The organism is Microbacterium sp. zg-Y1090 (assembly GCF_030246945.1).
GTDB classification, from domain to species: domain Bacteria; phylum Actinomycetota; class Actinomycetes; order Actinomycetales; family Microbacteriaceae; genus Microbacterium; species Microbacterium wangruii.
In genome coordinates, this window is sequence record NZ_CP126742.1 from 2,775,618 (window position 1) to 2,833,288 (window position 57,671).

At 71.9% G+C, this 57,671-nt stretch carries 48 protein-coding genes (2 of these 48 cut by a window edge); 18 read left to right on the forward strand and 30 right to left on the reverse strand.

Annotation, left to right across the window (positions count from 1 at the left end; translation table 11 throughout):
• From QNO26_RS13025 to QNO26_RS13065, 9 genes are all read right to left on the reverse strand, one after another.
• Positions 1 to 747, reverse strand: partial view of an MFS transporter gene (locus QNO26_RS13025; protein WP_257533629.1) — the 5' portion only. The gene continues 636 nt to the left of window position 1, outside the view; only the first 747 of its 1,383 coding nucleotides appear in the window; its start codon is at positions 745 to 747; its stop codon lies beyond the left edge, outside the window.
• Between the two features lie 154 nt (positions 748 to 901).
• A complete protein-coding gene (locus QNO26_RS13030) occupies positions 902 to 1,672 on the reverse strand; it encodes an SDR family NAD(P)-dependent oxidoreductase (RefSeq protein ID WP_257533630.1) in 771 nt (256 codons plus the stop codon).
• Between the two features lie 10 nt (positions 1,673 to 1,682).
• The gene (locus QNO26_RS13035; protein WP_257533631.1) at positions 1,683 to 2,663 is read right to left on the reverse strand and encodes a 3-hydroxyacyl-CoA dehydrogenase family protein; all 981 of its coding nucleotides are present in this window, start codon (positions 2,661 to 2,663) and stop codon (positions 1,683 to 1,685) included.
• 25 nt (positions 2,664 to 2,688) lie between these two features.
• The gene (locus tag QNO26_RS13040) at positions 2,689 to 3,582 is read right to left on the reverse strand and encodes a sugar phosphate isomerase/epimerase family protein (protein ID WP_257638681.1); all 894 of its coding nucleotides are present in this window, start codon (positions 3,580 to 3,582) and stop codon (positions 2,689 to 2,691) included.
• 431 nt (positions 3,583 to 4,013) lie between these two features.
• The gene (locus QNO26_RS13045; protein WP_257533633.1) at positions 4,014 to 4,739 is read right to left on the reverse strand and encodes a GntR family transcriptional regulator; all 726 of its coding nucleotides are present in this window, start codon (positions 4,737 to 4,739) and stop codon (positions 4,014 to 4,016) included.
• On the reverse strand, positions 4,736 to 5,509 hold the full coding sequence (locus QNO26_RS13050; RefSeq protein ID WP_257533634.1) for a triose-phosphate isomerase family protein: 774 nt from the start codon (positions 5,507 to 5,509) through the stop codon (positions 4,736 to 4,738). The genes QNO26_RS13045 and QNO26_RS13050 overlap by 4 nt, the downstream gene beginning before the upstream one ends.
• Before the next feature lie 25 nt (positions 5,510 to 5,534).
• A complete protein-coding gene (locus QNO26_RS13055; protein ID WP_257533635.1) occupies positions 5,535 to 5,990 on the reverse strand; it encodes a ribose-5-phosphate isomerase in 456 nt (151 codons plus the stop codon).
• 1 nt (position 5,991) lies between these two features.
• The gene (locus QNO26_RS13060) at positions 5,992 to 7,719 is read right to left on the reverse strand and encodes a dihydroxyacetone kinase family protein (protein ID WP_257638680.1); all 1,728 of its coding nucleotides are present in this window, start codon (positions 7,717 to 7,719) and stop codon (positions 5,992 to 5,994) included.
• Between the two features lie 83 nt (positions 7,720 to 7,802).
• A complete protein-coding gene (locus tag QNO26_RS13065; protein ID WP_257533637.1) occupies positions 7,803 to 8,471 on the reverse strand; it encodes an NUDIX hydrolase family protein in 669 nt (222 codons plus the stop codon).
• Positions 8,472 to 8,521: 50 nt separating this feature from the next.
• On the opposite strand from QNO26_RS13065, the gene QNO26_RS13070 reads away from it, so the two are divergent.
• Complete coding sequence (locus QNO26_RS13070) at positions 8,522 to 9,187, forward strand: alpha/beta hydrolase (RefSeq protein WP_257533638.1); 666 nt, start codon at positions 8,522 to 8,524, stop codon at positions 9,185 to 9,187.
• On the opposite strand, the gene QNO26_RS13075 is transcribed toward QNO26_RS13070, so the two are convergent.
• Positions 9,172 to 9,549, reverse strand: a complete 378-nt coding sequence (locus QNO26_RS13075; RefSeq protein WP_257533639.1) for a hypothetical protein — start codon at positions 9,547 to 9,549, stop codon at positions 9,172 to 9,174. The genes QNO26_RS13070 and QNO26_RS13075 overlap by 16 nt on opposite strands.
• Before the next feature lie 252 nt (positions 9,550 to 9,801).
• On the opposite strand from QNO26_RS13075, the gene QNO26_RS13080 reads away from it, so the two are divergent.
• The gene (locus tag QNO26_RS13080) at positions 9,802 to 11,496 is read left to right on the forward strand and encodes an ABC-F family ATP-binding cassette domain-containing protein (RefSeq protein ID WP_257638679.1); all 1,695 of its coding nucleotides are present in this window, start codon (positions 9,802 to 9,804) and stop codon (positions 11,494 to 11,496) included.
• Positions 11,497 to 11,498: 2 nt separating this feature from the next.
• Here QNO26_RS13080 and QNO26_RS13085 read toward each other — a convergent pair whose 3' ends face one another.
• Complete coding sequence (locus QNO26_RS13085) at positions 11,499 to 11,912, reverse strand: GreA/GreB family elongation factor (protein ID WP_257533641.1); 414 nt, start codon at positions 11,910 to 11,912, stop codon at positions 11,499 to 11,501.
• Positions 11,913 to 12,150: 238 nt separating this feature from the next.
• Here QNO26_RS13085 and QNO26_RS13090 point away from each other — a divergent pair, with 238 nt between their 5' ends.
• Complete coding sequence (locus tag QNO26_RS13090) at positions 12,151 to 16,992, forward strand: ATP-dependent helicase (protein WP_257638678.1); 4,842 nt, start codon at positions 12,151 to 12,153, stop codon at positions 16,990 to 16,992.
• The gene (locus QNO26_RS13095; protein ID WP_257533643.1) at positions 16,985 to 17,758 is read left to right on the forward strand and encodes a DNA-formamidopyrimidine glycosylase family protein; all 774 of its coding nucleotides are present in this window, start codon (positions 16,985 to 16,987) and stop codon (positions 17,756 to 17,758) included. The genes QNO26_RS13090 and QNO26_RS13095 overlap by 8 nt, the downstream gene beginning before the upstream one ends.
• Before the next feature lie 21 nt (positions 17,759 to 17,779).
• On the opposite strand, the gene QNO26_RS13100 is transcribed toward QNO26_RS13095, so the two are convergent.
• Positions 17,780 to 18,412, reverse strand: a complete 633-nt coding sequence (locus QNO26_RS13100; RefSeq protein WP_257638677.1) for a YitT family protein — start codon at positions 18,410 to 18,412, stop codon at positions 17,780 to 17,782.
• A gap of 96 nt (positions 18,413 to 18,508) precedes the next feature.
• Here QNO26_RS13100 and QNO26_RS13105 point away from each other — a divergent pair, with 96 nt between their 5' ends.
• Both QNO26_RS13105 and QNO26_RS13110 read left to right on the forward strand, forming a co-directional pair.
• Positions 18,509 to 18,916: a transferase gene (locus QNO26_RS13105; protein WP_257638676.1), complete on the forward strand. Its 408-nt coding sequence runs from the start codon at positions 18,509 to 18,511 to the stop codon at positions 18,914 to 18,916.
• A 77-nt stretch (positions 18,917 to 18,993) separates the two neighbouring features.
• Positions 18,994 to 19,602, forward strand: coding sequence for a thermonuclease family protein (locus QNO26_RS13110; protein ID WP_257638675.1), 609 nt, complete (start codon positions 18,994 to 18,996; stop codon positions 19,600 to 19,602).
• A 6-nt stretch (positions 19,603 to 19,608) separates the two neighbouring features.
• On the opposite strand, the gene QNO26_RS13115 is transcribed toward QNO26_RS13110, so the two are convergent.
• On the reverse strand, positions 19,609 to 20,013 hold the full coding sequence (locus tag QNO26_RS13115; RefSeq protein WP_257638674.1) for a DUF1304 domain-containing protein: 405 nt from the start codon (positions 20,011 to 20,013) through the stop codon (positions 19,609 to 19,611).
• Between the two features lie 34 nt (positions 20,014 to 20,047).
• Here QNO26_RS13115 and QNO26_RS13120 point away from each other — a divergent pair, with 34 nt between their 5' ends.
• Positions 20,048 to 20,812, forward strand: coding sequence for a LysR family substrate-binding domain-containing protein (locus tag QNO26_RS13120; protein WP_257638673.1), 765 nt, complete (start codon positions 20,048 to 20,050; stop codon positions 20,810 to 20,812).
• A gap of 9 nt (positions 20,813 to 20,821) precedes the next feature.
• The gene (locus QNO26_RS13125) at positions 20,822 to 21,547 is read left to right on the forward strand and encodes a glutamine amidotransferase-related protein (protein WP_257638672.1); all 726 of its coding nucleotides are present in this window, start codon (positions 20,822 to 20,824) and stop codon (positions 21,545 to 21,547) included.
• 9 nt (positions 21,548 to 21,556) lie between these two features.
• Here QNO26_RS13125 and QNO26_RS13130 read toward each other — a convergent pair whose 3' ends face one another.
• From QNO26_RS13130 to xylA, 9 genes are all read right to left on the reverse strand, one after another.
• On the reverse strand, positions 21,557 to 22,390 hold the full coding sequence (locus QNO26_RS13130) for a TspO-related membrane protein (RefSeq protein WP_257533650.1): 834 nt from the start codon (positions 22,388 to 22,390) through the stop codon (positions 21,557 to 21,559).
• Between the two features lie 56 nt (positions 22,391 to 22,446).
• A complete protein-coding gene (treZ, locus tag QNO26_RS13135; protein ID WP_257638671.1) occupies positions 22,447 to 24,198 on the reverse strand; it encodes a malto-oligosyltrehalose trehalohydrolase in 1,752 nt (583 codons plus the stop codon).
• Positions 24,195 to 26,603 carry a malto-oligosyltrehalose synthase gene (gene treY / locus QNO26_RS13140; protein WP_257638670.1) on the reverse strand — a complete coding sequence of 803 codons (2,409 nt, stop codon included), beginning with the start codon at positions 26,601 to 26,603 and terminating at the stop codon, positions 24,195 to 24,197. Before treY ends, treZ begins: the two co-directional genes overlap by 4 nt.
• On the reverse strand, positions 26,600 to 28,810 hold the full coding sequence (glgX, locus tag QNO26_RS13145) for a glycogen debranching protein GlgX (protein WP_257638669.1): 2,211 nt from the start codon (positions 28,808 to 28,810) through the stop codon (positions 26,600 to 26,602). Before glgX ends, treY begins: the two co-directional genes overlap by 4 nt.
• Positions 28,811 to 28,878: 68 nt before the next feature.
• The gene (locus QNO26_RS13150; protein ID WP_257533654.1) at positions 28,879 to 29,379 is read right to left on the reverse strand and encodes a glutaminase; all 501 of its coding nucleotides are present in this window, start codon (positions 29,377 to 29,379) and stop codon (positions 28,879 to 28,881) included.
• Positions 29,376 to 30,254, reverse strand: a complete 879-nt coding sequence (locus QNO26_RS13155; RefSeq protein ID WP_257533655.1) for a transposase — start codon at positions 30,252 to 30,254, stop codon at positions 29,376 to 29,378. Before QNO26_RS13155 ends, QNO26_RS13150 begins: the two co-directional genes overlap by 4 nt.
• A 34-nt stretch (positions 30,255 to 30,288) precedes the next feature.
• The gene (locus QNO26_RS13160; RefSeq protein ID WP_257533656.1) at positions 30,289 to 30,975 is read right to left on the reverse strand and encodes a GTP pyrophosphokinase; all 687 of its coding nucleotides are present in this window, start codon (positions 30,973 to 30,975) and stop codon (positions 30,289 to 30,291) included.
• A 68-nt stretch (positions 30,976 to 31,043) separates the two neighbouring features.
• Positions 31,044 to 32,366 carry a xylulokinase gene (xylB, locus tag QNO26_RS13165; protein ID WP_257533657.1) on the reverse strand — a complete coding sequence of 441 codons (1,323 nt, stop codon included), beginning with the start codon at positions 32,364 to 32,366 and terminating at the stop codon, positions 31,044 to 31,046.
• A gap of 82 nt (positions 32,367 to 32,448) precedes the next feature.
• The gene (gene xylA / locus QNO26_RS13170) at positions 32,449 to 33,636 is read right to left on the reverse strand and encodes a xylose isomerase (RefSeq protein WP_257533658.1); all 1,188 of its coding nucleotides are present in this window, start codon (positions 33,634 to 33,636) and stop codon (positions 32,449 to 32,451) included.
• Between the two features lie 185 nt (positions 33,637 to 33,821).
• Between xylA and QNO26_RS13175 the strand changes: the two genes are divergently transcribed.
• Positions 33,822 to 35,747 carry a glycoside hydrolase family 30 protein gene (locus QNO26_RS13175; protein WP_257638668.1) on the forward strand — a complete coding sequence of 642 codons (1,926 nt, stop codon included), beginning with the start codon at positions 33,822 to 33,824 and terminating at the stop codon, positions 35,745 to 35,747.
• 45 nt (positions 35,748 to 35,792) lie between these two features.
• Here the strand turns inward: QNO26_RS13175 and QNO26_RS13180 are convergent, their stop codons facing one another.
• A complete protein-coding gene (locus tag QNO26_RS13180; protein ID WP_257533660.1) occupies positions 35,793 to 36,788 on the reverse strand; it encodes a LacI family DNA-binding transcriptional regulator in 996 nt (331 codons plus the stop codon).
• Positions 36,789 to 36,906: 118 nt separating this feature from the next.
• On the opposite strand from QNO26_RS13180, the gene uxaC reads away from it, so the two are divergent.
• Genes uxaC through QNO26_RS13195 form a run of 3 tightly spaced genes read left to right on the forward strand, consistent with a single transcriptional unit; the run spans position 36,907 to position 41,608 of the window.
• Positions 36,907 to 38,388 carry a glucuronate isomerase gene (uxaC, locus tag QNO26_RS13185; protein ID WP_257533661.1) on the forward strand — a complete coding sequence of 494 codons (1,482 nt, stop codon included), beginning with the start codon at positions 36,907 to 36,909 and terminating at the stop codon, positions 38,386 to 38,388.
• A gap of 8 nt (positions 38,389 to 38,396) precedes the next feature.
• Positions 38,397 to 39,620: a D-mannonate dehydratase ManD gene (gene manD / locus QNO26_RS13190; RefSeq protein WP_374679394.1), complete on the forward strand. Its 1,224-nt coding sequence runs from the start codon at positions 38,397 to 38,399 to the stop codon at positions 39,618 to 39,620.
• 20 nt (positions 39,621 to 39,640) lie between these two features.
• Positions 39,641 to 41,608, forward strand: coding sequence for an alpha-glucuronidase (locus QNO26_RS13195; protein ID WP_257533663.1), 1,968 nt, complete (start codon positions 39,641 to 39,643; stop codon positions 41,606 to 41,608).
• A gap of 61 nt (positions 41,609 to 41,669) precedes the next feature.
• Here QNO26_RS13195 and QNO26_RS13200 read toward each other — a convergent pair whose 3' ends face one another.
• The 6 genes from QNO26_RS13200 to QNO26_RS13225 all read right to left on the reverse strand — a co-directional run bounded on the left by QNO26_RS13200 (position 41,670) and on the right by QNO26_RS13225 (position 50,475).
• Positions 41,670 to 43,817, reverse strand: a complete 2,148-nt coding sequence (locus QNO26_RS13200) for an endo-1,4-beta-xylanase (protein ID WP_257533664.1) — start codon at positions 43,815 to 43,817, stop codon at positions 41,670 to 41,672.
• Positions 43,818 to 43,992: 175 nt separating this feature from the next.
• On the reverse strand, positions 43,993 to 44,679 hold the full coding sequence (locus tag QNO26_RS13205) for a DUF624 domain-containing protein (protein ID WP_257533665.1): 687 nt from the start codon (positions 44,677 to 44,679) through the stop codon (positions 43,993 to 43,995).
• 29 nt (positions 44,680 to 44,708) lie between these two features.
• Positions 44,709 to 46,736, reverse strand: a complete 2,028-nt coding sequence (locus tag QNO26_RS13210) for a beta-galactosidase (protein ID WP_257638667.1) — start codon at positions 46,734 to 46,736, stop codon at positions 44,709 to 44,711.
• Positions 46,737 to 46,808: 72 nt separating this feature from the next.
• The gene (locus QNO26_RS13215; RefSeq protein ID WP_257638666.1) at positions 46,809 to 48,497 is read right to left on the reverse strand and encodes an ABC transporter substrate-binding protein; all 1,689 of its coding nucleotides are present in this window, start codon (positions 48,495 to 48,497) and stop codon (positions 46,809 to 46,811) included.
• A 26-nt stretch (positions 48,498 to 48,523) separates the two neighbouring features.
• Complete coding sequence (locus QNO26_RS13220; protein ID WP_257533776.1) at positions 48,524 to 49,447, reverse strand: carbohydrate ABC transporter permease; 924 nt, start codon at positions 49,445 to 49,447, stop codon at positions 48,524 to 48,526.
• A gap of 17 nt (positions 49,448 to 49,464) precedes the next feature.
• A complete protein-coding gene (locus QNO26_RS13225; protein WP_257533668.1) occupies positions 49,465 to 50,475 on the reverse strand; it encodes an ABC transporter permease in 1,011 nt (336 codons plus the stop codon).
• Positions 50,476 to 50,650: 175 nt separating this feature from the next.
• Between QNO26_RS13225 and QNO26_RS13230 the strand changes: the two genes are divergently transcribed.
• From QNO26_RS13230 to QNO26_RS13250, 5 genes are read left to right on the forward strand one after another with little or no spacing between them, the layout of a single operon-like run.
• Complete coding sequence (locus QNO26_RS13230) at positions 50,651 to 51,634, forward strand: acetylxylan esterase (protein WP_257533669.1); 984 nt, start codon at positions 50,651 to 50,653, stop codon at positions 51,632 to 51,634.
• Positions 51,631 to 52,983 carry a mannitol dehydrogenase family protein gene (locus tag QNO26_RS13235; protein ID WP_257533670.1) on the forward strand — a complete coding sequence of 451 codons (1,353 nt, stop codon included), beginning with the start codon at positions 51,631 to 51,633 and terminating at the stop codon, positions 52,981 to 52,983. Before QNO26_RS13230 ends, QNO26_RS13235 begins: the two co-directional genes overlap by 4 nt.
• On the forward strand, positions 52,980 to 54,218 hold the full coding sequence (gene manD, locus QNO26_RS13240) for a D-mannonate dehydratase ManD (RefSeq protein ID WP_257533671.1): 1,239 nt from the start codon (positions 52,980 to 52,982) through the stop codon (positions 54,216 to 54,218). Before QNO26_RS13235 ends, manD (QNO26_RS13240) begins: the two co-directional genes overlap by 4 nt.
• Complete coding sequence (locus QNO26_RS13245; protein ID WP_257638665.1) at positions 54,215 to 55,165, forward strand: sugar kinase; 951 nt, start codon at positions 54,215 to 54,217, stop codon at positions 55,163 to 55,165. Before manD (QNO26_RS13240) ends, QNO26_RS13245 begins: the two co-directional genes overlap by 4 nt.
• Positions 55,137 to 56,309 (forward strand): ROK family protein, encoded by a 1,173-nt coding sequence (locus tag QNO26_RS13250; RefSeq protein ID WP_257533673.1) that lies wholly within the window; start codon positions 55,137 to 55,139, stop codon positions 56,307 to 56,309. Before QNO26_RS13245 ends, QNO26_RS13250 begins: the two co-directional genes overlap by 29 nt.
• Here QNO26_RS13250 and QNO26_RS13255 read toward each other — a convergent pair.
• Complete coding sequence (locus QNO26_RS13255; protein ID WP_257533674.1) at positions 56,299 to 57,024, reverse strand: NRDE family protein; 726 nt, start codon at positions 57,022 to 57,024, stop codon at positions 56,299 to 56,301. The genes QNO26_RS13250 and QNO26_RS13255 overlap by 11 nt on opposite strands.
• A gap of 53 nt (positions 57,025 to 57,077) precedes the next feature.
• Here QNO26_RS13255 and coaBC point away from each other — a divergent pair, with 53 nt between their 5' ends.
• Positions 57,078 to 57,671 carry the beginning of a bifunctional phosphopantothenoylcysteine decarboxylase/phosphopantothenate--cysteine ligase CoaBC gene (gene coaBC / locus QNO26_RS13260; RefSeq protein WP_257533675.1) on the forward strand. 633 nt of this gene lie beyond the right edge of the window, so 594 of the gene's 1,227 nt are visible here — the first part of the coding sequence; the start codon lies at positions 57,078 to 57,080; its stop codon lies off the right edge, out of view.

The following is a 57,671-nucleotide window of genomic DNA, read 5'->3' on the forward strand; positions in this document are numbered from 1 at the left end:
GCCGATACCTCGGGGGCCGTCGTCGTTCTTGATGGCATCCTCATGGTCCATCACCGCCTTCATCGCGGACTTCTCGTCGTCGCTGAGGAACTTCGCCTTCTGCGGTGAGTCGACGAGGAAGAAGATCGCGGCGATTCCGGCCACGACGGCGAGCATGCCCTCGGTGAAGAACATCACCTGCCAGCCGGCCCAGGGGGTGAACTGCTCGCCGAAGCTGATGAGGCCACCCGACAGCGGGGCGCCGATCATCTGCGAGAACGGCTGCGCGAGGTAGAACAGCGCGAACATCTGCACGCGGCGCTTGTTGGGGAACCACTGCGCCAGGAACATGATGACGCCGGGGAAGAGCCCCGCCTCGGTGACGCCGAGGAGGAACCGCAGCCACACGAACATCGTGTCGTTGGTGACGAAGGCGAACAGCGCAGCGACGATGCCCCAGGTGATCGCGATGCGGGCCAGCCAGAATCGGGCGCCGAACTTGTTCAGCAGCAGGTTCGACGGGATCTCGAAGATCGCGTAGCCGATGAAGAAGATGCCGGCTCCCAGGGCATAGGCCCCGGCGGTGATGCCGCGGTCGACCGAGAGGGCCTCCTCGGCGAACCCGACGTTCGTGCGATCCAGGAACGCGACGAAGTACAGGATGATGAGCATCGGCATGAGGCGATAGGTCGCCTTCTTGATGCCGCTGTTCAGGTGCGGGCTGTCCAGCAATGCGCGCGCGGCGGCGCTGTCCGAGGTGGTTGACACGGTCCGACTCTCCTTCGAGCAGTGTGTGGAACGGGGCGCCCCGGCTAGCCGCCGAGACCGGGCAGAATGAGTGCGACGCCGACGGCGAGGCAGATCACTCCGATGACGAGGTAGGCGATACGACCTTTCGACCAGGAACGGGACATGGGTTTCCTCAGTGCATGTAGAGACCGCCGTCGACGTTCAGGGTCTGACCCGTCACGAATCCGGCGTCTTCGCTGATGAGATACGCCACCGCTGCCGCGATGTCGAGGGGGTTGCCGATGCGCGGCAGCACGCCGTCGGCGGCCATGGCCTGCTTGCGCTCGTCCGAGAGCGTGCCGCCCATGATGTCGGTGTCGATGGGCCCGGGCGAGATGACGTTGGCGGTGATCCCGAGCGGCCCGAGCTCCCGCGCGATCGAGCGCATGAGGCCGATGACGCCGGCCTTCGACGCCGAGTAGGGGGTTTTGGAGAAGGTTCCGCCTCCCCGCTGGGCCGATACCGACGAGATGCCGATGATGCGCCCGACCCCCGACGCGACGAGGGATGCCGCCACGCGCTGGGTCACCCAGTGCACGCCTTCGAGGTTGACGCCGAGCACCCGGTGCCACTCCTCGGGGGTGACCTCGAGGTAGGGCACCGGCGAGGACACGCCGGCGAAGTTCACGAGGGCCACCAGTTGCGGCAGCTCAGCCTCGAGCGTGTCGACGGCGGCGACGGCCTGCTCGCGGTCGGCGAGGTTCGCGCCCACGCCCGCGGCCTTCACACCGTGGGTGGCGGCGACGTCCCGTGCGGTGGCCGCAGCCGCCTCACCGTCGACGTCGATGATGCCGACGTTCCAGCCGAGTCCGGCCAGGTGGTAGGCGGTCGCCCTGCCGATGCCGCGGGGGCTCGCGGCGCCGGTGAGGATGACGGTGCGGTCAGCGGGGAAGGGAGTCACCATCGCCGGTCCTTCAGCTCTCACCGGCGGCGGCCGGCTGGATGGGGGCGGGACCGAGCTCATCGAGGAGCTTCTGCATCGCCACGTACGCCTTGTTGCGGTAGGCGATGAGTTCGGGGGTGCGCTCAGCGGGCACATCGAGGAAGCCCGCTCCGGACTTCGTGCCGAGCTTGCCTGCTGTGACGAGGTCCTCGAGGATCTTCGGGGTGGCGAACCGCTCGGGGAACTCCGTCTGCAGCGACGCGTAGCAGAACGCGTACACGTCGAGCCCGGCCATGTCGGCGACCGCGAACGGCCCGAAGAAGGGCAGCCGGAATCCGAAGGTCGTGCGCACGATCGTGTCGATATCCTCCGGGGTGGCGACACCCTCCTCGACCAGCTGCGTCGCCTCGTGGAACAGCGCGTACTGCAGTCGGTTGAGGACGAACCCGGTGGCATCCTTCACGCGAGCCGTCTGCTTGCCGGTCGCGGCGACGATCTGCTCGACGACCGGGATGATCGCGGGATCCGTGGCGGCATGTGGGATGAGCTCCACGCCGGGGATGAACGGTGCCGGGTTGGAGAAGTGAACGCCGAGGAAGCGCTCGGGGTTGACCACCGCCTCGGCGAGCTTGCCGATGAGGATCGTCGACGTGTTGCTGCCGATGATCGCGTCGGGGGCGGCGGCTTCGCTGATGCGGCGGAGCGTGGCGTGCTTGATCTCGATCTTCTCCGGCACCGCCTCTTCGATGAAGGTCGCCCCGGACACGGCTTGCTCGATCGTGGTCGCCGTCACGCGTGCGGCGATGATCGCCGGCGCGTCGGCGGGGAACAGCCCATCGGCGGCGAACTGCTCGGCCTCGGCGATGAGGCGCTCGCGGTTGCCCTCGGCGATGGCGAGGTCGACGTCGGCGATGCGCACGTCGGCGCCCGACAGCGCCAGCACCTGGGCGATGCCGCCGCCCATGTAGCCACTGCCGATCACGGCGTAGACGGGACGGGTGGTTTCGGTCATGGCGTCTCCTTCGACGTCGTGCGGCTCATTCGCTCGCGGGGTCGGGCAGCAGCGACTGCAGGTACGTGCGGTTGGTGGCGCAGACCCCGAGGCTGTCGCCTCCGTACTGCTCCATGAGGAAGGGGCCGCGGAAGCCGACCTCGATGGCGAGGGAGACCATGGCCCGGTAGTTGATGAGGCCCTGCTCCATCGTCGTGGGCACCGAGGTGAACCAGCTGCCGTCGACGGCCTCGTCGCGGGTGTAGTTCTTGACATGCCAGTAGTTGGCGTAGGGCAGCGTCTTCTCGTGCATCTCGCGCCAGTCCTCGATGGGCCGGTGCAGGCGGATGAGGTTGGCGATGTCAGGGTTGAGCCCGACGTTGTCGAGCCCGATCTCCTCGATGAGGCGCACCGCGCTGTCTGCGGTGCCGAGGTAGGTGTCCTCGTACATCTCCAGTGACATCGGCAGCCCGACGGATGCCGCGTGCTCGCCGAGCTCGCGCAGGCGCTTCACCGCGAGGGCGCGGGTGTCGGCATCGTCGGGGTCGACGGGCCCGGGCGCGGTCCAGAACCACAGTGCCCGGCGCTGGGCCTCGGTGAACGGCTGGTGCAGGCCCGTGGAGAACACCTGCAGGCCGAGTTCGGCCGACGCGTCGATCGTGCGATGGGCGTAAGCGAGGTTCTCCTCGCCGCGACCGGGCTGGATGACGCTCTGACGCTGCACGTGCACCGAGATCGGGGTCACGCCGTGGGCGCCGGCGATGGCCAGCAGCTCATCGCGGCGCGACGGCTCCAGGTCGGCGGGGCGGATGTGGCTGTCGGCCAGCTCGATGGCGGTGAAGCCCAGCCGAGCGACCTGGGCGAAGATGTCGTCCCAGACTTCCGGCGCCGCATCGTGCAGCGCCGTCCCATCGCGTCGGACGGGCGGGAATCCGTGCATGCACACTGCGATCGGCCACGTCCGGCTGTCCAGGGCGGGGGGTGGCGAATCTGTCATGACGTCTCCATTGGCGTGTCTGCCGAGGCGCTCTCGGGCTCGGTTCGTCGATCCTACAGGAAATAGGCCCAGAGGGAAGGGGCAGATCACCCCGGTCGTTGAGCGAGCGCAGCGAGACGAAACGCCCCACGCCCTCCCGGTCGTTGAGCGAGCGCAGCGAGACGAAACGCCCGCCCGCCACGTTTCGTCTCGGTCGCTGCGTTCCCTCGCTCAACGACCCCCGCGCCTTCCGGTCGTTGAGCGAGCGCAGCGAGACGAAACGCCCACACCCTTCCGGTCGTTGAGCGAGCGCAGCGAGACGAAACGCCCGCCCGCCACGTTTCGTCTCGGTCGCTGCGCTCCCTCGCTCAACGACCCGGGACCCGCCGGTGCAGTCAGCCGCGCTCGACGTCGAGGGACCGGGAGCGCACCAGCTCGATGTGCCGGCGCATCGCCCGCTCCGGCGCGCGGGAATCGTCGCCGGCGAACGCCTCCACGATCGCGGCGTGCTCGGCGATCGCCTCGCGCACATCGGTGACACCGTGCAGCGCCGCCTGGCGCATGCGGTGCAGCTGCGCCGCGAGGGCGTCGGACATCTCGGTGAGGTAGTGGTTGCGGCAGTGATCGAACACGACCCGGTGGAAGGCGGCATCCGCGGCGAAGTAGGCCGTCGTCAGCGCCACATCGGTGTCACCGGAGGCCATCGTGGCGATGACCTGCTCGCCGACGCTGCGGTGGTGCTCCTGCGCGTCGCGCAGCTCGGCCACCATCGCCGCCGAGGCGGGCGTGGCCAGCCGCGCGGCGGTCGCCTCGAGCATGAGCCGCGCGTCGAACAGCTCGGCCAGCTGGGACGGCTTCAGCAGCGGAGCCACACGGTACCCCTTGAGTGCCTCCCGGCTGACCAGCCCGGTGCGCTCGAGCTGCACCATCGCCTCGCGCACGGGGGTGGGGGAGACCTCCAGCTGACGGGCGATCGTGTCGATCGACAGCCGAGCCCCGGGGGCGACGTCGCCGCTGAGCAGCAGCTGCAGGATGCGCTCGTACACGTGGTCGCGCAGTCCCCGCCGTTCGATGGTGCCGGTGAGGGCACTGAGCCCGCGGGGGTCCTGCTGCAAGGTCATCGGGTGTCCTCCTGGGATGCCGGCGTCAGATGAGACGCCTCATCGAGTATCTCGCCGAATGCGGCCGGCTCGTGCGCGAAGCGGCCGAGGAAGATCCCGTCGACCGCGTCGGCGATGTCGGAGAGGAGGCCGGGACCGGCGCTTCCGCCGTAGATGACCGACGCCTGCTCGGGCGCCGCAGCGAGGTGGGTGCGCAGTGCCGCGCAGACGGCACGGATGTGGTCGGCGCGCGCCGGCTCCGCCGCCCCGATCGCCCAGATCGGCTCGTAGGCGACCACGATCTCGCCGTGAAGACCCGCCGCCCGCGCCGCGGCCAGGCCGGAGTCGATCTGCCGCGCGACCTCCGTCGCCGCAGCCGCGGCGCTGCCGCGCTCCGCCTCCCCCACACACAGGATCGGCACCAGGGCGTTGCGCTGGGCGGCCGCCACCTTGGCCGCGACCACCTCGTCGGTGTCGCCGAAGAGACGCCGACGTTCGGCGTGGCCGACCTCGACGTAGCGGCATCCGAGCTCTGCCAGCACCGCGCCGCTGACCTCACCGGTGTACGGCCCCTCGTCGTGTGCGGCGATGTCCTGCGCCCCGACGGACAGCCCCACCGGGGCGCCGATCTCGACGCACGCCGGAATGGACGGGTACTGCGGGATCACGAACGCCGAGACCCGGCCTGCGGCGACGGCGGGGTGCGCCGCCACCTGGGCGGCCACCTCCTGCGTCCACGCCACGGTGCGGGCGTGCGAGAAGTACATCTTGAGGCTCGTGCCGATGAGCATCCGAACTCCCCCGCGCCGCTGCCGGTCAGGCCTCTTCGTACGCGCAGATCTCCTGCACCTTCTCGTTCGAGGCGCTCTCGGGGTCGAAGGTGTAGGTCAGCCATTCGCGCACGAGTCGTCGCGCGAGCTCCAGCCCGACCACGCGCTGCCCCATGCACAGCACCTGCGCATCGTTGGACAGCACCGCACGCTCCACGCTGTAGGGGTCGTGCGCCGTCACCGCGCGGATGCCGTTGACCTTGTTCGCCGCGATCGCCACACCGAGCCCCGTGCCGCAGATGAGCAGGGCCCGGTCGGCGTCACCGGCGGCGACGCGCTCGGCCGCCGCGATCGCGATCGCGGGATAGTTCGTGTGCCCATCGGCATCCACCCCCACGTCCACGACCTCGGCCACCAGGTCGTTGGCCTCGAGGTCGGCCTTGAGTCGTTCCTTGTACTCGAAGCCCGCGTCGTCCGAGCCGATCACCAGTCGTAGTGCCATGTCAGTCCTCCTCCTTCAGAACGTCGAGTACGGTGTGCGCCACCAGCGCGAAGGACACCGCCCCGGGGTCAGGGGTTCCGAGACTCCTGTCGCCGTGCGACCGCGCCCGTCCCAGCCTGGCGGTCAGCTCCGACGTCTGCTGCGCGGCCGCCGTGGCCACCTCGGCCGCGTGCGCCCAGGCATCCGTCAGCGCGTCGTCTGCGGCGACCCTCTCAGCCAGGTCGTCGACGAACGGGACGATCGCATCGATCATCGTCTTGTCGCCCGGGCGGGCATCGCCGAACGCCATGACGGCGTCCTTCATCCCCACGACGCCCGTCGTCACGCGCTCCGCGGTGACGGCGTCGTCATCGCCGAGCACGGCGCCGAGCGCGCTGAGCATCTCGCCCCAGATGGCGCCGGACGTGCCGCCGCCCTTGTCCGCCCACGCCTCGCCGGCGTGCTCGAGTGCGGTGCGCGCGCCCGCTCCGGCGTCGACGGCGGCCTGGGCGGCCTCAGCCGCCGCCCGGCTGCCGCGCTGCATCCCGATGCCGTGGTCGCCGTCGCCGGCGACGCGGTCGAGGCGCCCGAGCTCGTCGGCGTGGGCGTCGAGCATCACCGCCGTCGCGCTCACGGCGCGGGCGATCACGGTGGCAGCGGCGCGCGAGGCGTCGGTGGCTTCGCCGATCTCCTGGGCTTCGTCCAGCGCGGCGATCTCGTCGTCGCCCACCGCACGGCGGTCGGGGACCGCGCCGCGACGGAAGGCGGGCGTGTCGCACGGCGCCAGCCAGAGGCGCTCGAGCTCGTCGTCGAGCCACAGCAGGGTGAGGGAGGCGCCGGCCATGTCGAAGCTCGTGCAGAACTCGCCCACCTCCGGCGAGACGACGACGGCGCCCGCCGCGGTCAAGAGGCGATCGATCGAGCGATAGACGACGAAGAGCTCCTCGTATTTCACGCTCCCGAGGCCGTTGAGGATCGGCACCACGCGGGCGCCGGGAAGGCTGACACCGTCGGGCAGCTCGTCGAGCAGCTTCGCGACGAACATCTCCGCGAGCTGCGCGGCGGTGGGGACGTCGACTTCGTCGATGCCCGGCTCACCGTGGATGCCGAGCCCCACCGCCATGCGACCGGTGGGAACGTCGAAGAGCGGTCCGTCCGCGCCGGGCAGCGTGCACCCGCCGAAGGCGACGCCGAACGATCGCGTGCGCGCGTTGGCGAGCCGGGCGACGCGCTCGACGTCGTCGAGGCCGGCGCCCTCCTCGGCGGCGGCCCCCGCCACCTTGAACACCACGAGGTCGCCCGCGATGCCGCGGCGGCGGTCGAGGTCGTCCTTCGGCGCGCTCCAGACGTCGTCGGTGACGAGCACCGTGCGGCAGTCGATCCCCGCGTCCCGCAGGCGAGCCTGCGTCTGCCCGAAGTGCAGCACGTCACCGGCGTAGTTGCCGAAGCTCAGCAGCACGCCGCGTCCTTCGTGCGCCGCGGTGGCGACCGACTGCACCTGGTGAGCGGACGGCGAGGCGAAGAGGTTGCCCATCGCCGCGCCGTGGGCGAGCCCGGGCCCGACCAGGCCGCCGAACGCCGGGTAGTGGCCGCTCCCGCCGCCGATGACGACGGCGACCGTCGGCTCAGAGCCGCGGGTGGAGCGCACGACGCCGCCGGTGACCGGACGCACCCAGCGCGCGGATGCCGCGACGAAGCCTTCGATCATCTCCTCGGCGAAGTCGTCGGGATCGTTGAACAGGCGCGTCATCGCGGTCTCCTCTGGCGGGAAGCAGGATGCGCCGATCCTATTGGAAATTGGATCAGACGGGAACCCGCGAGGCGGCATCCGCTTCAGCGCAGGGCGCCCACCGAGGCCAGGGCGAGACGCACGAGCGTGCCCCTGCCGCCTTCCATCTCCGCCGACAGCGCGTCACTGGATGCCTCCTCCGGGGTCATCCACGTGACTTCGAGGGCGTCCTGCCGCGGTTCGCAGGTGCCCGAGACCGGCACCACGAAGGCCAGCGAAACCGCATGCTGGCGGTCGTCGTGGAACGCGCTGACGCCGGGGATCGGGAAGTACTCGGCCACCGTGAACGGCACAGGCTGGGGCGGCAGCAGGGGAAAGGCCATCGGACCCAGGTCGTTCTCGACGTGGCGGAAAAGGGCATCGCGCACCGTCTCGCCGTAGCGCACGCGTCCCGAGACGATGGTGCGGGTGATCTCCCCCAGCGGGGTGGCACGCAGCAGGATGCCGACCTCGGTCACCGCACCCACGCCGTCGGTGCGCACGGGCACGGCCTCGACGTAGAGCATGGGCAGGCGGCGGCGGGCCTCTGCCAGCTCCACCTCGGTGAGCCACCCGGGATTCTGCGCCGAGCCCGAGACGGGCGACCCGAAGCTGCTGCCGCCGAGCGGGTGACCGGGGCGGTCGTAGGGCGCACCGCCGGGGCGGAGGGGATCGCGCGGCGAGTCGTCGTCGTCGCGGTCGCCGGGTTCGGGGTCGGGGGTACGGACGGCCATGCACTTATGTATACCCTCCCGGTGTCGGTGCGTCCTGTCAGGATGGAGACATGGTCGCCGTTCCCGCCCTCGATCCCGATGCCGTGCGCTGGTCGGCGCCGCCCGCCGAGAGAGCGGGGCGGCCGCTGCTGGTGATGCTGCACGGGTACGGCGCCGACGAGCACGATCTGTTCGCCTTCGCACCGCACCTGCCGGCCGACTTCGTGGTGGCGGCCGTGCGTGCGCCGCTGCTGCCGCCGTTCCCGACGCCCGGGTACTCCTGGTATCCGATCGAGGGGCTCCAGAGCCGACGGCCCGAAGACGTCACGGCGGCCGCGGAGCGGCTCGTGCAATGGCTGGATGCCGAAACGGATGCTGCATCCGTCGGACTCCTCGGGTTCTCGCAGGGTGCGTCGGTCGCGCTGCAGGCGATGCGGCTGCAGCCGGACCTCGTGTCGTTCGCGGTGAACCTGAGCGGCTATGTGGCCCCCGGTGCGCTGCCGGGCGACGCGCACCTCGCGGAGCTGCGACCGCCCGTGTTCTGGGGCCGCGGCACGCATGACGATGTGATCCCGCTCGCCCAGATCGAGCACACGGTGCAATGGCTCCCCGAACACGTCGACTTGAGCGGCCGGGTCTACACGGGCCTTGCCCACAGTGTTTCCCAGGAGGAACTCGACGACGTCGTGACGTTCCTGCGCAAGCGCCTCGAGGCCGCCGCTCAATCCCCGTCGTAACGGTCGGGGCCGGCATCCTGCCCGGCGTCCGAACCGGCACCGTCCCCGTCGATCACATGCGGGTCGCCCGCGATGAGGCGCTCGTCGGGTGGGGGTGCCGGCGCATCCGCCGGGGCCGCCGCGGTAGCCGCGGCCGCCGTGACGGAGCGGCCACCGGCCGTCGGCACCTCGTCGGGGTCGAGGTCCACCGATGGCTGGAACGCGACCGCGAACACGAGCGCGAAGGCCACACCCAGCCCGATGCCGAGCGCCACGTTGCTCAGAATCGCGCCCATCGCGGTGCCGATGACGGCGCCGAGCAGCAGCCCGAACGCCCAGGCGCCCGCCGTCGCCCATGCCTCCCTGCCCCGCCCGCCGTCCATGCCGGGCAGAGTAGCCCGCCTTCGACCGCAGGGCTATGCTGTCGACGACCTCGTCCCGGACGTGAGGAATGAAATGACGAAGATCGTGGCCGCGCAGCACACGCGCTGAACGTCGATCCTTCGACGCGGAGGCGCATCCCTGCGCTGACCCGTCGATCCCGTCGCCTCCGGCCCGATTCCTCGCCCGCCGTGACCGCGCCCTTCGTGTCAGCGCACCCCTGCATCCACAGGGCCGACACACGAAGGACGCTCATGCCCATTCCCACTCCCCCCACCCCGTCGGTCGTCCTGGACCGCGTCTCGTTCGCCTGGCCGGACGGCACACCCGCGCTCACCGAGGTGTCCGGTGCGTTCGGCGCCGGACGCACCGGACTCGTCGGCCGCAACGGCGCGGGCAAGTCCACACTGCTGCGGCTGATCGCCGGCGACGTCGCCCCCACGGGCGGTCAGCTCGCCGTGACCGGCGACGTCGCCCGCCTGCCCCAGACGCTCACGCTGTCCGTCGACCACCCCGTGGCCGATCTTCTGGGCATGGGTCCCACACTGCGGGCGCTGCGGGCCATCGAATCCGGCGATGCCGACCCCGCTCACTTCGACGCCGTCCGCGACGACTGGGACGTCGAGTCCCGCGCGGTCGCCGCCCTGGCCGACGCCGGGCTGCCACCGGACGCGCTGGACAGGCGGGTCGGCGAGATCTCCGGCGGCGAGGCGGTGCTGACGGCGGTGGCCGGCCTCCGCCGTCAGCGCGCTGCAGTCACCCTGCTGGACGAGCCGACGAACAACCTCGACCGGGAGGCGCGGGCACGGCTGACGGCGATGGTGCGCGACTGGCCCGGTGCGCTGATCGTGGTGAGCCACGACGTGGCCCTGCTGGAGACGATGGACGACACCGCCGAGCTCTACGCCCACACCCTGTCGACCTTCGGAGGCCCCCACTCGGTGTGGCGCGAGGCGATCGAGCGCGAGCAGACCTCCGCGCGGCAGGCCGAGCGGGCCGCCGCGCAGAGCGTCCGCCGGGAGAAGCGCGACCGCATCGCCGCCGAAGCGACCCTCGCCTCGCGTGCCGCGATGGGACGCAAGGCGCAGCGCGAGAAGCGCGTGCCCGGCATCGTCTCCGGCAACCGCCACTCGGCCGCGCAGGTCTCGGCGGGGCGTCTGCGCGGGATGGTCGCCGAGCGGGAGTCCGACGCGCGTGCGGCATGGGACGCCGCAGAGCGACGGGTGCGCGACGACGAGCCGGTGCGCATCGACCTCCCCGACCCCGGCGTGCCTGCCGCCCGCCGGATCGCCACCCTCGGCGACGGCGAGCGCGCCTGGGTGCTGCAGGGGCCCGAGCGCACCGCGCTGGTGGGGCCGAACGGCGCCGGCAAGACGACCCTGCTGGAGCAACTGGTGGCGGAAGACGCGCCCGGTCGTGGCGCGGGCGGCGTGCACGACGTCGCCGATCCGGGCCGGGACGCGGCCGGACCGCCCGCATCTGGCCGCACTGCGCCGTTCTGGCGACGTTGTGCACGCGCCGAGGCGCACACCGACCGCATCGGCTACCTGCCGCAGCGCATCGACGGGCTCGACGAGGCCGCGTCGGTGATCGACAACGTGCGGGCCGCGGCGCCGGACGCTGTTCCCGCCGACCTGCGCAACCGGCTGGCCAGGTTCCTCATCCGCGGAGCGACCGTTGACCGCCCGGTGGCGAGCCTGTCAGGCGGCGAGCGCTTTCGGGTCGCCCTGGCCAGACTGCTGCTGACCGAGCCGCCACCGCAGCTGCTGATCCTGGACGAGCCGACGAACAACCTCGACCTCGACACCGTCGATGCGCTCGTGGTGGCGCTGGGCGCCTACCGCGGCGCCGTGCTCGTGGTCAGCCACGACGACGCGTTCCTCGCCAGGCTCCGCCCCGACCTGGTGCTGCACCTCGCCGCCGACGGCACGATGTCCGAGCGCGGGTGAGATCAGCCGAAGGGAACGGCCGAGACGACGGCGACCTCGAGGGTCGAGCCGTTCGGCGCGGCGAAGCTCACCGTCTCCCCCACAGAGCGGCCGGTGATGGCCGCTCCGAGCGGCGACGACGGGGAGTACACGTCGAGGTCGACCTGGCCGCCCTGCTTCACCAGCTCGCGGCTGCCGAGGAGGAACGTCTCCTCCGAGCCGTCGCGCGTGAACCGCACCGTCACCGTCATGCCGGGCTCGACGAGTCCGTCATCGGGCTTGGCGCCGACCTCGGCGCGGCGGATCAGGTCACGCAGTTCGATCTCGCGCAGCCGGTCGGCGTCGGCGTCGGCGCGGCGGCCCAGCTCTTCGAGCTCGGCTTCCAGCGACGCCAGCGTCGCCGCCGTCATCCACACGGTGTCCTTCTGATCTGACATGACTGCCCCTTCCCGCCCGTGGCAAAGATCTTCCAGCCTATCGCCCTGCGGCGCGGAAGGCCAACGCGCGGCGGGGGCGGCGGTCCTGCGGCGTCGCGAACCCACATCCTCCCTACCGGCCCACACGTCCCGCGCGGGTGCTGCGCGTGGGCTCGTGCACACCATGAGGGCTCGCGGTTCGGGGCGGACGCACCGCGTGGCCTGCCCGGGTGTCGGCGACTGGGGGGAGGATAAGAGGGTGGACGACGTGCTCGCGCGGTTCGGTCCTGCCACGCAGGACTGGTTCCACAGCGCCTTCCCCCGACCGACCGACGCGCAGGTCGGCGCCTGGGATGCCATCTCCCACGGCAAGCACGCCCTGGTGGTCGCCCCGACGGGTTCGGGCAAGACGCTCTCGGCATTCCTCTGGGCCATCGACCGCATCTTCCACGAGAAGCCGGCGCCGGCGGACGCCGCGCCCGACGCCGCCCCCGCGAAGAAGCCGGCGCGCCGTCGCCGCGAGCCGTCGCCCGGCACCAGCGTGCTGTACGTCTCGCCTCTGAAGGCCCTCGGCGTCGATGTCGAGCGCAACCTGCGCTCCCCTCTCGTGGGCATCGGCCAGTCGGCCCGACGGCTGGGCATCACCGTCCCCGAGGTGACGGTCGGCGTGCGCTCCGGCGACACCCCGAGCGCCGACCGCCGCAAACTGGTGGCGGACCCGCCGGACATCCTCATCACGACCCCCGAATCGCTGTACCTCATGCTCACCAGCCAGGCCGGCCTGACGCTGCGCAATGTGCACACGGTCATCGTCGACGAGGTGCACGCCGTCGCCGCCACCAAGCGCGGCGCCCACCTCGCCGTGAGCCTCGAGCGGCTCGAGGCCCTCCGCCGTGAGCACGCCGACGCCCCCGAGACCCTCGCCCCCGCCCAGCGCATCGGCCTGTCGGCCACGGTGCGGCCGATCGACGAGGTCGCCCGCTTCCTGGGCGGCGGCGCCCCGGTGGAGATCGTCGCGCCGCGGGCGACGAAGGCGTTCGACCTGCGCGTCGTGGTGCCCGTCGACGACATGCTGAACCCACCGCCCCCTCCCGGATCGGCCGAGGCGGATCCCGCTGCCCCCGGTGGCGACGCCGCAGCCGGTGACGGCGACGGCGACTGGTTCACCCCCTCATCCCGGCCGCGCCCGGCCGGGGAATCGACCGAGGCGACCGGATCGGTCTGGCCCCACGTCGAAGAGGCGATCGTCGATCGCATCCTGGCCCACCGCTCGACGATCGTCTTCGCGAACTCCCGGCGCCTCGCCGAGCGCCTCACCGGCCGACTCAACGAGATCTACGCCGAGCGACTCGGGCTGGAGCCGCCCGCACCGACCGTGCCCGCGCAGCTGATGGCGCAGGCGGGCTCCACCGCCGGGGTGGAGCCCGTGCTCGCGAAGGCCCACCACGGCTCGGTCTCCAAGGAGCAGCGGGCGCTCGTCGAGGACGAGCTGAAATCGGGGGTGCTGCGCTGCGTCGTGGCGACCAGCTCGCTTGAACTCGGCATCGACATGGGGGCCGTGGACCTGGTGATCCAGGTCGAGGCGCCGCCGTCGGCGGCATCCGGTCTGCAACGCGTGGGACGCGCCGGCCACCAGGTGGGCGAGGTGAGCCGGGCGGCCCTCTTCCCCAAGCACCGCAGCGACGTGCTGCACACGGCCGTGGTGACCGAGCGGATGCTGGCGGGGCAGATCGAGGCGATCGCCGTGCCGCAGAACCCGCTCGACATCCTCGCGCAGCAGACGGTCGCCGCGTGCGCCACCGGACCGATCGACGTGGAGGGATGGTTCGAGACGCTGCGGCGCAGCGCCCCGTTCCGCACCCTCCCGCGGTCCGCCTACGAAGCGACGCTCGACCTGCTGGCGGGCCGGTTCCCCTCCGACGAGTTCGCCGAGCTGCGGCCCCGCATCGTGTGGGACCGCGATCAGGGCACCCTGACCGGCCGGCCCGGCGCCCAGCGCATCGCGGTGACCAGCGGCGGCACCATCCCCGACCGCGGCCTGTTCGGCGTCTTCGTCGCCGGCGAGGCGCGCAACGCCCGTGTCGGCGAGCTCGACGAGGAGATGGTCTACGAGTCGCGCGTCAACGACGTGTTCACGCTCGGCACGACCAGCTGGCGCATCGTGGAGATCACCCATGACCGGGTCAACGTGGTCCCGGCGTTCGGCCAGCCGGGCAAGCTCCCCTTCTGGCACGGCGACGGATTGGGGCGTCCCGCGGAGCTGGGCGAGGCTCTCGGCCGGTTCGCGCGCGAGGTCTCCACCGCCCCGCATGAGAAGGCCGTCGCACGGCTCACCGATTCGGGGCTCGATGACAACGCCATCGTCAACCTGCTCGGCTACCTCGCCGAGCAGCGCGAGGCGACGGGGAGCCTTCCCACCGACCGCACGCTCACCGTGGAACGCGGCCGCGATGAGGTCGGCGACTGGCGCATCATCCTGCATTCCCCCTACGGCATGCACGTCCATGCGCCGTGGGCGCTGGCGGTCAACGCCCGCATCCGCGAGCGGCTGGGGGTCGAGGGTGCCGCCGTGGCGAGCGACGACGGCATCATCGCCCGCGTCCCGGACGCCGCTGCCGAGCCGCCGGGCGCCGACCTGTTCGTCTTCGACCCCGAGGAGCTGGAGCAGATCGTCACCGACGAGGTGGGCGGATCGGCTCTCTTCGCGTCCCGGTTCCGCGAGTGCGCCGCCCGGGCGCTGCTGCTGCCGCGGCTGAACCCCAACAAGCGCGCGCCGCTCTGGCAGCAGCGCCAGCGCTCGGCGCAGCTGCTGGAGGTCGCCCGGCGGCATCCGACCTTCCCGATCATCCTCGAGACGCTCCGCGAGGTGCTGCAGGACGTCTACGACCTCCCCGCCCTGCTGCGCATCGCGCGGTCGATCGGCGACCGCCGCATCCGCCTCGTCGAGACCGATCCCGCCCAGCCCTCGCCCTATGCGCGGGACCTGCTGTTCGGCTACGTGGGCGCCTTCATGTACGAGGGCGACTCGCCCCTCGCCGAACGACGCGCCGCCGCGCTCTCGGTCGACCCGGCGCTGCTGGCGGAGCTGCTGGGCAAGGTCGAGATGCGCGAGCTGCTCGATCCCGAGGTCATCGCGCAGTTCGAACGGGAGGTGCAGCGGCTCGACCCGGAGCGCCACGTGCGGGGCGTCGAGGGCGTCGCCGACCTGCTGCGCCTGCTCGGGCCCCTGGACGCCGGCGAGGTCGCCGCCCGGCTCGACACCGAGACCGACCCCGATGCGGCCGGAGGCACCGACGCCGACGAAGGGCGCCTGGCCGCCGCCACCGCCCACCTCGACACCCTGGTGACGGCACGACGCGCCATCCGCGTGACCGTCGGCGGGGTGGAGCGCGTCGCGGCGATCGAGGATGCCGCGCGCCTGCGCGACGCCCTCGGCACCGCCCTGCCGGTGGGGCTTCCCACCGCGTTCCTCGAACCGATCGCCGACCCGCTGGCCGACCTCGTCGCCCGGCATGCGCGCACGCACGGCCCGTTCCGCGCGTCGGCCGTGGCCGCGCGCCTGGGCCTCGGCCCCGCGGTGGCGCGTCAGGCGCTGCAGCGGCTGGAATCCCAGGGGCGGGTGTCGGCCGGGTTCTTCCTCCCCGAGACGATGTCGACCGGCGCCGCCGACGAGGGCGAGTGGTGCGACAGCGAGGTGCTGCGGCGCCTGCGCATGCGCTCGCTCGCGGCGATCCGGGGCAGCGTCGAGCCGGTCTCCCCCGAGGCGTACGCCCGCTTTCTGCCGGTGTGGCAGCACGTCACCCGGCCGCTGGAGGGCATCGACGGGGTCGTGGCCGTGATCGAGCAGCTGGCCGGGGTGCCGATCCCCGCCAGCGCGTGGGAATCGCTCGTGCTGCCGTCGCGCGTGCGCGACTACGCGCCGGGCATGCTCGACGAACTCACCGCCACCGGCGAGGTGCTGTGGTCGGGGCACGGCTCGCTCCCCGGCCGCGACGGGTGGATCGCCCTGCATGTGGCCGACGCCGCGCCCCTGACCCTCGCCGCTCCCGACGACGACCTCGCCGAAGCCCGGGAGTCCGGCGCGGACGGCCTCGAAGCCCGCATCGTCGCCGCCCTCGCCGGCGGGGGCGCGTACTTCGCGGCGCAGCTGCGCCAGCTGGCGGATGCCGAGAACGAGCAGTCCGTCATCGAGGCGCTGTGGAACCTCACCTGGCAGGGCCGCATCACCAACGACACGTTCGCCCCGGTGCGCACGCTCCTCGCCGGCGGCTCGCAGGCCCACCGCACCGCGCGACGCACCCCCCGGGCGCGGCTGTACCGGGGAACGGCGCTGCCGCGTCCGACCGGCGCCGCCCCGCCCCGCCCTCCCGCGCTCGGCGGCCGGTGGTCGCTGCTGCCCTCGCCCGAATCCGACGCCTCCGCCCGGGCGACGGCGACGGCGAGCCTGCTGCTGGACCGCTACGGCGTCGTCACCCGCGGCAGCGTGCAGTCCGAGGGCGTCCCCGGCGGCTTCGCCCAGACCTACCGGGTGCTCGCCGGTTTCGAAGAGGCCGGACACTGCCGCCGCGGCTACGTCATCGAGAAGCTCGGCGCCGCCCAGTTCGCGGCCTCGGCGACCGTCGACCGGCTGCGCGAGTTCGCCGGCGTCGCCGACCCGCCGCCGCTGCGCGCGGTGACCCTCGCGGCCACCGACCCGGCCAACCCGTACGGCGCGGCGCTGGGCTGGCCGGCGCTGGACGGCGTCTCCCACCGCCCCGGCCGCAAGGCGGGGGGTCTCGTGGTGCTCGTCGACGGCACCCTCACTCTCTACCTCGAGCGCGGCGGCCGATCGGCGCTGGCGTTCACCGACGACGAGGCCGCGCTCTCCGCCGCGGCCGCCGACCTCGTCGCCACGGCGCGCGCGCGGCGGCTGGACACCCTGACGATCGAGCAGGTCAACGGCGAGTTCGTCTACGGCACCGCGGTCGGGCGCGCCCTCCGGACCGCCGGCTTCGTCGAGGCGACGCGCGGGCTGACCCTGCGCAAGGTCACGGCGGGCACGGCGCTGCGCTCCCCGCACGGCACGGCGCCGACGGGCGCACGCGGGGCGACGGATGCCTGAGGGCGACACCGTCTTCCGCACCGCCCGGCGCCTGAACGACGCCCTCGCCGGCGGGGTCATCACGCGGTTCGACATCCGGGTGCCCGGCAGCGCCACCGCGGATCTGCGCGGTGAGACCGTGCACGACGTCGTCGCCCGCGGCAAGCACCTGCTGCTGCGGGCGGGCGCCATGAGCCTCCACTCCCACCTGAAGATGGAGGGCGAGTGGCACGTCTACTCCCCCGACGGCCGGTGGCGCCGCCCCGGGTACACCGCGCGGGCGATCGTCGGCACCGCCGAGGCGGATGCCGTCGGCTTCGACCTGGCGATGGTCGAGGTGCTGCCGACCTCCGCCGAGGACAGGGTCGTCGGCCACCTCGGGCCTGATCCGCTCAGCGATCACTGGGACGCCGCCGAAGCCGCGCGCCGTCTCGCGGCGGACGACAGGGCCGTGCACGTCGCGCTGCTGGATCAGCGCAACGTCGCCGGCTTCGGCAACGTGTACGCCAACGAGGTGCTGTTCGTCCGCGGCATCCTGCCCGACACCCCCGCCTCGACGGTCGACGTCGCCGGGGTGATCGACACCGGCGCACGCATGATCCGCACCAACCGCGATCGATCGCGGCGGGTGTTCACCGGCGATGCGCGCCCGGGGCAGGGAATGTGGGTCTACGGCCGCGACGGCAAACCCTGCCGCCGGTGCGGCACCCTCGTGCGCTCGAGCTCGCTCGGCGCGCGGCCCACCTCGGATCGCAACGTGTTCTGGTGTCCGGTCTGCCAGCACTGACGGGCCGCGCGCCCGCCGTCGTCATCGACCGATGTACCGCCCGGGACGGTGGTTGAGCGCCAGGACGAGGTTCAGCAGCACCGCACCGAGCGCGCTGAGCACGACGTTCGGCCACGGCACCACCAGCAGTGCGGACAGCACGACGAGCACGTCGAAGACCATGAGCGTCCAGCCGGCACGGAAGCCCGTGGCGTCCTGCACGACGAGGGCGACGATGTTGAACCCGCCCAGGCTCCCGCCGTGGCGGAAGACGATGAGCAGCCCGATGCCGCACATGAGGTTGCCGGCCAGCGTGCCGTAGACCGGGTTCAGCTCCGCGATCGCGAAGAACGCCTCATGCACGACGGAGAACCCCGACACGAGCGCGATCGCGACGACCGTACGCAGGGTGAACCGCCACCCCTTCTTCCAGATCGCCAGCACCGCGAACGGCAGATTGATCACGGCGAACAGCAGCCAGAACGGCCATGTGGTGGCGAAGCCCAGCAGCAGGGACAGGCCCGCCGTGCCGCCCGTCACCGCCTCGGAGGCGTTGAGCAGGAACAGCCCGAAGGATGCCGTGAAGGTGCCGGTCAGCATGCCCAGAATGTCCTCGGGCACGCTGTGCACCACCTGCGTGCGGTCGAACACCAGCGAGGGCCCGGTCTCAGTCACACCCCCATCCTCGCAGGATGTCCATGTGCGGGAATGAATCCCTCTGGATCGGCGTTCTTCCAAGTCCGGCGCCAACAGGCGCTGCAGGAGGGGACTGTGGGAAAGAACTACGTCGACATCGAGAACGACCGCGGCGAGACGCTGCGCTACCGCAAGCACGTCAATGGGCGCGGGCTGATCGCGCACGGGGCGAAGGTGCACGCGACGGCGCTCGTCGAAGCAGGAGCGTACGTCGAGCCCGGCTGCGAAGTCGGCGCGGGTGTGCGCATCCGTCGCGGTGCGTGGATCGAACCCGACGCCGTCATCGGCCCGAACGTCGAGATCGCAGAACTGGCCCACGTGGGCTCGGGAGCCGCGATCGGTGCGGGCGCGAAGATCGGCATCCGCACCTCTGTCGGCGCTCACGCGCAGGTGGTCACCGGGTCGCTCATCGGCGACGGCGAGATCGTCGGCGACGGCGAGAGGGTCGCCACCGACCGTCGCGGGCTGCGTCTCGCGGCCTAGCCCGGGCGCCCGGCCTGGCCGCTGAGCCTCGCCGGCGCCGGTCACGCGGCATCCGCCGCCGCCGATAGGCTCGCGACGTGACCCGCATCATCCTCACCACGATGGCGGCGATGCTCGTGGTGTTCGCCCTGGTCTTCGGCCTCTGGCAACAGTTCGCCGAGCCGGAGGACCGAGCAGACTCGCTGACGCCCGGGCCGTCCGATGCCCTCGTCGGGGTGCCCGAGCCCCGCGATGTCGCTCCTGTCGAGGCCGCCCCGGTGGCGGTGCCGTTGCCCGCCGACGCCGTCGCGCTCACGGTCGAGCGCATCGTCGACGGCGACACCATCCGCGCCGTCGCACCCGGTGGCGACGGCGAGTCACTGCGCATCCGCCTCATCGGCATCGACACCCCGGAGATGGATCCCACGCAGTGCTGGGCGCCCGAGGCCACCGATGCCCTCGCGGCGCTCATCCCGCCGGGCTCCACCGTCTGGGCGGCCCCCGATGTGGAGGACCGCGACCGGTACGACCGGCTGCTGCGCTATCTGTGGACTCCGGACGGGCGATTCGTGAACCTCGAACTGGCCGCGGCCGGCGCCGCGGACACGCTGAGCATCGCCCCGAACACCACGCACGCGGCCACGCTGGCCGCCTCGGTCGCCGCCGCCCAGCAGGCGGGCACCGGGATGTGGGGGGCGTGCGGCTGAGGCCCCTCAGCGCGCCACGAGCAGCAGCACGATGCCGATCAGCGGCAGGGTGCCCTGCACGGCGGCCGGACGGAGGTAGCGTGCCCCCGTCGTGACGAGCACGACAGCGGCGGCGAGCATCGAACCGAGGCTGAAAAGCATGAGCGTGTAACCGGCGACGGCCATCGGCGTGTCCCCACCCGCGCCTGCGGCGCCGTACAGCACCGCCCCCAGCGCCGCCCCCACCGCCAGGAAGAGGTTGTAGAAGCCCTGGTTGTAGGCCATCGACCGCGTCGTCTCCGCTGCCGCCTGGTCTGCCACTCCGAAGCGCTGCCACACAGGCGGGCGCGTCCACAGGACGCTCTCCATCGTGAAGATCACCACGTGCAGCACCGCCGCCAGCACCGCCACCACGATTCCTGCGATCGCCATGCCGTGACCCTAGCGCGCGGGCTACGCTTCTGTAATGGCACGAGGCGGCAGCGGACGATCCCACGGCACCCCCCGCCGGCCCGCCGCACGGCCCGCCGGCAAGGGCGCGAAGGCCGCGCAGGCCGGCAAGGCGGCGAAGGGCGCGCACCGGCCGCAACGCCCTGCGGCGCCGCGCGCCGAGCCCTCCCCCGAGGCGGCCGTGGCGCCCGGCCCGTTCCGCCTCGGCGCGATCCCCGGCGCCACCCCCGGCAAGTGGATCGACCTCTGGACGCAGCGGATGCCGCGCAACCCGCTGGAGCTCGTGCCGTTGACGGTGGCCTGGCAGCGCGAGGCCCTCACCTCGGGCGAGGTCGACGCCGCCCTGGTGCGCACCCCGATCGATGCCGTCGGGCTCTCGGCCATCCCCCTCTACGATGAGCAGCCCGTCGTCGTCTGCTCCGCCGACTCGCACCTCACCGCCGCCGAGGAGCTGACGCTCGAGGACCTCGCCGGCGAGGTGCTGATCGTCCCCGACGACGCCGTGGTCGACGCGAAGGTGCCCGGGGCCGTCCCGCCCTCGTTCGCGGCGCCCACCGACACCGCGGAGGCGGTGGAGACGGTGGCGGCGGGCGTCGGCATCCTGATCGTTCCCATGTCGCTCGCCCGACTGCATCACCGCCGCGACATCACCTTCCGCCCGCTGCGGGATGGACCGACGTCGCCGGTGGCGCTCGCCTGGCCGACGGAGGCGACGACGCCCCTCGTCGAGACGTTCATCGGCATCGTGCGCGGTCGTACGGCGAACTCGTCCCGCGGCTAGGATCACGGCATGGTGACGCTGGCGTACGTGTGTGCGCGACCGCAGGCGGGCGCCGCCGATGGGGAGTACGCCTCCTTCCGCGCGGCGATGCGCCGTGACGACCTCGAGCGCATCGACCTCGTGCGCGATGGGCTCCCCGCCGACGCCTTCGACCGGTACGCCGGCTTCGTCGTCGGCGGCAGCCCTTTCAACGTCACCGACCCGCGCTCGACGAAGACCGACGTGCAGCTGAGGGTCGAAGGCGATCTCGAGCGCATCGCCGAGCGCGCCGCCTCCGCAGCCACCGGGGCGCTGTTCACCTGTTACGGCATCGGGATCGTCACGCGCATGCTGGGCGGCGAGGTCTCGAGGGCCTACCCCGAGGACACCGGACCCAGTGTCATCCGACTCACTCCCGCGGCAGCATCCGATCGCGTCTTCGGCGGTCTCGCCGCGCAGTTCACGGCGCTCACCGCGCACAAGGAGGGGTCGGGCGACGTGCCCCCCGGTGCGACGCTGCTCGCCACGAACGACGCCTGTCCGGTGCAGGCCTACCGCGTCGGCGACACCCTCTACGCCACCCAGTTCCACCCCGAGCCCACCGGGAGCGCGTTCACCGAGCGCATGGCGGTCTACCGCGACGACGGGTACTTCTCCGCGAACGATTACGACGCCATCGCCGCGCGGGTGGTGCGGGCCTCCCTCACCGAGCCGGTGCGCCTGCTGCAGCAGTTCGCACGCGCATTCGGCGCCTGACGCCGCCTGTCAGGCGCGGTTGCGGGAGAAGTGCACCGCCGTCACCACGATGGGGGTGAGCACGACCACGGCGGCCGCGGCCCATGCGGCGAAGGCGATCGGATCGCTGACCGGCTCATCGGCGAACCGGCCGATGCCGATCCACGTCAGTCCCCATCCCATCGCGAGGCCCGGGGCGATGCGGCCGCGGCTGGCGATCGCGATGCCCGCGCCGATGATCGCGACGACGATGAGCACCGCGATGCCCACCGGCTCCGCCGCCTGCTCCCACTCCGCCGGTGCGATCGTGGTGAGCCACGCGGCGGTGTTCGCCACCGTGGCCAGCGCGACCCATCCCAGGTGCAGTCCCACCGTGATGTCGGTGAACAGCGCCTGGCGCACGCCGCGCGGCGGCATCGACACCGCGAGGCGGAAGGTCCACGCGAGGGCGATCAGCAGCAGCACGATGACCAGCACCGTGAGCGGGAGGGTGGCGAACTGCGCGGCGACCAGCCACAGTCCGTTCAGCACGGCGGTGAGGGCGATCCACCAGCCCAGCAGCCGCTGGCGCGCGTCGGCGCGCTGCGACGGCAGTGCCTGCCAGATCGCGTAGGCGGTCATGAGCACGTAGATGACGCTCCAGATGGAGAACGCCTGGCTGGCGGGGGCGAGATACGACGCGTCCGAATCCAGCGACCCGCCCTGCACGTCCTCCACGGGCGTACCGCCCAGCACGCCCACCCCCACGACGGCGGAGATCAGCATGAAGACCACCGCGCTGATGACGGCGATCTGGCGGACGAGGTCGGCGGGCCGGGCCTCGGCTTCCGCCGCCCGAGGACGAGTCGTGGTCGTGGCGCTCATCCCCTCACGCTAGGCGGCGATCGCCGCCGGGGCACGGGGTTGACAGGGCGGCGGCCTCAGGGAAGGGGCGGGCCGACGACGACCGCCGAGTCGGGGGCGACGGCGAGCGCGCCCTCGGTCACGGCATTGCCGGCATCCGTCGTCAGCAGCACGACGTCGCCCGCGGTCAGGCCGACCGTCCACGTCTCGGCGGAGAGGTTCACCAGGACCGTCAGGGAATCGCGTCCGAGGCGATAGCGGCGGCCGCCGGGACCCTCGACCGCGTCGGCGGTGAGGCTTGCGGATGCAGGATCGGTCAGCTCCGGCCGCCGCCGGCGCAGCCGCGCGAGGTCGCGGTACAGCTCCAGCAGGCGCCGGTGCGGCGCGGAGGCCACCCCGTCGGACAGGTGCTCCGACCAGTCCAGTTTCGAGCGGCGGAACGTCTCGGGGTCGTTCGGGTGCGGCACGAGCGACTCGTCCCAGCCCATGCGCGCGAACTCCTCCGTGCGACCCTTGGCGGTCGCCTCGGCGAGCTCGGGCTCGGGATGCGACGTGAAGAACTGCCAGGGCGTCGATGCCCCCCACTCCTCACCCATGAACAGCATGGGCGTGCCGGGCGCCGTGAGGGTGAGCACCGCCGCGATCGCGAGGCGCTCGGGCGGCAGGGTCGCCGTCAGGCGGTCGCCCGCGGCCCGGTTGCCGATCTGATCGTGGTCCTGGGCGAAGGTGACGAGGCGCCACGTGGGCACCTCGGCCGGCAGCGGATGCCCGTGGTCGCGCCCGCGGAACGAGGAATACGTGCCGTCGTGGAAGAATCCGCGCGTCCACACCTTCGGCAGCGCCTCCAGCGCCGCGAAGTCGGCGTAGTAGCCGCTGGTCTCCCCGGTGAGGGCGACGTGCACGGCATGGTGCCAGTCGTCGCTCCACTGCGCGGTGAGGCCGAAGCCGCCGGCCTCGCGCGGGAGGATCAGCGTCGGGTCGTTCAGGTCGGACTCGGCGATCAGGGTGAGCGGCCGGCCGAGATGAGCAGACAGCGCGTCGGCCGCTTCGGCGATCTCCTGCAGCACGTGGCGCGGACGGTCGTCGTGCAGGGCATGCACGGCATCCAGGCGCAGCCCGTCGACGTGGTAATCGCCGAGCCACATCATCGCGTTCTCGACGATGAACGAGCGCACGGCATCCTGGTCGAGGTCGATGCTCATCCCCCAGGTGTTGCGGGACGCATCGCGCAGGTATGGGCCGAACTCGGGGAGGTAGTTGCCGCTCGGGCCGAGGTGGTTGTACACGACGTCCTGCACGACGGCCAGGCCCGCCGCGTGGGCGGCGTCCACGAAACGGCGGTAGGCGTCGGGACCGCCGTACGCCTCATGCACGGTGTACCAGAGCACGCCGTCGTAGCCCCAGTTGTGCACGCCGTTGAAGCCGTTCACCGGCAGCAGCTCCACGTGGGTGACCCCGAGCGAGACCAGATGGTCGAGACGGCCGATCGCGGCATCCAGCGTGCCCTCGGGCGTGAACGTGCCCACGTGCATCTCGTACACGAGTCCGCCGGCCAGCTGCCGGCCCGCCCAGGAGTGGTCGGTCCAGGTGAACTGCGACACGTCCACGTGCGCCGACGTGCCGTGTACGCCATCGGGCTGGCGCCGCGAACGGGGATCGGGCCGCACCGCGTCCGAGTCGTCGAGCACGAAGCCGTACCGCTCACCGTCGGCGAGGTCGACGTCGGCCGCCCACCACCCGTCGTCGCCCGCGATCAGGTCGAGGTCGTCCGCGCCCTCGCGGCGCAGCCGCACGCGCTGCGCCCGCGGCGCCCACACGTCGACGCTCATGCCCGTCTCCTCTCGTCGCTCCCCGCATCGGCGGCAGGGGTCAGCAGCGCCACCGGGTAGGTCGCCAGCACGTCGCCGACCGACGCGGCACCGCCCTCGATGATGCGCCCGGTGAACTCGTCGCGCCAGGGCCCCGCCGGGAGCATCACCGCGGTGTCGCCCCAGCCGCCGCGGGCGGCGAGCGCCACCGGCAGACGGGTGGCGAGGGTGATCGCACCGCCCCGGTCGAACGCCACGAGGTGGTCGGATGCCGCGCCCACCGCCGTGACCGGTCGATAGTGGGTGAACAGCTCGCGTCGGTCGCGGCGCAGCCGCAGCGCCCGCGAGACGACCAGCAGCTTCGCCGCACCGCTGGAGTCCACCCGCGGCATCCACCCCTCGTCGATGCGTGCCAGCAGACGACCGCGCGCGGGGAAGTCCACGGGGCGCCGGTTGTCGGGGTCGACGAGCGAGGTCTCCCACAGCTCCGACCCCTGGTAGACATCGGGCACGCCGGGAGCGGTCAGCTGCACCAGCTTCGCGGCCAGCGAGTTGGACCATCCCGGCATCGCGATCTCGGTCGCAAAGGAGTCCACGATCTCGTGCGCGCCGTCGAAGGCCGCGTCGACCAGGGCGTGCATGCGCCCTTCGAAGGCCGGATCCGGGTCCCACCAGCCCGTGCGCTCGGCCGCCTCGCGCGCCGCCTTCTCGGCGTAGGCGTGCAGCCGCTCGGCGCTCGCCGGCCAGGCGCCGATGATCGCCTGCCACAGCAGGGAGTCGAAGGGTCCGTGACCGGTGGATGCCACGCCCCGCAGCTGCAGCAGCACCTCGGCCCACCGCTCGGGGATCTCGGCGAGCACCGACAGGCGGGCGCGCACGTCCTCGCCGCGCTTGGTGTCGTGGGTCGACAGCGACGTCATGGCGTGCGGCCACTGCGCCTGCCGCCGCGCCTGCGCAGTGTGGAAGCGCTCGACGTCGAGGGCGAACACCGACGGATCGCCGCCCACCTCGGTGAGGGTGCCCAGGCGCGTCATGCGGTAGAACGCGGTGTCCTCCACGCCCTTGGCCATGACCGGCCCGGTGGTCTGCATGAACCGGCGCGCCAGCTCCGTGCCCGGGCGCGCGACGAGCGCCGCGAGGGCCAGGGCGGTCGCGGCGAGGTCGGGCCGGCGGCGCGCGGTCTCGGCGACGGCGTGGTCGAGGTGCTCGATGCCGGCGGGCAGGTATGAGCGGTACACCGGAAAGTTCGCCAGCAGCTCGGCCAGGGCGTCGGTCACCTGCGCGTCGTCGGCGAGCGCGGGATCGGCCGCGGCCGCCTCCCCCGCGGCCTCAGCGCGCAGCGTGCGCACGAGGCGCGCGATCTCGGCCTGCTGGATCGTGTCGGCGATCATGCGCTTGGTGTCATGCATCAGGTCGGCGTAGCCGGTGAGGGGCGGCAGGCCGCTCTCCGCGCGGAGTGCTGCGTCGAGGCGGTCGAGCCCTGCCTCGCCCGCCGGGTCGATGAGCAGCCGGTCGATCTCGGCCATCGCGTCGTAGCCGGTCGTGCCGGTCGTGCGCCACCAGCCCGGCAGCGCCTCGGGGTGGTCGGTCGCGGCGTGCTCGAGGATCTTCTCCACGAGCACAGGCAGGTCGCCGGTGGCCGCGGCGAGCCGGTCGAGGTAGGCGCCGGGGTCGGCGAGCCCGTCGGGGTGGTCCACCCGCAGCCCGTCGACGAGGTCCTCGCGCACCCAGCGGAGGATCTCGGCGTGCGACCGCTCGAACACCTCGGGGTCCTCCACACGCAGCCCGGCGAGGGTCGTCACGGCGAAGAAGCGGCGGTAGTTCAGCTCCGCCGCCTCCCGCCGCCAGAAGATCAGCTCCCAGTTCTGTCGCGCGAGGACCGCGGCGACGTCGGCGGGGTCGAGCCCGTCGAGGGAGCCGGGAGCCAGCGGCAGCGCGTGCTCGTGATAGCGCACGACGTCGGCATCGGCGTCGACGACGATCTCGCCGGCGGTGATGACCTCCGCCGGCTCCGCGCCGAGGATCGGCACGCGCACGCGCCCCTGCCCGTACTCCCAGTCGATGTCGAACGCGCCCGCGTGCTCGCTCTCCCGCCCCCGGCGCAGCACGTCCCACCACCAGGGGTTCTCCGCCGGCTGCGAGATGCCCATGTGGTTGGGGACGATGTCGATGAGGATGCCGAGGCCGGCGGCGCGGGCGGCTCCGGCGAAGCGGTGCAGACCCTGGGCGCCGCCTCGGGCGGGATCGACCAGGGTGGGGTCGACGACGTCGTACCCGTGGTCGGAGCCGGTCGTGGCGCGCAGCAGCGGCGACAGGTACGCCCAGTCGACCCCGAGTCGGCGCAGGTAGCCGGTGAGGTCCGCTGCGGCATCCAAGTCGAACGACGGCCGGATCTGCAGCCGGTAGGTGGAGGTGGCGGGCGTCACCGGCCCGCCTCACTGCGCGGCGAGGCCGCCGGGATCTCGTCGATGACACCGGTCGTCGCCGCGAGCGACGCCGCGACGGAGTGATCGGACTCGACCTCCGGCAGCGAGTGCTCACGCAGCACCACGAGCGACCGCCCCTGCACCGGCACGGTGCCACCGGGTTCGATCGTCGCGCTGTCGGCGAGCAGGCCCGCGGTGTCGACCATCACGTCCCAGCTCGGGGCGAACTCGCGGTCGGGGATGTCGAAGTCGACGGTCTCGTCGCCGGCGTTGAAGAGCACCAGGAAATCGTCGTCGGTGATCCGCTCGCCGCGGCGATCCCGTTCACGGATGCCGTTGCCGTTGAGGAACATGCCGATGGCCAGGCCGAAGCCCGAGTCCCAGTCCTCGGGCTGCATGCGGGTGCCGTCCGGGCGCAGCCAGACGATGTCGGGTACAGGTGCCCCTTCCTCCTGCCGCACCGGGCGGCCGTCGAAGAAGCGGCTGCGCCGGAAGGCGGGGTGCTCGCGGCGCAGACGAGCCAGCGCGGAGGTGAACTCCACGAGCGGCTGGTCCACGGCATCCCAGTGCACCCACGTCAGCTCGTTGTCCTGCGCGTAGCCGTTGTTGTTGCCCTGCTGCGTGCGGCCGAGCTCATCGCCGTGCAGCAGCATCGGCACCCCCTGGCTCAGCAGGAGCGTGGCGATGAAATTGCGCTGCTGGCGCGCGCGCGCCGAGAGGACCTCGGCAACGGAGGTGGGGCCTTCGACGCCGAAGTTCTCCGACCGGTTGTGCGATTCGCCGTCCCGGCCGTTCTCGCCGTTGGCGTCGTTGTGCTTGTCGTTGTAGGACACCAGATCGCGCAGGGTGAACCCGTCGTGGGCGGTGACGAAGTTGATGGATGCCACCGGCCGCCTGCCGGAGTGCTCGTACAGGTCGGCCGAGCCGGTGATGCGCGAGGCGAACTCGCCCAGGGCCTGCGGCTCGCCGCGCCAGAAGTCGCGCACCGTGTCGCGGTACTTGCCGTTCCACTCCGTCCACTGCGGCGGGAAGTTGCCGACCTGGTAGCCACCGGGACCGATGTCCCACGGCTCGGCGATGAGCTTGACCTGGGAGACCACCGGGTCCTGCTGCACGAGCTCGAAGAACGCCGCCAGGCGGTCGACGTCGTAGAACTCCCGGGCCAGGGTCGCCGCCAGGTCGAAGCGGAAGCCGTCGACGTGCATCTCCAGCACCCAGTAGCGCAGCGAATCCATGATCAGCTGCAGCGTGTGCGGGCTGCCGACGTTCATGCTGTTGCCGGTACCGGTGTAGTCGGTGTAGTACCGCTTGTCGTCGTCCTCGAGGCGGTAGTAGGCCTCGTTGTCGATGCCGCGCATCGAGAGCATGGGGCCGAGGTGATTGCCCTCGGCGGTGTGGTTGTAGACCACGTCGAGGATGACTTCGATGCCGGCCGCGTGCAGCGCCCGCACCATGCCTTTGAACTCCTGCACCTGCTGGCCGCGCTGACCTGTCGCGGAGTAGGTGTTCTGCGGGGCGAAGAACGAGATCGTGTTGTAGCCCCAGTAGTTCGACAGCCCCTTGTCCTCGAGGGTGGAGTCGTTGACGAACTGGTGCACCGGCATGAGTTCGATCGCCGTGACGCCGAGTTTCTTCAGGTGCTCGATGATCACCGGATGCGCGATCGCGCTGTAGGTGCCGCGGATGTCATCCGGGATGTCGGGGTGCAACTGGGTGAGCCCCTTCACGTGCGCCTCGTAGATGAAGGTCTCGGCGTAGGGCGTCTTCGGCTGGCGGTCCCCCGACCAGTCGAAGAAGGGGTTCACCACGACGCCCTTCATCATCTGCGCGGCGGAATCGGCGTCGTTGCGCCCGTCGGGGTCGCCGAACGGGTAGGCGAACACCTCCTGACCCCACGTCACCTGACCGTCGACGGCCTTGGCGTACGGGTCGAGCAGAAGCTTGTTCGGGTTGAAGCGCTTGCCGGTGGCCGGATCGTACGGGCCGTGCACCCGGTAGCCGTACCGCTGGCCCGGCTGGACGTTGGGCAGGTAGGCGTGCCAGACGAAGGCGTCGACGTCGACGAGGTCCACCCGGGTCTCCCTGCCGCGGTCCCCGAACAGGCACAGTTCGACGCGCTCCGCCCCCTCACTGAAGATCGCGAAGTTCGTCCCATTGCCATCGAACGTCGCTCCGAGCGGGTAGGCGGATCCAGGCCATGTCTGCACGTTCACACGATAGACCGGCCGAGAACATGGCCCGGAGCGCTTGACAAAGCCCTGCGTGCCCCCGCCTGTCAGGTGGCGCCGGTGGGCGGCTCGCGCAGCAGGGCGATGCGCTCGGCGAGGTAGTCCGTCAGCGCGCGGTAGCCGCCGGCCGCGCTCCACCGCACGACCGGGGCGCCGTCGACGATCGCCAGCGGACCGGATGCCGCGCCGTCGGCGACGGCTTCCAGGTCGATGCGCCGCCACCCCACGTGCACGGTCTCCCCCTCGGCGAAACCACCACGGAACGCGGCGGCGGCCAGTTCGGCGCGCTCCCGCTGCGATTGGGCCGTGTACCCGCGGCGCACCTCACGGCGCGCGCGGACGATGTCGCCGGTGGCCAGCACCGCGTCGTCGGTGATGAGCAGCACCCCCAGGTGCCATGCCTCGCCGACCGGCACGAGCCGCGGGGCGCGCGGGAAGAGGCGCAGGCGCCGCGCGGGAGGCGCCGCGCCCAGCCGCTCGCGCGGGAGCCCCGCCAGTCGCGCACGCGCGTCGGCGACGATCTGCGCGGTCGGCGTCGGTTCGCTCACTCGCCCGTCCCCTTTCCGGACGGCCGGGTCGCAGCATCCACGGCGCGGCGGGCCTCGTCGGCGACGCGACGCGCGGCGCGCGCCCCTTCGGCGGCAGCCGTGCGCTCGTCCTCCGCCGCGGCGACGGCGGCCTCAGCCCTCGCCGCATCCGCCTGAAGTCGCTCGAGTTCGGCCCGCAGCTCATCGGTGCGCTCGGCGAGGTGTCCGGCCCGCTCCCGCGCCTTGGCGACGGCGGCCTCGACGCGGCCGAGACGGCGGTCGGCGTCGGCCGCCGCGCGCTCGGCCTCACGCAGCGCTTTCTCGGCGGCGCGGCGCGCGCGGCGCTCGGCCAGGTCGTCGCGCGGCGCCGGCGGCCTCGCCGGCCGATCGGCGATGCCGGGGATGGAGCCGCCGACCGCGTCGGTGAGGTCGACCGGGTCGACCCCCGTCGCTGCGAGCGGGCGCACCAGGCGGCCCGTCAGCACCGCCGCTGCGGCCGCGTCGTCGCGCACCGCGGCGTCGATCGTCGACTCCACGTCGCCGAGGGCAGCCGCGCTGACGGCGACCCCGCGGTCGCGGGCCAGGTCGGCGGCCTGCCGGGAGAGGGCCGCGACGAGCGCGCGGCGCTGCCTGCCCAGGCGGGTCATCTCGGCGGCATCGAGGTCGTCCTGGGCCTCGCGGAGCGCGGCGGCCAGTTCCAGCGCCTCGCCGAGCGCGCCCGCCTGCGCGAGCAGGTCGACGGCGTAGGCGGCCACGACGGGCTTGCGCAGAGCCCGGATGGCCCGGGCGGCGTCCCCCGACGCCCGATCCGCGCGGGCGTTGCGGGCGGCGGTGAACTCTGCCGGCGTGAGGGCGTAGAGCTCCGCCGCCACGTCGTCGAGGTCGTCGTCCGCCACCCGCCCATTCTGCCCGGACGGGGGCGCGCCGCGCTCAGACCGGGCGGATCTGCGGCGGGCGGCGCCGCTCGCCGTGCAGCTCCTGGTGCAGCCGCTGCATCCGCTCGTCGAGGGCCGAGGCCGAGTCGGCGGCATCCTTCAACTCGTCCAGCAGGGAGTCGGGCACCTGCTGCGCGTACTTGTAGTAGATCTTGTGCTCGAGGCTCGCCCAGAAGTCCATGGCGATCGTGCGGAACTGGATCTCCACCGGCACCTGCACGGGACCCGTGGACAGGTACACCGGCACCGAGACGATGGCGTGCAGACTCTTGTAGCCGTTGGGCTTGGGCTCGGCGATGTAGTCCTTGACCTCCATCACCGTGATGTCGGGCTGCGCGGTGAGCAGATCGAACAGTCGGTAGGCGTCGGCGCGGAAGCTGCAGGTGATGCGCACCCCGGCGACATCGGTGATGTGGGTGCGGATGCTCTCGAAAGACGTGTCGACGCCTTTGCGCGCCACCTTCGCCACGAGGCTGTCGGGCGTCTTGACGCGACTGCTCACGTGCTCGATGGGGTTGTAGTCGTGCATCAGCGCGAACTCGTCGCGCAGGATCGAGATCTTCGTCTCGACCTCCTGCAGGCCGAAGCGGTACTCCAGCAGGAACCGCTGCAGGTCGTCACGCAGGTCGCGCAGCTCCCGCGCCGACAGGGACACGGGCTCCTCGCCCACGGGGATGGCCATGTCACGACCCTACGACGCCCAATGAGGCGTCCGCTGTGAGCGGCCGCGCGCCCGCCGCCATGGCGGGGTCAGGTGCGCAGCAGCCCCGCCGCCTGCCGGGCGGCGCCGAGGGCGACGTACTCGCCGGGCTCCGGGACCTGCACGGGCATGCCGAACACCTGCGGCGCGATCTCGCGCACCGCCTGCGACCGTGCGCCTCCGCCGATCAGCAGGGCGCGCTCGAGCGGCACGCCGAGGCCGCGCAGCGCGTCGAGGCCGGCGCCGAGCCCGGCGAGCATCCCCTCCACCGCGGCGCGGGCGAGGTTCTCCCGGGTCGTGGATGCCAGCGTCATGCCGGTCAGCGACGCGGTGGCATCCGGCAGGTTCGGGGTGCGCTCGCCCTCGAAGTACGGCACGAGGGAGAGACCGCCCGCGCCGGGCGCAGCGGCCAGCGCCAGGCGCGACAGCTCGGCGTGGTCGACCGCGAGGAGCCGGCCGATCGCGTCGAGCACGCGTGAGGCGTTGAGGGTCGCCACCAGCGGCAGGAACCCGCCGTCGGCGGCGGCGAACCCGGCGACCGTGCCGGTGGGGTCGACGGTGCGCTCGGCACTGACGGCGAAGACGGTGCCGCTCGTGCCGATCGACACCACCACGTCCCCGGTGCGGGCGCCCGCGCCCAGCGCAGCCGCGGCATTGTCGCCGGCACCGGCGCCCACCAGCCGACCGGCGGCGTCGGTCACGCTCTCGCGCGGACCGAGCACCCGCGGCAGCACCGCGTCATGGCCGAGCGCGGCGATGAGCAGCTCACGGTCGTACCCGCCGGTCTCGGGATCCCAGTACCCGGTGCCGGAAGCATCGGAGCGGTCGGTCACCAGTTCGTCCAGCTGCGGCCCCAGCGGCGACTCGCCGGCCGGGCCGAAGCCGCGCAGCCGCCAGGTGAGCCAGTCGTGCGGCAGCGCCACCGCGGCCACCCGTGCGGCGTTGTCGGGTTCATGGTCGCGCAGCCAGCGGAGCTTGGTGATGGTGAAGGATGCCACCGGCACGAGCCCCGTGCGCCGGGAGAGCTCCTCCGCGCCGAACTCCGCGATGAGGTCGGCCGCCGCGCCCGCCGAGCGGGTGTCGTTCCACAGCAGCGCGTCACGGACCACCCGGCCGTCGGCGTCGAGCGCCACCATGCCGTGCTGCTGCCCCCCGACGGCCCACGCGACCACGCCGTCGGACGACGAGGGGTCGCCGAGACCCCCCGCCGCGGCGATCGCCGCCTGCAGCGCTTCCCACCACGCCGCCGGGTCCACGCTCGTGCCGTCGGGGTGGGCGGCGCGCCCCTCCCGCACGATGGCGCCCGTCGCGGCATCCGTCACGACCACCTTGCACGACTGCGTCGACGAATCGACACCCATCACCAGTGCCATGTCGGCTCCCTCTCTCGTTTCGAACCCCGGCGCGGACGAGGCGGGGCGCCGCCGCAGCGACGCCCCGCCTGTCGTCATCGCGTCAGCGGGCACCCATCAGGTGCTCGGTGGCCAGCTGCTGCAGCCTCACGAAGCCGAAGCCCTTGCCGCCGAAGTACACCGACGGGTCGAAGTCCTCGTACGCCGAGCGGTCGGCGAGGAAGTCGTCGTACGACTCCCCCTCGCCGAGCGTGGGCACCGAGAGCTCGTCGACGCGAGCGGCGGCGAGCGCCTCCTGCACCTCGGGGTCGGCGCGGAAGGCCGCGGCGCGCTCCTTGAGCAGCAGATAGGTGCGCATGTTCGCAGCCGCCGAGTCCCAGACACCGTTCTCGTCCTCGGTGCGCGAGGGCTTGTAGTCGAAGTGGCGGGGGCCGTCGTAGGCGGGGACGCCGCCGGGGCCGCCGTTCTCCAGCAGGTCGACCAGCGCGAACGCGTTGTGCAGGTCGCCGTGACCGAAGACGAGGTCCTGGTCGTACTTGATGCCCCGCTGACCGTTGAGGTCGATGTGGTAGAGCTTGCCGTGGTACAGCGCCTGCGCGATGCCGGCGGCGAAGTTGAGCCCCGCCATCTGCTCGTGGCCGACCTCGGGGTTCAGCCCCACCAGCTCCGGGCGCTCGAGCGAGTCGATGAACGCCAGCGCGTGACCGAGCGTCGGCAGCAGGATGTCGCCGCGGGGCTCGTTCGGCTTGGGCTCGATGGCGAACCGGATGTCGTAGCCCTTGTCGGTGACGTAGTCGCCGAGCAGGTTGACGGCTTCGCGGTACCGCTCGAGGGCCGCACGGATGTCCTTGGCCGAGTCGTACTCGGCACCCTCGCGGCCACCCCACATGACGAACGTCTTCGCACCGAGCTCGGCACCGAGGTCGAGCTGGCGGAACACCTTGCGCAGGGCGAAGCGCCGCACGGCCCGGTCGTTGGACGTGAAGCCGCCGTCCTTGAACACCGGAGCGGAGAAGAGGTTGGTGGTGACCATCGGCACGATCAGGCCGGTATCGGCGAGGGCGCCCTTCAGGCGGTCGATCTGCGTCTGGCGCTCGGCATCGCTGGAGCCGAAGGCGAACAGGTCGTCGTCGTGGAAGGTGAGGCCGTACGCGCCGAGCTCGGCGAGCTTCTCCACGGCGTGCACGACGTCCAGCGCGGGGCGCGTGGGGCCGCCGAACGGGTCGGCGCCGTTGTAGCCGATCGTCCAGAGTCCGAACGAGAACTTGTCGTCGCGGGTGGGGGTGGGCATGACGCTCCTTCGTTGGTCGCGCTAAATGTTGTTAACGACAACGTATAGCAGAACGGATGCCGCGTCCAGTGCGACGGCGCACCACGCGCCACCCTGTCGGCGGCCACGTCCGGCACCCTTGACCGCAGACGACGGCACCCCTAGGTTAACGTTTACATTCCCACCGCGTCGAAGGAGACTGCGAAGTGAAGAAGACTCTGTCCCTGGTGAGCACCCTCCTCCTCGTCGGCGCGGCGCTCGTCGTCCCGAGCGCTGCCGCGGCCGATCCCGGCCCCACCGCCATCGACCTGCAGCCACAGAACACGCAGCAGACGATCGACGGATTCGGATACTCGGCGGCGTTCCAGCGGACGCATCGCCTGAACCTGCTGTCCGACGAGAAGAAGGCCGAGGCCGTCGAACTGCTGCTCGGAGACAGCGGCGTGGATCCGTCCATCCTGCGACTGGGCATCGGCGCGCAGACCCACGACACGTACGACGTGATGGTCTCCATCCAGCCGGAGGATCCAGGTGGCCCGGACGCGGCACCCGACTACCGGTGGGACGGCTACGACAACGGCCAGGTCTGGTTCGCGCAGGAGGCCGAGGCGGCCGGGGTCGAGTACATCTACGGCAACGCCTGGAGCGCCCCCGGCTACATGAAGACCAACGGCATCCCCACCGATGGCGGGGTCCTCTGCGGAGTCCCCGGCACCGACTGCGCGAGCGGGGACTGGCGGGCCGCCTACGCCGACTACCTCGTGGCCTGGGCGGACTTCTACAAGCAGGAGGGGGTGGAGATCGACGGCCTCGCCTTCACCAACGAGCCGGACTACACGACGTCGTACGAGGCGATGCGGCTGACACCGGCCCAGGCGGCCGACTTCACCAAGGTGCTCGGCCCTGTCGCCGATGCGGCCGGCTACGACGTGCTGTGCTGCGAGTCGTTCGGCTGGAACCAGGGGAAGAACTACCACAGCGCCCTGCTGGAGGACGCGGAGGCCTCCCGGTGGGTCGACGTCCTCACGGCGCACTCGTACGCGAGCCGGTCCGACACCGCGTTCGAGACCGACAAGTCGCTGTGGATGTCGGAGTGGGCCGCCTCGGTGGCCGGCCTGACCGAATTCAACGCCGACTGGGACGGGCCGACCGGCGCGGGGTCGGACGGCATCCGCATGGTCGACCACATGATGGACACACTCACCCGCGCCAACGCCACCGGCTATCTCTGGTGGCTGGGGGTGAGCCAGGGCGGGTCGGGGTCGCTCATGATCGTGGACGTCGAGAACGACACCTTCACCGTCGGCGCACGGCTGTACGGGATGGCGGCCTTCAGCCGCTTCATCCGCCCGGGCGCGACCCGCTTCGACGCGGTCCACGCCGTCGACGGCCTGAAGGTCGCCGCCTTCGACAACGCCGACGGCACGCGCGTCGTGCAGCTGCTCAACACCACCTCGTCTCCGGTGAGCACCGACATCGACCTGGCGACGCAGCCGCGCGCGTTCGTCAACAGCCAGGAGCACCGGCTGGAGGAGATGGAGGGCATCGCCACGACCGCCGACGGCACCACCGCGCTGGCCCTGCCGGCGCGGTCCCTGGTCACGCTGGTCGTCGATCCCGAGGCGCCTTCCGGCGACGGCATCCCGATCGAGGCGACCGTGCCCGAGGGGCAGGAGCCGGGCACGCTGGCACTGACGGTGGACGAGTACGGCGACCGCGTCGAGCTGAGCGAAGTCCGCAACGCCGGCACCAGCCTGCGGTTCGACGGCGCGCTCCCCACGGTCACCGTCACCGATTCCCGCACCGACGCGCAGGCGGACGGCGGCGGCTGGCAGGTCACCGGCCAGGTAGGGGACTTCACCGCCGACGAAGCCACCGTGGCGTCGTCGCACCTGGGCTGGACGCCGCGCGTGGTCACCCCCAGACCGGGCGTGGCCGCGGGCGGCACCGTGGCGACCGCCCCGCAGGGCGGCCCCGGGCTCTCCTCCCCCGCGAGGCTGGCCGGCGCCGACTCCGACGGGCGGGCGGGGTCGACGGCGCTGACGGCGGGCCTGCGCCTGGACCTGCCGGTGGAGACGCCTTCGGGCACCTACCGGGCGACCATGACGCTGTCGCTGTTCCCCGTCGACTGATCGGCCCGGGCGAGGGTGCGGCCGGGCCGCTCCCTCGCCCTCCCGTCACTGCGCGGCGACGGCCGCGGTGGAGTCGCGCACGACGAGCCGCGGCGACAGCTCGCGGTGCGCGCCGGCTTCGTCGCGGGGGCCGTCCACGTGCTCGAGCAGCAGACCGACGGCTTCTTCTCCGAACGCCCGCAGATCCGCGCCGACGCTGGTCAGCCGCGGCGACGACAGCTCGGCGACGAAGGTGTTGTCGAAGCCGACGAGGCTGACGTCCTCGGGCACCCGCAGGCGACGCTCCGACCACTGGGCGAGCAGACCCAGCGCCACCAGGTCGTTGTACGCGATCACGGCAGTCGGCGCCTCGGCGAGCGCCGCCTCGGCGGCCGCGCGCCCTCCGTCGGCGTCGGCGGCGAAGCTGCCCACCTCCAGCAGTGTCACTCCGGCATCCTGCGCCGCCTGCCGCACGCCCTGCACGCGTCGCTGCTGCGACCACGAGCTCACGGGACCGCCGACGTACGCGATGCGGCGGTGCCCCAGGCCGCTCAGGTGGCCGATGGCCGCCGCGCCACCCGCCCGCTCGTCGATGGTGACGGTGGGCACAGGCAGACCGGCGGCGGTGAGGTCGCGGTTGATGAGCACGCAGCGGATGCCGTCGACGGCCTCGGCCAGGCGGGCATCGGGAAGCCGCGACGACGCGAGGATGATGCCGTCGATCTGCGGCCGCAGCGCCGCGATCTCCTCCGCCTCGACGTCGGCCTGCTCGGTGGTGTCCACCACGACGAGGCCGTAGCCGCGCGACCGGGCGATGGCCTGTGCCCCCTTGGTGAGGGAGGAGAAGTAGGGGTTCTCGATGTCGGGCACCACCAGGGCGATGACCCCGGTGCGGCCGCGGCGCAGACTGGCGGCGGCGCGGTTGGGCCGGTAGCCGAGATCGCTGACTGCGGCGAGCACGCGCTCGCGGGTGTCGGCCGAGACCCGGTGCGGCTCGCGCAGGGTGCGCGACACCGTCGCGATCGAGACGCCGGATCGGGCGGCGACGTCGTGTACGGTCACCAATTCTCTGAGCCACCTCGTGTCGATCCAGCCGAAGCGCCCGGTCCCCGCCGGGCGCTATGGACACTTTCGCATAACAGCTACGATAATAACGTTTACATAGCGAGGGAGTGCACCAATGACGGTGACGAGCACGATCGGTGTCGACCAACGCCCCTGGACCCTGCACGCCGACCGCGCGCTGCCGGCCGAGCCGGAGGTGCGCGCCGTGGCGCGGCGCATCCTGGGCGAGACGAGCGCGCTGCCGATCGTCTCGATGCACGGCCACGTCGACGCCGCCCTGCTCGCCGACGACGAGGCTTTCCCCGACCCCGCGCGGCTGCTGGTGACGCCCGACCACTACCTCGTGCGCATGCTGGTGTCCCAAGCGACCTCCCCGGGACCGGTGCGCGATGCGGGCGTGCGCAGTGTCGCCGACCTCGGCGTCGGCGACGACGGCGAGCGCGACCCGCGCGTCATCTGGCGCCGGTTCTGCGCGGGGTGGAGCGCGCTGAGGGGCACCCCGACGCGGTTCTGGCTCGAGCACGTGCTCGCCGAGGTGTTCCACGCCCCGGCGTCGCCGTCGCCGGAGACCGCCGACGCGCTGTTCGACCACCTCGCCGACCGTCTCGCCGAGCCCGCCTTCCGCCCGCGCGCCCTCTTCGAGCGGTTCGGCATCGAGCTGCTCGCCACCACCGACTCCGCCGTCTCGACGCTCGACGCGCACCGCCGGCTCGGCGAGCAGGGGTGGGGCGAGCGGGTCATCCCGACCTTCCGCCCGGACCCGCTGTTCGAGATCGCCCGCCCCGGCTGGCCCGCCCTGCTCGACGAGCTGAGCGCGGTCAGCGGCATCGACGCGCATGACTACGACGGCTTCCTGCTGGCGCTGCGCGAGCGCCGGCGCGCCTTCATCCGCGCCGGCGCCCGCGCCTCGGATCACGGGCATCTGCGCGCCGACACCACCCCTCTGCCCGCCGCCGAGGCGCGCATCCTCTTCGACGTCGCCCGCCGGGGGCACTCCGACCCCGCCGCTGCGGCCGCCTTCACGGCGCACATGCTCTTCCAGACCGCCGAGATGGCCGCCGACGACGGTCTCGTGATGCAGCTGCATCCCGGTGTCGTGCGCGACCACGACCGCGGCGTCGCGGCGCGCTACGGCTCCGACATCGGCTACGACATCCCGGTCGCGACAGAGTTCACGCGCGCGCTGCGGCCGTTGCTCGAGGCCTTCGGGCACCATCCCGGCTTCCGCATGATCGTGTTCACGGTCGACGAGACGGTCTACTCCCGCGAGCTGGCGCCGCTCGCCGGGGTGTACCCCGCCCTGCGTCTCGGGGCGCCCTGGTGGTTCCTGGACACCCCCGACGCCATCCGGCGGTTCCGCGAGGCGACCACCGACACCGCGGGACTGCGCAACACGAGCGGATTCGTCGACGACACCCGGGCGTTCTGCTCGATCCCGGCACGGCACGACCTGTCCCGACGGGCGGATGCCGGCTTCCTCGCGCGCCTGGTGGCCGAGCACCGGCTCGAGTTCGACGAGGCACTCGAGACCGCGGTCGACCTGGCCTACCGGCTGCCGCAGGAGAGCTACCCCCGCCCCGCGGCGGTCTCGGCATGACCGCCGCCGTGACGATCCGACTCGTCGAGGTGCTCGTGGCCAGCCCCTCGCGCAACTTCGTCACCCTGCGCATCACGACCGATGACGGGCTGATCGGCCTCGGCGACGCCACGCTCAACGGCCGGGAGCTCGCCGTGGCGTCGTACCTGCGCGACCACGTCGCGCCGCTGCTGGTCGGCATCGACGCCTCGCGCATCGAGGACACCTGGCAGCTGCTGTACCGCTCCGCGTACTGGCGCCGCGGCCCGGTGACGATGTCGGCGATCGCGGCGGTCGACATGGCCCTGTGGGACATCGCCGCCCGCCGGGCGGGGGTGCCGCTGTACCAGCTGCTCGGCGGCGCGTCGCGCGACGGCGTGCTCGTGTACGCGCACGCCTCCGGGGGCGATCTCGAGCAGCTGGGCGACTCCGTACGCGGCCGCCTGGCGGAGGGCTACCGGGCCGTGCGGCTGCAGGTGGCCGTGCCCGGCATGGGGGCGATGTACGGCGTCGGCGGCGCAGCCGCCCCCGGGCGCTACGCATACGAGCCGGCCAAGCGGGCCGGAATCAGCGTCGAGGAGGGCTGGGATTCCGCCCGTTACCTGCGGTTCCTCCCCGGCGTGTTCGCCTGGGCGAGGGAGCAGTTCGGCGACGAGCTCATGCTGCTGCACGATGCGCACCACCGGCTGACCCCGATCCAGGCTGCGCGCCTGGGCCGGGACCTCGAGCCCTACGACCTGTTCTGGCTGGAGGACTGCACTCCGGCCGAGAACCCCGAGGCACTGCGCCTCGTGCGCCGCAGCACCGTCACCCCTCTGGCGATCGGCGAGGTGATGAACTCCCTCGAGGACCTGCGGGTGCTCATCCAGGAGCAGCTGATCGACTACGTGCGAGCGTCGGTCACGCACACCGGCGGCATCACGGGCCTGCGCCGCGTCTTCGACTTCGCCGCCCAGTACCAGATCAGGTCCGGCAGTCACGGGCCGACCGACATCTCCCCCGTGGGGATGGCCGCGGCGCTTCACCTGGACCTCGCGATCCACAACTTCGGCATCCAGGAGTACATGCAGCACCAGCCGCTGGCCGGCGAGGTGTTCCGCACCTCCTACCGGTTCGCGCACGGCTCGCTGCACCCCGGCGACGCACCGGGGCTGGGCGTGGGGTACGACGACGATGCCGCTGAGCATTTCCCCTACGCGCCGGCGTACCTTCCGGCAGCACGGCTGGTCGACGGAACCGTGCACGATTGGTGACCTGGATGAAGGAGACGGCGATGACGAGAGTCCACCCGATGTGGCTGACGCAGCAGACGCCGCTGCGCGGACGCACCCTGCACCTGGCGGGCGAGCACCGACTGCTCGATTCGGTGCGGGCGGATGCCACCGCTCACGGGCTGCGCCCCGTCGACACCGATGAGGCGGAGATCGCCTTCGTCCCCGCATCGGCTGCCGCGGGCCGGTACGGCTTCGACGACGACATCGCCGACCTCGGGCACGAGGGCTTCGCGATCTCGCGCCTCGACCCCGAGCGCATCGTGGTGGCCTGCGGCGGCGGGGCTGGGGCGCTCTACGGCTGGTTCCAGCTGCTGCGCGACGCGGTCGCCCCCGGCGATCCCGCCGTGGTGGCACGGCACGAGCCCGAGCGGGAGCTGCGGATGCTCGACCACTGGGACAACGTCGCGGTGCATCCGGTGATGGGCCAGGTCGAGCGCGGCTACGCCGGCGGGTCGATCTTCTTCGCCGACGGCCGGGTGCGCGAGGACCTCTCCCGCGTGGAGCGGTACGGCCGGCTGCTCGCATCGATCGGCATCAACCGCGTCGCGATCAACAACGTCAACGTGCACGCCCGCGAGGCGCGGCTGCTCACCGACGGCCTGCCCGACGTGGCTCGCATCGCGGCGGCGCTGCGACCGTGGGGCATCCGCGTGCACCTGTCGGTCAGCTTCGCGGCGCCCATGACGCTCTCCGGCATGCCCTGTGCCGACCCGCTCGATCCCGCCGTGCAGCAGTGGTGGGCGGCGGCTGCGGCCGAGGTGTACGGCGCGATCCCGGATTTCGGCGGATTCGTCGTCAAGGCCGACTCGGAGGGCCAGCCCGGTCCGTTCGCGTACGGCCGTGACCACGCCGACGGGGCCAACATGCTCGCCCGCGCTCTGGCCCCGCACGGCGGACTCGTGCACTGGCGCGCCTTCGTGTACGACCACCGGCAGGACTGGCGCGACCGCAAGACCGACCGCGCCCGCGCCGCGCACGACCATTTCGCCCCGCTGGACGGCAGGTTCGACGACAACGTGCTGCTGCAGGTGAAGTACGGACCGCTGGATTTCCAGACGCGCGAGCCGGTGTCCCCCGTCATTCCGGCGATGCGGCAGACCCGGGTGACCCTCGAGCTGCAGATCACGCAGGAGTACACCGGCCATCAGCGCCATGCGGTGTACCTGGCCCCGCAATGGCGGGAGATCCTCGACTTCGCCCCCTTCGGCGACGACGGGCCGCGCATCGCGCAGCTGGCCCGGGGCGGCATGGCCGCCGTCGCCAACGTCGGTGACGACGCGTACTGGACCGGTCATCCGCTCGCCCAGGCGAATCTCTACGCCTATGGCCGCCTGGCATGGGACTCGACGCTGACGGCCGAGGGCATCCTCGACGAGTGGATCGCCCTGACCTTCGGCGACGACGCGGCGGTGCGCCGCGGCATCCACGACGTGCTCGACGAGTCGTGGCTCACCTACGAGGCGCACACCGCTCCACTGGGGGTCTGCTTCATGGTCAACCCGCAGGGCCACTACGGCCCGTCCGTCGACGGCTACGAGTACTCGCCCTGGGGCACATACCACTTCGCCGACCGCGACGGGATCGGCGTGGACCGCACCGTGGCGACCGGCACCGGCTTCGCCGGCCAATACCCCGAGCCGTGGGCGAGCAGGTATGAGTCTCTCGAGACGGTGCCCGACGAGCTGGTGCTCTTCTTCCACCACGTGCCGTACACGCACCGGCTGCGCAGCGGCCGCACGGTGATCCAGCACATCTACGACACCCACTTCGATGGCGTCGAGCGGGTCGAGCGGGTGGTGGAGCGGTGGCGCGGGCTCGCCGGCGCCGTCGACGACGATCTGCACGCGCGGGTGAGCGAGCGCATGGCCGAGCAGCTGCGTTCCGCTGTGGAGTGGCGCGATCAGATCAACACGTACTTCCTGCGCAAGTCCGGCATCCCCGACGAAGCCGGACGCACGGTCCACTGAGCACGCGAAAGGGGGTGGATGCCTTCGGGCCGGCATCCACCCCCTTCTGCGTCCCCCGGTGTCAGTCCACCGGGAACAGCGACACCGTGAGGGTGCCGCGGTAGGTGCCCGGAGCCGTGCCGACGGGCACGTCGAGCACCAGGCCGGCGCTGAGCTGCGTCGACCCGTACCGGCCGTCGCTGCTCGCGGAGGCCAGACGCTGCGCGGTGGCCAGGCCCGGCCCGTCGCTCAGCGCGGTCGCCACCCATGCACCGGCGGTGACGCCGGGGCGGGGGGTGAGCACCTTGGGCGTCCAGCCGAGGTGATCGGCGGTCAGCGTGCGCTCACCGGAGACGAGCGAGGTCGACTGGCCGGAGGTCGACCACCCGCCGTCGCGCGCCTGCTCGTCGTTGCGGGAGTCGGTGACGGTGACCGTCGGCAGCTGTCCGGTGAACCGCAGCCGGTCGCCGGCGTTGCGCGCCTCCTCGAGCGTGACCGCGTCGCCGTGGTCGGCGACCGTCAGCGTGAGGGTGCCGGGCTCGGTGGCCTCGGGCACGGTGGCCTCGACCACGATCCCGTCGCCGTCGGCCGCATCGCGGTCGTACCAGCCCTGCGGGTCGGACACCGCCCACATCGCCAGCTTCTCCGACCAGTCTCCGTTGAGCAGCAACGGGTTGTGCGTCGCACGCCAGCTGCGCTGGTCGTTCAGGCCCCAGAAGGTGACCCGGTCGATCGCGTCGGCGTACTTCGTGTACACGGAGAAGTACTCCGCGAACCGCTGGGCCTGGATCTCCTCGAGCTCGGCACGGTGCGAGATCTTGTCGACCCAGTAGGTGAACTCACCCCGCGAGATGCGCTCGCGCACCTCGGGGTCGTTCAGATCCCGGTAGTTCGCCGCGTTCGACGTCTCGGGCTCCGCGTTCCAGGCCTCCCACACGAACAGGTCGAGTTCGCTGATCGCGACCCGCAGCCCGGCGTCGATGATCTGCTGGATCGTGGCCTCCACCGATGCCGCGTTCGAGCAGGCGCCCGCCTGCCAGGCCTCGGCATCCTCGTCGACGAGTCCGCCCAGCTGGGTGCGGTCTGCGCAGGCGAAGGCCGGCGTCTGGCTGATGTAGTTGTGCGACTGCATGCCGATCGTCTCGATCAGCAGGCGGGGGTCCTCGGGGTGCTCGGCGGCATACCGGGCGTTGAGGTCCTTCGCCATGGCGATCGCGGCGCGACCCTTGCCGGCCGACTGGAACATGTTGAAGTCGTTGTACTGCAGGTTGACCTCGGGGCCGTACTGGCGCGCGAACACGAACGCGTCGTAGATGAAGTCGCCGGGGGTCTCCCCCGCGTCGGCGTCGGCACCCTCGGCGTAGACCTTGTACCAGTTCGACTGACCGCCGTTCGGGCCGCCGCGCAGGAAGTCCTGCCAGCTCTGGGTGGCCGGGTCGAAGGAGTCCAGCCCGTCGACGAACGCCTCGTTGACGACATCCCACGTGGGAACCCGACCACTGAAGTGCGTGAGCACCTCCTCGATGTAGCGGCGCATGTTCTCGCGCGCCAGTTCGCGGGTGCCTCCCGTGGTGCCGGAGTTCAGCTTGGGCGGCGACTGACCGTGCCACACCAGCACGTGGCCGTGCACGGTGGATCCGCGGGCGATGGTCTCATCGACGAACTGATCGGCCTGACCGAAGTTGAACGTGAAGGCGCCGGTGGTGTCGTCGATGTTGGCGTTGGGCAGCAGCGACTCCGGCTTCATGGCGTTCTCGGCCGTGATCACCTCGAAGTCGCGCTCCATCCGCGCGGATGCCGGCGACCCGGCCTCGTAGGTCTGGGGGCCGGACCAGATGTTGCCCATCTGGAACAGACCGTCGTACACCTCCTTCAACGGACGCGCCTGCGGCCGGAACGACGTGTCGATGACGACGTCGGATGCCGGCATGGTGAACGTGTCCAGACGCGCGCGGAGCCAGTCGAGCTGCTCCGACGTCCAGCCACCCCAGACGTTGCCGTCGGCGGGCGTGGCGCCGAGCTGCACCGTCTCGCCCGGGGCATAGGTGCCGGCGCCCGTGGTCTCCCCGCCGCCGGTGGCGCGGATCTCCACGTCGTACGTCTCGGCTGCCTGCGCCGGCGTGACGAGCCCGGTCAGCGCCAGCGCGAGCGCGGCCGCCGCAGCGACGCCTCCCGCTGAGCGTCGCCTGCCGCCGTCGCCTGCGCGAGCACGGAATGGTGAATGTTGCATCGTGCGACCTCTTCCTTGAGTCCCGATGTGCGAGGCGTCACCCCGCGAGGTCGTCCGAACGTAACCAGCGCCCGCCGAGTCGTCAAACGTTTTCGACAACGTTTACCGACAGGTTGACGGCTGCGGGGGGCGCGCGTACGCTCGCTCTTCCGGCTGCTGTCCGCGTCGCGCTGGGTCAGGGAGCGACGAAGCGCTCGCGCACGTCGGCGATGACACGGCGCTCGGTCGCCAGCGCGAAGGCGGCGAACGCGGATGCGAGCGCGGCCAGCACGACGTCCGAGGCGAACGCGACCACCGCCGTCGCCAGCACCAGGCACGACAGCACCCCGAGCGTCGCCAGGGGCTTCGCCGCGATGTAGAACAGCCCGAGCCGCGCGACGTCGCGTGCGCGGAAGCGGAACAGCGACGCGATCACCAGGGCGTGGAAGGCCCACACCGCGACGAGCACGAGGAAGACCACCGCGGCACCGACGAAGAAGCCGTCGACGTCGGCCGCTGCGCCGAACGCGATCGTCGTGGCCAGCACCGTGGCGGCAGCCAGCGCGGGCACCCACACCCACAGCACGTCCACGACGTTGCGGGCGTACGCGCGCCAGTACCGCGGCCACACCGACAGGTCCTCGGCGCGTGTGCGGCTCTCGAGCGTCGCCATGGCCGCCGAGAACGCCGGCGCCACCGGCAGCAGGCACAGGGCGTAGAGCGGGATGTTGCTGGCCGCGCGCTCCAGCAGCAGGATGCCGGCGAAGCCCGGCAGCGCGGCCAGCAGGAAGCAGCCCTCGACGACGAGCAGCCAGTAGAGCGCGCCGGTCGCGGCCGCCAGGGCGCTGCGGCGCGGGTCGGGGGAAGCGGCAGGGGTGCTCATCGCCTCCATCCTGCCCGGCCGGCCGGCCATCACGACACCGCGATGACGGCGACGTCGGTCGCCGCCAGGTCGAGGTCGTCGCCCACGGCGATGTGTCGGCCGGTCAGCAGGTCGGTGCCGGCGAAGGGCGACGACACGCGCACCGGTCCGGCGCGGTGGTTCAGCACGAACTCGTACCTCGCCCCGTCGACGGTGCGGGTCGTGTGCTCGAGGTCGGCGACGTCAGCGAACGGGCCGAGCGCCTGCTGCTCGGCCAGCACCCGGCGCACGACCCAGTCGACGCCGGCCTGGTCGAGGACGGCGCCGACGTACCAGGCGCTTCCCCGGCCATGGGCGTTGCGCGTGACCGCGGGCGTGCCGGCGTAGAAGTCCTCCGTGTACCGGCCCACCACCTCTGCGCCCTGCGGCATGACGAGGTCGAACACCAGCCGTGCCTGCGCCGTGGCCTGCTCCTGACCGGGCAGGGAGAGCACCACGGGGTTCGCCGCATCGGGGGGCAGGGAGTCCGTCTCGTCCACGCGCACGCCGAACGTGGCGGCGAAGGGCCCGGGCACGTCGGCCAGGAAGGCGTTGTCGTCCTCGTCGACACGGCCCGACATCACCGTGGTCAGCACGGTGCCGCCTCGACGGGCGACGTCGTCGACGCGTGCGGCGATGTCGCCCTTCAGCAGGTGCAGGAAGGGTGCGACCACCACGTCGTAGCGGGACAGGTCCGCACCCACGCCGACGACGTCCACGATCGCCCCGGCCTGCCACAGCGCCTCGTGGTACGACACCAGCTGCTTCTCGTACTTCACCGCGCGGCTGTAGCCGTCGGACATCTCCAGCGCCCACCACGAGTCCCAGTCGAACAGCACCGCCACACGCGCCGGGGTGCGGGCGTTCTGCAGCCGGTCCCCCACCCGGCGCAGCTCGGCGCCGAGCCCGGCGACCTCGCGGAAGGCGCGGGTGTCGGTGCGCCCGGCGTGGTTCAGCACGGCGCCGTGATACTTCTCCGATGCCCCGCGGCTGTGGCGCATCTGGAAGAACAGCACCGAATCGGCGCCGTGCGCGACGGCCTGCCACGACCACAGGCGCATGACGCCGGGGCGCTTGACGGGGTTGTGGTCGCGCGTCGCCGTCATCGTGGGCGTCTGCTCCATGAGCCAGAAGGGCTGACCGTCCTTGAGCCCCCGCATGAGCGCGTGGCTGAGCGCCATGCGCGAGACCGGCGAGCCGTCGGTGGGGTAGTTGTCCCACGAGGCGAAATCGAGGTGCGGAGCCCAGCGGTGGTAATCCAGCTGGCGGTAGATGGCCATCATGTTGGTCGTGACCGGCAGCGGCGAGTGGGCGCGGATGGCGTCCTTCTCCTCGCGGAACGTGCGCAGCAGGTTGTCGGTGTTGAACCGCAGGTAGTCCAGGGTGACACCCTGGAACGCGGTGTGGTCGGGCCCGCGCCAGTGCTCCGACAGCGCATTGGGCGGCACGACCTGATCCCAGTCGCTGAAGCGGTGCGACCAGAACGTCGTGTTCCAGGCGTCGTTGAGGCGCTCCAGCGACCCGTGGCGATCGCGCAGCCACTGCCGGAACTCCACCGCGCACAGGTCGCAGTAGCAGACGCCGCCGTACTCGTTGTTGATGTGCCAGGCGACGACCGCCGGGTGGTCGGCGAAGCGCTCGGCGATGCGGCCGGCGACGGCCGCCGCGAGCCGGCGATAGGCGGGCGAGGAGGGGCACGCGTTGTGCCGCACCCCGTACACATGGCGCCTGCCCTCGAAATCGGTGCGGCAGACATCGGGATGCCGGTGCGCGAGCCACGGCGGCACCGCGGCGGTCCCGGTGGCCAGGCACACCCGGCGGCCTTCGGCGTGCGCGCGGTCGAGGATGCGCGTGAGGGTCGAGAAGTCGTAGGTGTCCTCATCGGGCTGCGTGAGCGCCCAGGTGAAGACGCCGACCGTCAGCAGGTCGATCCCCGCGAGGTCGAACGCCCGATAGTCGGCATCCCACACCTGCTCGGCCCACTGCTCGGGGGTGTAGTCGCCCCCGTAGGGGATGCCGGCGACAGCGGGCAGGGTCATGCCGGGCTCCTTCAGGCGCCGGGTCGCAGACGGCCCCGCGCCGTCGAGGGCGCGGGGCCGTCTGCGGGTGGATCAGTTGGCGTCGGCGTACCGCTGCTGGGCGCCGTTGACGAGTTCGAGGTACTGCGGCATGTTCATGCCCTCGAGCTCGGCGACGTAGGAGTCCCACTCGTCCAGCGAGCGCTGCCCGAGGATGAACGCGGCGGTGTTCTGCCACACGTGGTCCTTCAGCGCCGACTGGTACAGCGAGACCTGCTCGCGCTCGACCTCGCTCAGCGGGGCGGGCGGGGGCAGCTCCAGCACCTCCTTGGTCGACATCGCCTCGACGAAGTCGATGACCTCGGGGCGCAGCATCGAACGGTCCAGTTCCACCGTCGAGCCGTGCACGAGCGTCCAGACGCCGTTGGAGAAGCCGTAGTCGGCCTGCAGGTTCTCGGGCGCCTCGGGGTTCAGACCCATGGCGGTGATGTTCTCGGCGAGCACCCGCGTGCCGTCGGCATCCTTCGTGTAGGTCTCGCCCTCGACGCCCCACTTGGCGAACTCGAGGCCCTCGTCGGAGTAGTACAGCCAGTCGAGGAACTGCAGCATGGCGAGGAAGTTCTCGCTCTCGGCCGCCTTGGCCGACAGCATGAAGCCGCCGACCGTGCGCTGCCCGGCCTGGAAGTTGTCACCGGCGGGGCCGGCCGGCACCCGGATCTGCGTCATCTCCACATCGCTGCCGAGCTCGTCGACCGTTGTGCGGTACCGCACGATCTCCTGGTCGTTCGTGGCGATCGACATGGCGTTGCCCGAGGCGAACTTCTGCACCGCCTGGTCGTCGTCCTGCGTGACCGCCTCGGGGTCCAGCAGACCCTCTTCGACCAGCGATGCGTAGAACTCGATGAGATCGCGGTACTCGTCGCTCGCCCCGGTGTAGACGAACTCGTCGCCGTTCCAGGTGAGACCCTCGCCGAAGCCCCAGCCGGCGGACGTGCCGAAGTTGGGCGAGACGAACGACAGCGTCGCCTCGAGCGGACCGTTGGCCGACCACCGGTCGGTCATGGGGTACACGTCCGGGTACGCCTCCTTGACGGTGCGCAGCTGGTCGCGCAGCTCATCGAAGGTCGCGGGCTCCAGGCTGAGGCCCAGCTCCTCCCAGACGTCCGAGCGCACGGCGAACGAATACTCGGCGCGCGGCTCCTCACGGAACCCGGGGAAGACGTAGTACTTGCCGTCCTCCTGGCGCATCTGGTCGAGGTCGGGCTCGAGGTCCCACTTCTCGACCTTGTCCATGTAGTGGGGCATGTACTGCACGAAGTCGCTGGCGGGCAGGATCGCACCGCCCGAGACGAACGCGACCTCCTGACCCGGGTAGGTCACCGAGATGATCTCGGGGGCGTCGCCCGCGCCAATCACGAGCGACTTGCGCTGGTCCCACTCCGACAGCGGCGCGCTGACCATGTCGAACGTGACGCTCTGCTTCTCCTCCAGCTCCTGGAGGATCAGCCAGTCCTCCTTGAGCGGGTAGTTCGGGTGGTCGCGGTAGAAGAGCCCGAACTCGACCGGCTCGGTGGCCGAGAAGGTGTCGCCCACGCCGTAGTCCGACATGGCGCCGACGTCCTTACCGGTGAAGTCGAAGTCGCCCTCGCTGTCGCCGGACCCGCCGCCGCCACCGGCGTCGCATCCGCTCAGGACGAGCGCGCTCGCGGCGATCACCACTCCCGCGTAGAGGGCGCCGCGTCGCACGGGGCGCCGCGTGGCCTCTCGGATCTGCTGTGTCATGGTCTTCCCTTTCTGAGGTCGAAGCGTCACTGCTTCACGGAGCCGAGCATCACGCCCGAGACGAAGTACTTCTGGATGAACGGATAGAGGCAGACGATCGGCAGCACGGTCAGCAGCATGGTCACGGCCTTGACGTTCGATGCGACCTGGGAGGCCTCGCCGGTGCCTCCCGTGCCGAGCGCCTCGGTGCCGGTGGCCGCGGCGAGCATGTTGCGCAGGTACACCGTGACCGGATACAGCTCCGCCCTGTCCATATAGAGGAAGGCGGTGAACCACTGGTTCCAGAACGAGACCGCGTAGAACAGCACCATGGTCGCGATCACCGCCTTGCTCAGCGGCAGCACGATCTTCCAGAGGATGCCGTACGTGTTCAGGCCATCGATGGCGGCGGCCTCCTCGAGGTCCTCGGGGAAGTTCTCGAAGAACGCCTTCATCACGAGCAGGTTGAAGACGCTGATGGCATTGGGGATGACGATCGCCCACAGCGTGTTCTTGAACCCGAGGGTGTTGATGAGGATGTAGTTCGGGATCAGCCCGCCGTTGAAGAACATCGTGAACACGGCCACGCCGATGAAGAACGACCGGCCCTTGAGGTTCCGCTTCGACAGCGCGTACGCGAACGTCGTGGTGAGGATCATCGCGATGACGGTGGCCACCACGGTGTACAGCACGGTGTTGCCGTAGTTGCGCCAGAACATCGGGTCGCCCATGACGTACCCGAACGTGGTCACGTTGAATCCGCGCGGGATGAGGTTCACCTGGCCGGAGTTGATGTACGCCTCCGAGCTGAACGCCTGCGCGATGACGTTGAGGAACGGGTAGAGCGTGACGAAGCAGATCACCACGATCAGGCCCGCGTTGACCATGCGGAACACGGTGTAGCTGCGGGAGTCCTTGATGCCGCCCTGCACCGCGGGGCGGAACAGCCGGTCGGACATCCGGCGGGGCATGGTGCGGACACTCGAGGTCACCACAGGCTCGTCCCCACTGCTCGGCGCGAGATCGCGTTGGCGGTCAGAATCAACGTCAGTCCGATGACGGCCTCGAACAGGCCGATCGCGGTGGCGTAGGAGAAATTGCTCGAGATGATGCCGACCCGGTACAGATAGGTCGCGATCACATCAGCGGTCGGATACAGCAGCGGGTTGTACAGCAGCAGGATCTTCTCGAACCCGACGGCCATGAACGTGCCGATGTTGAGGATCAGGAGCACGATCATCGTGGGCCGGATGCCGGGCAGGGTCACGTGCCAGATCTGTCGCCACCGGCTGGCGCCGTCGATGCGCGCCGCCTCGTACAGCTGCGGGTCGATCGTGGTCAGCGCCGCGAGGTAGAGGATGGTGCCCCAGCCCACCGTCTGCCAGATCTCCGATGTGACGTAGATGGTGGGGAACCACTGCGGCAGCTGCATGAACGGGATCGCGCCGCCGCCGAGCGCCTCGATGCCCTGGTTGATCGAGCCGCGCAGCGCCGTCAGCTGCAGCACCATGCCCGCCACGATGACGATCGACATGAAGTGCGGCAGGTACGAGATCGACTGGGCGATGCGCTTGAACCGACGCGAGCGCAGCTCGTTGAACATCAGTGCCAGCACGATCGGCAGAGGGAAGACGATCACGAGCGACAGTCCGCCGAGCATGAGCGTGTTCCAGAAGGCCCGCCAGAACGTCGGGTCGCTGATGAACAGCTCGAAGTAGCGCAGGCCGACCCACTCGTCGCCGAACATGCTGCCACCGGGGCGGAAACGCCGGAACGCGATGACGTTGCCCGCCATCGGGAGGTAGCGGAAGATGAGCAGGAAGAGCAGCGGCAGAAGCAGCAGGGAGTACAGCCGCCAGTCGCGCTTGAGCGCCTTGCGCCACGTGACGCGATGCGTGGGGGTGCGTGTCGGCTCCCCGCCTCCGCGTTCGCGCTGTTCCTCCTCTTCGGAGTTCAGCTCGATCGCGCCGGCGACGACGACGCTGTTGTTGACGGACAATGCGCTCCTTCGCGTACGGTCATCCGGGTGAAAAACGGTTTCGAAAGGCTGGACTAGCCCCCGGCACACGTTGACGGTAACCTCTGGCGGAGGCGATGTCAACGTTTTCATTGTATCGTCCTGGACGTGACCTCCTCCCTCGCACGGGAGGCCCGGACGACGGAAGGAAACCGCGATGGCGCGTTTCGATCTCCCCGAGCAGCAGCTGCGGGCCTACCTCCCCGAGCGCCGCGAGCCGGCCGACTTCGATGCGTTCTGGCGGGAGTCGATCGCGCTCGCGCGCGCTGCCGGCGGCGCCGTCACGCGGCGTCGCGCCCCCTCGCCGCTGACCCTCGTCGACGTGCACGACGTGACCTTCCCCGGGTTCGACGGCGACCCGGTGCGGGCGTGGCTGGTGGTGCCCCGCACCGCCGAGACGCCGCTGCCGGCGATGGTGGAGTTCATCGGCTACGGGCGAGGCCGGGGCCTCCCGCACGAGCGGCTGTACTGGCCGGCGGCCGGTCACGTGCAGCTCATCGTCGACACCCGCGGTCAGGGATCCACCTGGGGCACCGGCGGCGACACCCCCGACCCGCACGGTGCGGGACCGTCGGGCGCCGGGTTCCTGACGCGCGGCATCGACGACCCGCACGACTACTACTACCGCCGGGTCTTCGTCGACGCGGTGCGGGCGGTGGATGCCGTGCGCACGCTGGCCGAAGTCGACCCCGACCGCGTCTCGGTCACCGGCAACAGCCAGGGCGGAGCCATCGCGATCGCCGCGGCGGCGCTGAGCGAGGGCCTCGTGGCCGCCCTGCCCACGGCCCCCATCCTGTGCGACCTGCCGCGGGTCATCAGGCTGACCGACGCCGACCCGCATGCGGAGATCACGCGCTACCTGTCGGTGCACCGCGCGGCGGCCGAGCGCACGTTCGCGACCCTGTCCTACTTCGACGGCGTGAACTTCGCCGCCCGCGCGACCGCGCCCGCGCTCTTCGGCGCCGGCCTGCTCGACACCGTCGCCCCGCCGTCGGGCGTGTTCGCCGCGGCCAACCACTGGGCGGCGGGGGCGCAGACCGTCGCATATCCCTGGAACGGGCACGAGGGCGGCGAAGGCACGCACTGGCTGCGGCAGGCACAGTGGCTCGCCGAGCGCCTGGGCGCCACGGTGACGGCGTGACGGTCGCCAGCGCCACGCCCCTGCTGACGCGCGAGGCACTCGTCGGCCGCGGCGGCGGCCGCCCCTCCCCCTCGCCGCGCATCGTGCACATGGGCGTGGGGGCCTTCCACCGCGCCCACCAGGCCTGGTACACCGCCCGCGTCGATGACGCCCGCACGTGGGGGATCGCGGCGTTCACAGGCCGGTCCCCCGGGGTGGCCGAGCACCTCACGGCGCAGGACGGCCTGTTCACCCTCGTCGAGCGCGGCCCGCGCCGCGACCGGTTCACCGTGGTCGACAGCGTGTGCGAAGCCCATCCCGCGACCGCCCACGACCGGTTCCTCGCCCTGGCGACCTCGCCTCGGACGGCCATCATCACCCTGACCGTCACCGAGGCGGGCTACCACCTCGGCCCGCACGGGCGGGTGGACCTCGCCGACGCCGCGGTGGCATCCGACGTCGCCACCCTGCGGCGCGGCGACGTCCAGGCGCTCCAGACGCCCGTGGGCCGCCTGACCGATGCGCTGCACCGTCGGCACGGCGCGGCGGCGGGTCCGGTGGCGGTGGTGTCGTGCGACAACATCCCCGACAACGGCGGCACCCTGCGCCGCGCCGTCGCCGACGTCGCAGCGGCGTGCGGCTGGGACGCGTCCGCGTGGCCGGCGTCGTTCGTCGCGACGAGCGTCGACCGCATCACGCCGCACACGACCGACGCCGACCTGCAGCTGGTGACCGATGCCACCGGCTGGCGGGACACCGCCGCCGTGGTGGCCGAGCCCTTCACCGACTGGGTGCTCTCGGGCGACTTCCCCGCCGGCCGCCCCGAGTGGGAGCGGGCGGGCGCGCGGTTCGTCGCGGCGATCGAGCCGTACGAGCAGCGCAAGCTGCTGCTGCTCAACGGCGGGCACCTGGCTCTGGCGTTCCGGGGGCTGCAGCGCGGTCATGACACCGTTGCGGCGGCGATGGCCGACCCGGTGTGCCGGAACGCCCTGGAGCGGTTCTGGGACGACGCCGAGCGCGTCGTGGATCCCGCCGCCGACCCGGCGGCGTACCGCCCGGCCCTCGTCGAGCGCTTCGAGAACGGGCGCATCGCGCACCGCCTGGCGCAGATCGCCGTCGACACGGCCACGAAGCTGCGGCTGCGGGTGCTGCCGGTCATCGCGGCCGAGCGGGCCGCCGGGCGCGAGGCGCGCGGCGCGCTGGGGGTCGTGGCCGACTGGGCCGGCGGCATCCGCTCCGGGGCACTGGAGCCCGGCGCCGATGCCGCGCAGCTGCACGCCGCGCTGACGTCGGGGCTCTCCCCGGCCGAGGCGGCCCCCCTCACCGCGGCGCTGGCCGCACCGTTCGACGCGAAGGAGACAACGACATGAAGATCGACCGCGCAGAGGTCATCGTCACGAGCCCCGACCGCAACTTCGTGACCCTCAAGCTCACGACCGACGACGGGCTGACGGGGCTGGGCGACGCGACCCTCAACGGCCGGGAGCTCGCCGTGGTGTCGTACCTGCGCGACCACGTCGTGCCGCTGCTGCTCGGGCGCGATGCCCACCGCATCGAGGACACCTGGCAGTTCCTCTACCGCAGCGCCTACTGGCGCCGCGGTCCGGTGACGATGGCCGCGATCGCCGCCGTCGACATGGCGCTGTGGGACATCAAGGGCAAGGCCGCCGGCATGCCCGTGTACCAACTCCTGGGCGGGGCATCGCGCACCGGGCTGCTGGCGTACGGGCACGCATCGGGCCGCGATCTGCCGGAGCTCTTCGACAGCGTGCGCGAGCACCAGGCTCAGGGCTACCGCGCGATCCGCATCCAGACGGGCGTGCCGGGACTGAAATCCATCTACGGCATCGCGTCCAACGCCACCTTCGAAGCCAACACCGGCGTGCGCTACGACCACGAGCCCGCCCAGCGGGGGGCGAAGCCGGCGGAGGAGGACTGGGACAGCCGCTCCTACCTGCGCCACGTGCCCACGGTCTTCGAGGCGGTGCGCGCCGAGTTCGGGCCCGAGATCCCGCTGCTGCACGACTCCCACCACCGGCTCACCCCCATCCAGGCCGCGCGGCTGGGCAAGTCCGTCGAGCCGTACGACCTGTTCTGGCTCGAGGACGTGACCCCTGCGGAGAACCAGGAGGCCCTGCGGCTGGTGCGCCAGCACACCACGACACCGCTGGCCATCGGCGAGATCTTCAACACGGTCTGGGACTACCAGCAGATCATCCGCGAGCAGCTGATCGACTACGTCCGCAGCGCCGTCACCCACACCGGGGGCATCTCGCACCTGAAGAAGGTGCTCGACTACGCCGCGCAGTACCAGATCAAGTCGGGAATGCACGGCCCCACCGACATCTCGCCCGTCGGCATGGCCGCGGCGATGCACCTGGGGCTGTCGATCCACAACTTCGGCATCCAGGAGTACATGCGCCACGGCGCCAAGACCGATGCCGTGTTCCAGCAGTCGTTCACCTGGGCCGAGGGCTTCCTGCACCCCGGCGACCAGCCGGGGCTGGGTGTCGACCTCGACGTCGACGAGGCCGGAAGGTACCCGTACGCGCAGGCCTACCTGCCGTACAACCGCCTCGCCGACGGGACGGTGCACGACTGGTGAGCCCCGACGTGCTGTGCCTCGGCGAGACGATGGCGCTGCTCGCCCCTTCGCCGGGCGAGCCGCTGCAGCCCGGCTCCGCGCTGACGCTGGGGGTGGGCGGGGCGGAGTCGAACACAGCCGTCGCGCTGCGCGGCGCCGGCGTGGATGCCGCCTGGGCGGGGCTGCTCGGCGACGACCCGCTGGGCGACGTCGTCGCGGGCTTCCTCGCCGCGCGCGATGTGGACATCTCGCTGCACGAGCGCCGGCCGCTGCCCACCGGGCTCTACGTCAAGGCCACCGGTCCCGACGGCACGGTCAGGCCGCTCTACTACCGACGCGGCTCCGCCGGCTCCACGATGGATGCCGCGCTGGCCCGCCGCTGGGCGCAGGCCGCGACGCCGCGCATCGTGCACGTGTCGGGCATCACGGCGCAGATCTCCGAGGCCGGCGCGCAGTTCCTGCATGCCGTGTGCGTAGACCGCGTCTTCGGCGAGGCACTTTTGAGCTTCGACGTGAACCACCGCCCCGCGCTGGCAGGCCCTGCCACCCCCGGCACCCTGCGGCACCTCGCCCGGGCGAGCGACGTCGTGTTCGTCGGCGCGGACGAAGCCCAGACCACGTGGGGGGTGGCCGCAGATGACATCCCCCGGCACCTGTCGGGACCGCGCCATCTCGTCGTGAAGGACGCCGGCGCCGACGCCTCCGAGTACGGCCCCGACGGTACCGTGCGGGTGACGGCGGGACCGGCCACGATCGTCGACGCGGTCGGCGCCGGCGACGCGTTCGCCGCCGGGTGGCTGGCCGCCCTGATCGCCGGCACCGACGCGGCGGGCCGGCTGTCGGAAGGACACCGCCAAGCGGCGCGGGTGCTCGCCAGCGCGGGCGACGTCGCCCCCGCAGCCGAGCGGGCCGCCACCGGCGCGTCAGTACAGTGGTGCGGTGAGCGACCTTCTCCACACGCCCGGTGACGGCGTGCGCCAGCGCAACCTGTCACGGCTGCTGCGCCTCGTGCACCACGACGGCCCGCACTCGCGCGCGGCGCTCACGGAGATGACGGGACTCAACCGCTCGACGATCGCCGACCTCGTCTCGGAGCTGTGCCGTCGAGGGCTCGCCGTCGAGCAGGCACCGGCCGCCGTCGGCCGGGTGGGACGCCCGTCGCCGGTCGTCGCGGCATCCGCCGACACCGTCGCCGTCGCCGCCAACCCCGAGGTCGACGCGCTCGAGATCGCCGCGATCGGCCTGGACCGCACCGTGCGCCTGCGTGAGCGCATCGAGCTCGACCACCTCGCCGGCCCCGACGAGATCGCACGCCTGCTGGCGGATCGCGTCGCGACGTGGCGCTCCGGCGAGCTCGCGGGCGCCCGCCTGTCGGCCGTGGGACTCGCCGTTCCCGGGCTCGTGCGCGCCGGCGACGGACTCGTGCGCAACGCCCCCCACCTGGGGTGGACCGATGCCCCGGTGGCCGAGCTGGTCGCCGCTGCCACCGGATTGCCGACGACCGTCGGCAACGATGCGTCCCTGGGCGCCGTCGCCGAGCACCTCTTCGGTGCGGGACGCGGCATCGACGACCTCGTCTACCTCAACGGCGGCGCGAGCGGCATCGGCGGCGGACTGATCGTGCAGGGGATGCCGGTGGCGGGCGCCGGCGGCTACGCGGGCGAGTTCGGGCAGAACCGCCCCGGCATCGCCACCGTCACCGACCGCCGCGCCGGCCGGGGCGTGCTCGAAGACGAGGTCAGCCGTGCACGGCTGCTCGCCGTGACCGGACTCGCCGCCGCCGACGAACAGACGCTCGCCGCCGCGCTGCGCACCGCGACCTCGCCCTCGGTCACCGAGGAGGTCGCCCGACAGCGCCGGATCCTCTCCACGGCGCTGGCCAACGCCGTCAACGTGCTGAACCCGTCGGTGGTGGTGCTGGGCGGATTCCTCGCGACGCTCGCCGGATCCGACCTCGACGGCATGCTGCAGCTGGTGCGCGCCCAGGCGATGCCGGCATGCGCAGAGGACCTGCAGATCCGGCCCGCGCTGCTTGCCGAGGACCGCCTGCTCGTCGGCGCCGCGGAAGCCGCCTTCGAACCGCTCCTGCGGGACCCCTCCCTCAGCGGCTGACGCCCAGCGCGTCGCGCTGCCAGTGCCCCGGGCGGTCGAACGCCCCGTATCGCACGTCCACCCCGTCGGAGCCGACCGTCGCGGTGCACAGCAGCAGCGACAGCGTCGGGTAGCCGAACGGCCGGTTGTCGCGGATGATCGCGCGATCATCCTCCGGGTCCAGCGCCGCGGAGGCGTCGAGCACGGCCAGCCACGGCGCGAAGCCATCGGGCCCGGCGCCGTCGGCGGCGTCGCGGAACCTGTCCAGCCACGCGGCGATGCGCGGTGTGTTCGGGTCGTCGACGTCGTCGTGGGCGATCATGTGGGTGCCGGGCGTCAGGCGCTGCTCCCGCCGGCGCACCCCGTCCCACGAGACGACGCGCACGCCGGCGGCATCCACCTCGACGAGGTTGAAGCCGCGTTCGGTCGGGGTCGGCGCGGGCGGGTTCCCGGCGACCGACTCCAGGGCCAGCCGGCCACGCGTCGTGACCTCGTCGTCACCGCGGTCGGAGAGGTCGGCGCGGTTCAGCACCACCGCCAGGCGATGCGCCATCGGGTCGGCAGCGAGCCACGCCCCGCCCGCACGCCGGTCGCGCACGCCGACCACGCCCGGATGAGTCTGCGGCCACCACCGCCCCAGCGGATCCCACGGCCGACCGGGGTCCTCGTCGCGGACCGCGATGAGCTGCACCGGGGCGCCTGCTTCCTCTGGCACCCGCACGATCACCGTGCACATCGCTCATTCCCCTCTCCGGCCGGCGCGACGCGCCCACGTGCGACAATCGAGCCGTGTTCATCGTGGTCGGCGTGACCGGCGGCATCGCCGCCTACAAGACGGTGCATCTCGTGCGCCTCCTCATCCTCAACGGTCACGACGTGCACGTGATTCCGACCGAGACGGCGCTGCGGTTCGTCGGCCTTCCCACGTGGGAGGCCATCAGCCGCAATCCGGTCACGACGTCGGTGCACGACGACGTCGCGCAGGTGCGTCACGTCGCCCTCGGCCAGCGCGCCGACCTCGTCATCATCGCACCGGCGACCGCTCATACGCTCGCCAAGATGGCCGTAGGCCTGGCAGACGACCTGCTCGGAACGACGCTGCTGGCCACGCGGGCGCCGGTCGTCGTCGCCCCGGCCATGCACACCGAGATGTGGCAGCACCCCGCCACCGTCAGCAACATCGCCCTCCTGCGCGAGCGGGGCGTGCACGTGGTGGGTCCGGCATCGGGCCGCCTCACGGGCAGCGACACCGGGCCCGGCCGCATGAGCGAGCCGGAGGAGATCGTCGCCGCCGCTCTCAGTGTCGTCGAGGGCGGCGGCGCGGGCGACCTCGACGGACTCCGCGTGGTCGTCAGCGCGGGAGGCACGCGGGAGCCGCTCGAC

Excerpts from the sequence above, each read along its gene's own strand:
- QNO26_RS13030 (WP_257533630.1), bottom strand. The coding sequence starts at position 1,672 with ATGGTGACTCCCTTCCCCGCTGACCGCACCGTCATCCTCACCGGCGCC.
- QNO26_RS13035 (WP_257533631.1), bottom strand. The coding sequence starts at position 2,663 with ATGACCGAAACCACCCGTCCCGTCTACGCCGTGATCGGCAGTGGCTAC.
- QNO26_RS13040 (WP_257638681.1), bottom strand. The coding sequence starts at position 3,582 with ATGCACGGATTCCCGCCCGTCCGACGCGATGGGACGGCGCTGCACGAT.
- QNO26_RS13045 (WP_257533633.1), bottom strand. The coding sequence starts at position 4,739 with ATGACCTTGCAGCAGGACCCCCGCGGGCTCAGTGCCCTCACCGGCACC.
- QNO26_RS13050 (WP_257533634.1), bottom strand. The coding sequence starts at position 5,509 with ATGCTCATCGGCACGAGCCTCAAGATGTACTTCTCGCACGCCCGCACC.
- QNO26_RS13055 (WP_257533635.1), bottom strand. The coding sequence starts at position 5,990 with ATGGCACTACGACTGGTGATCGGCTCGGACGACGCGGGCTTCGAGTAC.
- QNO26_RS13060 (WP_257638680.1), bottom strand. The coding sequence starts at position 7,719 with ATGACGCGCCTGTTCAACGATCCCGACGACTTCGCCGAGGAGATGATC.
- QNO26_RS13065 (WP_257533637.1), bottom strand. The coding sequence starts at position 8,471 with ATGGCCGTCCGTACCCCCGACCCCGAACCCGGCGACCGCGACGACGAC.
- QNO26_RS13070 (WP_257533638.1), top strand. The coding sequence starts at position 8,522 with ATGGTCGCCGTTCCCGCCCTCGATCCCGATGCCGTGCGCTGGTCGGCG.
- QNO26_RS13075 (WP_257533639.1), bottom strand. The coding sequence starts at position 9,549 with ATGGACGGCGGGCGGGGCAGGGAGGCATGGGCGACGGCGGGCGCCTGG.
- QNO26_RS13080 (WP_257638679.1), top strand. The coding sequence starts at position 9,802 with ATGCCCATTCCCACTCCCCCCACCCCGTCGGTCGTCCTGGACCGCGTC.
- QNO26_RS13085 (WP_257533641.1), bottom strand. The coding sequence starts at position 11,912 with ATGTCAGATCAGAAGGACACCGTGTGGATGACGGCGGCGACGCTGGCG.
- QNO26_RS13095 (WP_257533643.1), top strand. The coding sequence starts at position 16,985 with ATGCCTGAGGGCGACACCGTCTTCCGCACCGCCCGGCGCCTGAACGAC.
- QNO26_RS13115 (WP_257638674.1), bottom strand. The coding sequence starts at position 20,013 with ATGGCGATCGCAGGAATCGTGGTGGCGGTGCTGGCGGCGGTGCTGCAC.
- QNO26_RS13120 (WP_257638673.1), top strand. The coding sequence starts at position 20,048 with ATGGCACGAGGCGGCAGCGGACGATCCCACGGCACCCCCCGCCGGCCC.
- QNO26_RS13125 (WP_257638672.1), top strand. The coding sequence starts at position 20,822 with ATGGTGACGCTGGCGTACGTGTGTGCGCGACCGCAGGCGGGCGCCGCC.
- QNO26_RS13130 (WP_257533650.1), bottom strand. The coding sequence starts at position 22,390 with ATGAGCGCCACGACCACGACTCGTCCTCGGGCGGCGGAAGCCGAGGCC.
- treZ (WP_257638671.1), bottom strand. The coding sequence starts at position 24,198 with ATGAGCGTCGACGTGTGGGCGCCGCGGGCGCAGCGCGTGCGGCTGCGC.
- QNO26_RS13160 (WP_257533656.1), bottom strand. The coding sequence starts at position 30,975 with ATGGCCATCCCCGTGGGCGAGGAGCCCGTGTCCCTGTCGGCGCGGGAG.
- xylB (WP_257533657.1), bottom strand. The coding sequence starts at position 32,366 with ATGGCACTGGTGATGGGTGTCGATTCGTCGACGCAGTCGTGCAAGGTG.
- xylA (WP_257533658.1), bottom strand. The coding sequence starts at position 33,636 with ATGCCCACCCCCACCCGCGACGACAAGTTCTCGTTCGGACTCTGGACG.
- uxaC (WP_257533661.1), top strand. The coding sequence starts at position 36,907 with ATGACGGTGACGAGCACGATCGGTGTCGACCAACGCCCCTGGACCCTG.
- QNO26_RS13195 (WP_257533663.1), top strand. The coding sequence starts at position 39,641 with ATGACGAGAGTCCACCCGATGTGGCTGACGCAGCAGACGCCGCTGCGC.
- QNO26_RS13200 (WP_257533664.1), bottom strand. The coding sequence starts at position 43,817 with ATGCAACATTCACCATTCCGTGCTCGCGCAGGCGACGGCGGCAGGCGA.
- QNO26_RS13205 (WP_257533665.1), bottom strand. The coding sequence starts at position 44,679 with ATGAGCACCCCTGCCGCTTCCCCCGACCCGCGCCGCAGCGCCCTGGCG.
- QNO26_RS13210 (WP_257638667.1), bottom strand. The coding sequence starts at position 46,736 with ATGACCCTGCCCGCTGTCGCCGGCATCCCCTACGGGGGCGACTACACC.
- QNO26_RS13215 (WP_257638666.1), bottom strand. The coding sequence starts at position 48,497 with ATGACACAGCAGATCCGAGAGGCCACGCGGCGCCCCGTGCGACGCGGC.
- QNO26_RS13220 (WP_257533776.1), bottom strand. The coding sequence starts at position 49,447 with ATGCCCCGCCGGATGTCCGACCGGCTGTTCCGCCCCGCGGTGCAGGGC.
- QNO26_RS13230 (WP_257533669.1), top strand. The coding sequence starts at position 50,651 with ATGGCGCGTTTCGATCTCCCCGAGCAGCAGCTGCGGGCCTACCTCCCC.
- manD (WP_257533671.1), top strand. The coding sequence starts at position 52,980 with ATGAAGATCGACCGCGCAGAGGTCATCGTCACGAGCCCCGACCGCAAC.
- QNO26_RS13255 (WP_257533674.1), bottom strand. The coding sequence starts at position 57,024 with ATGTGCACGGTGATCGTGCGGGTGCCAGAGGAAGCAGGCGCCCCGGTG.